The following is a 57,671-nucleotide window of genomic DNA, read 5'->3' on the forward strand; positions in this document are numbered from 1 at the left end:
CCTCCCCTCACGGCTAAGGATTGGCGGGTTTTCTGTGTGCGCGATCTCAAAACGACATCCCGCAGACAGGGGCGGGCGCATATAAACTGTCGTCTGCACCTCCGTGTTCATCTCTAGGTCCCATGTTCTCCTGGATTCTGGCTCTCCTGCTGGCCCTCGTTGTCTGGTCCCTCGCCGCTGCCTACTTCTGGCTGGTGAAACGCCGCCGCAAGGAGACCCGGCTGGGGCTCAACGCCTTGGCCGGCATGCACTGGCGGGACTTCTCCGAAATCGTCCGGCGCGCCCTGCACGAACAGCGCGGCCTGCAGGACGTGACCGGCGAGGCCGACGACAGCCGTGAGCCCAGCAGCGACTTCCTGATGCAGGACGCCCAGCACCAGCGCTACCTGGTGTCGTGCAAGCATGGCCGCGCCTACCGGATCGGCCGGGCGGCGGTGAACGAGCTGGGCGCCGCGGCGCGCCTGGCCGGTGCCCGCGGCGGCATCCTCATCACCGAAGGCATGGTCGAGCGCGATGGACGTTCCACCGCCGACAAGCAGAACGTGGAAGTGCTGGATGGAGCGCTGCTGTGGCCGATGCTGCAGCCTTACCTGCCCGGTGACGTGGAAACCCGCGTCAAGCACGCGGCACGCCGCGAAGCGGTGCGGCGCATCTCTATCGCCGGGCTGGGCTCGCTGACGCTGGGCCTGCTGGTCGGCATGGGATACCTGACATCCCGCCTGGACCAGGCAGCCCAGGCGCCCGCGCCGGCGTCGGCCCCCGTGCAGGCAGCGACCCCGCCGGCACCCACCCCGCCCGCTCCAGTCGCCCCTGCACCTGCACCGCCGGCCAACCCGGCCCAGACGGCCGCCGCGCCAAACCAGATCCTCGGCACCGTGGCCGACCCGGATGCGGCCACGCTGGCGGTGTACCAGCGCGAACTGGCAACACTGCTGGCCCAGCAGGAGGGCGTGCTCAGCGCGTTCTGGCAGACCCGGCAGACGCTGGCAGTCAACCGCTCGGCCGAGATCGACGAGGTCTGGCCACGTATCTGCACCCAGGTGAAGCGCTATCCGGCACTGCGCACGGTGCGCATCCAGCTCAATCCCCGCATCAACACCGACGAGCCGGTGCGCTGGCGCCAGTGCGCCACGTCGTAAGGATCAGCGCGCGCCGGGCGCGAACCGCGCCACCAGGTCCCAGGCGTCGCCCAGGAACATCTGCCGCACGCAGGTGATGGGCTGGTCGCCGCGCCAGGTGAGGCGGTCGATCACCAGGCACGCGGTGCCCAGCGACACTTCAAGCAGGGCCGCGGCCGCGGCATCGGCGCCCCACGCACTGATCCGGTGCTGGGCGCGGGTCCACGACACGTTCTGCAGCAGCCAGCTGCCCGGCGCGGTCGTGTTGAAATCCACGTCCAGCACTTCGGGCACCCCGACCGGGCTGATCAGCCGGTGTTCGAGCGCGAACGGCCTGCCGTCGGCACGGTGCAGGCAGCGGATGGCCAGCAGTTTCTCGCCAGCGGACAACGCCATCTCTTCATCCACCTGCGTGTCCGGCGCCCGGTAGGCGCGGTCCAGCAGCTGGTAGCCGTACACATGGCCGCGCGCACCGACCGCCATGGCGATGTCGGGAATCTCCAGCGCCACCTGTTCCAGGTGCGGCGGCTGGCGCGCCACGAACGAGCCGGCGCGACGCCGGCGCTCGATCATGCCGCTCTCGGCCAGCGCGGTGAGCACCTTGTTGACGGTCATCCGCGAGCAGCCGTACTGCTCCATCAACTCGTGCTCGTACGGAATGCGGAACCCCGGCGCCCACTCCCCGCTCAGGATGCGGCTCTCGAGGTCGGCACGGATGCGCTGGTTGAGGGTTTCGGCTTTCTTGCCGGTCACGCGGGAATCCTGGTGGGGGGTGGCGGCCACGTTCAGTGCGCGGCAAGCACGCCGCGAAGGGCGTGGGCAAAGCGCGCCGCTACGGCGTCGCGCTGCAGGTGGCGGCCTTGCCGTACCAGCTCGCGCCCCCCGCGCCAGACCGATCGGACGGCGCCATTACGGGCGGCGAACACCCAGCTGTCAAGCCAGGCATCGCCATCGCGCGCGATCAGCGCCGGGTGCTGCGGGTCCAGTTCCACCACGTCGGCCGGCGCACCGGGCTGCAGGCCAGTGGTGACGCCCAAGGCCTGCGCTGCGCCCTGCAGCGACTGTTCAAACAGCCAGCGCCCGCTGGAAACGCCTTCCTGCGGTGCGAGCACGTTGCGCCCACGCAGCTGCAGGCGCTGCCCGTATTCGAGCAGGCGCAGCTCTTCGGCCGCATCGATCAGCACGTTGGAATCCGAGCCCACCCCGAACCGGCCGCCGCCCCGCGCGAAGGCCTGCATCGGGAACAGCCCATCGCCCAGGTTGGCCTCGGTGATCGGGCACAGCCCGACCACGGCACGGCTGTCCAGCATGCGCCGCACTTCGTCGGTATCGACGTGGGTGGCATGCACCAGGCACCAGCGTTCATCGACGGCGGCATGTTCGTACAGCCAGCGCACCGGGCGCAGCCCGCTCCAGGCCACGCAGGCATCGACCTCGCGGGTCTGTTCGGCGATATGGATGTGCACCGGGCCGCGGTTGAGCGGCAGCAGCGCCGCCAGCTCCTCGCCGGTGACCGCGCGCAGGCTGTGCGGCGCGATGCCCAGCACCGCATCGTCCTGCCCGCGCAGCGCATGGCGGCAGCCGTCGAGCAGCGCGGCGAACCCGTCCACGTCATGCAGCAGCCGGCGCTGGGCCGGGTTCGGCGCTGCGCCACCGAAATCGGCGTGCGCGTAGAACACCGGCAGCAGGGTCAGGCCGATGCCACTGCCCTGCGCTGCCGAGGCGATGCGCGCGGCCATCTCGGCGCGGTCGGCATACGGCGTGCCGTCCGGGGCATGGTGCAGGTAGTGGAACTCGCCCACGCGGGTGAAGCCGGATTCGAGCATCTCCACGTAGGCCTGTTCGGCAATGGCCTGCACCGCATCGGGCTGCAGGTGGGCCAGGAACCGGTACATCAGTTCGCGCCAGCTCCAGAAGCTGTCGCCGCTGCGCCCGCCGATTTCAGTCAGCCCGGCCATGCCGCGCTGGAAGGCGTGGCTGTGCAGGTTGCCCAGCCCGGGCAGCGCGATCGCCAGCGCCGTGTCGCCAGGCTGCGCGGGCACGCCCGGGGTGACCGACTGCAGGGTGCCGCCGGCGCAGACGATGCGCACATCGCGCGCCCACCCCTGCGGCAGCAGGGCATGGTCGGCGTGGAAAGCGAGGACGGAAGCGGGGTTGGCTGGCATCACTGGACATCCCGGAAGTGGCGCCTATATTGTATAGACATATAAGCCGCCGTGGTTGCTGCCATGTACTGTGACACCCTCTGGACCAACGCCCACCTGATCACCGTCGACGGCCCCGGCCTGGGCGTGATCCGCGACGGGGTGATCGCCGCCCACGACGGCCGCATCGTGCACGTCGGCCCGGCCGGGTCCGAAGCGCACCTGCAGCCGGCCCGCCGCGTGGACTGCGGCGGGCGCTGGATCAGCCCGGGGCTGGTCGACTGCCACACCCACCTGGTGTACGCCGGCAATCGCGCCAATGAGTTCGAACAACGCCTGCAGGGGGTGAGCTATGCCGACATCGCCCGTGCCGGCGGCGGCATCGTCTCCACCGTGCGCGCCACCCGTGCCGCCAGCGAAGCGGAGCTGCTGGCGGCCAGCCTGCCGCGGCTGGATGCGATGCTGGCCGAAGGCCTCACCACGGTGGAAATCAAATCCGGCTACGGCCTCTCGCTTGACGATGAAACCAAGCAGCTGCGCGTGGCCCGCGAACTGTCGCGGCAGCGCGCGGTCGAGGTGGTGCCCACCTTCCTTGGTGCACACGCGGTGCCGCCGGGGCGGCAGGCGCAGGAGTACATCGATGAGGTGTGCAACGTGATGATTCCGGCGGTGGCCGCGCAGGACCTGGCCGAAGCGGTCGATGTGTTCTGCGAGAACATCGCCTTCAGCACCGCGCAGGCCGAGCAGGTGTTCGTGGCCGCGCAGGCGCATGGACTGGCGGTGAAGATCCACGCCGAACAGCTCAGCAACCAGCACGGCGCTGCGTTGGCCGCGCGGCATGGCGCGCTGTCGGCCGACCACATCGAACACCTCGATGAAGACGGCATTGCCGCGATGCGTGCTGCCGGCACCGTGGCGGTGCTGCTGCCGGGCGCGTTCTATTTCACCCGCGACACCACCCTGCCCCCGATCAACGCGCTGCGCGCGGCCGGCGTACCGCTGGCACTGGCCACCGACAGCAACCCCGGCACCTCGCCGCTGACCAGCCCGCTGCTGGCCATGAACATGGCCGCGACACTGTTCCGCATAACCGTGGACGAGTGCATTGCCGGCTTCACCCGTGAAGCGGCGCGTGCGCTGGGCCGGCAGGCGCGGATCGGCCGCCTGGCGGTCGGGCTGGACTGCAACCTGGCCGTGTGGGACATCGAGGCGCCTGCCGACCTTGTCTACCGCATCGGCTTCAACCCCCTGCACGCGCGCGTGATGCGCGGCGTATCCGTCTGAACATAGAGATGTCTGGAGATTCCATGAGTACGACCCTGACCCTGCAGCCCGGCGCGGTGACGCTGGCGCACTGGCGCGCGATCTTCGACGGTGCCCGCGTGCGCCTGGACCCCGCGTCGGCCGAGGCGGTGCGCCGCAGCGCGCAGACCGTGGCCGACATCGTGGCCAAGGGCGAGCCGGTGTACGGCATCAACACCGGCTTCGGCAAGCTGGCCAGCGTACGCATCGAACGCGACGACCTGGAAACCCTGCAGCGCAATATCGTGCTGTCGCACGCCGCCGGCGTCGGTGAGCCGATGCCCGCGCCGGTGGTGCGCCTGATGATGGCGCTGAAGCTGACCAGCCTGGCCCAGGGCGCCTCGGGCATCCGCCCGGAAACGCTCGCCTTGCTGGAAGCCTTCCTGCAGCACGACCTGGTGCCGGTGATTCCGTGCCAGGGCTCGGTGGGCGCCTCGGGCGACCTGGCGCCGTTGTCGCACCTGGCCAGCGTGATGATCGGCGTAGGCGAGGCCTTCGTCGGCAGCGAGCGCCTGCCGGCCGCCGATGCGTTGGCGCGCTTCGGCCTGGCGCCGCTGGTCCTGGGCGCCAAGGAAGGCCTGGCCCTGCTCAACGGCACCCAGTACTCCACCGCCTATGCGCTGGCCGGGCTGTTCGAGATCACCACCGTGTTCCAGGCCGCGCTGGTCACCGGTGCGCTGTCGGTGGAAGCGGCCAAGGGCTCGGACACCCCGTTCGATCCGCGCATCCACCAGATCCGCGGCCAGCGTGGCCAGATCGCCACCGCTGCGGCACTGCGCAGGTTGATGCAGGGCTCGGCGATCCGTGAATCGCATCGCGACAACGACGTGCGCGTGCAGGACCCGTACTGCCTTCGCTGCCAGCCGCAGGTGATGGGCGCGGCGTTTGATGTGATGCGCCAGGCCGCCACCACGCTGTCGATCGAGGCCAATGGCGTGTCCGACAATCCGCTGGTGTTCACCGATACCAACGAAGCGCTGTCCGGCGGCAACTTCCACGCCGAACCGGTGGCGTTCGCCGCCGACATGCTGGCGATGGCGGTGTGCGAGATCGGTTCGATCAGTGAACGCCGCACCGCGATGCTGGTCGACCCGGCGCTGTCGGGCCTGCCCGCGTTCCTCACCCCGAAGCCGGGCCTGAATTCCGGTTTCATGATTCCGCAGGTGACCGCCGCCGCGCTGGTTTCGGAAAACAAGCAGCGCGCCTACCCGGCCAGCGTGGATTCGATTCCCACCTCGGCCAACCAGGAAGACCACGTCTCGATGGCCGCGCATGGCGCACGCCGCCTGCTGCAGATGGCCGAGAACGCGGCCAACGTGGTAGGTATCGAGCTGCTGGCCGCCGCGCAGGGGTGCGACTTCCACGGTGGCCTGCGCTCCAGCGATGCGCTGGAAGCAGTACGCCAGCGCCTGCGTGCGCAGGTGCCGACCCTGCAGGACGACCGTTACTTCCACCCGGACATGCTGGCCGCCACCGCGCTGGTGCGCAGCGGCGCGCTGGCCGAAGGGCTGGCCGACATCCTGCCGCATGTGGAGCCGCTGACATGACCGCGCATCCGGAGTGGTTGCAGGTGCATGAAGGTGATGCGCCGCTGATCGTCAGCTTCCCGCACACCGGCACCGAGCTGCCCGATGCACTGGCCGGCGATTTCGTGTCGCCGTGGCTGGCCCGCCGCGATGCCGACTGGTGGGTGCATGAGCTATATGAGTTCGCGCAGCGCATGGGCGCCACCACGGTGCGTTCGGCGATCTCGCGTTCGGTGATCGACCTCAACCGCGACCCCAGCGGCGTCTCGCTGTATCCCGGGCAGAACACCACCGGGCTGTGCCCGCTGACCACCTTCGACAACCAGCCCCTGTACCACCCGGGCCGGGAGCCGGATGCCGACGCGATTGCCCAGCGCCGCGATACGTATTTTGCGCCCTATCACGCGGCGCTGGCCGCGCAGATCGCGCGCCTGCGCCAGCACCATGGCACCGTGGTGGTATACGACGCGCATTCGATCCGCTCGCACATCCCACACCTGTTTGATGGGGAGCTGCCGCAGTTCAACCTGGGCACTGCCGGCCCCTCCGGCGCGCCGGATACCTCCTGCGACAACGCGCTCAGCGACGTAGTCGAAAACCTGTGCCGGATCAGCGGCCTGCCGCATGTGCGCAACGGCCGCTTCAAGGGTGGCTGGATCACCCGCCATTACAGCGACATCGCAGGGGGCGTGCACAGCCTGCAGATGGAGCTGGCCTGCCGCGGCTACATGCACGAACCCGAACAGGTGGACGTGCACAGCTGGCCCACCCCGCTCGACCCCGACCACGCTGCGCCGCTGCGCCACACGCTGCAGCAGGTGCTCACCGCCTGCCTTGAATTCGCGAACTCCCGGAGTGCTGCATGAGCCGTCACGATTCCACCCGCACCATCATCGCCCCCACCGGCAGCACGCTGACCGCCAAGAGCTGGCTCACCGAAGCGCCGCTGCGCATGCTGATGAACAACCTGCACCCGGACGTGGCCGAGCGCCCGCAGGAACTGGTGGTGTACGGCGGCATCGGCCGCGCCGCGCGCGACTGGGAAAGCTACGACGCCATCATCGAGACCCTCACCCGTCTGGAAGACGACCAGACCCTGCTGGTGCAGTCGGGCAAGCCGGTGGGCGTGTTCCGCACCCATGCCGATGCACCGCGCGTGTTGATCGCCAATTCCAACCTGGTGCCGCGCTGGGCCAACTGGGACCACTTCAACGAGCTGGATAAGAAGGGCCTGGCCATGTACGGCCAGATGACCGCCGGCAGCTGGATCTACATCGGTGCGCAGGGCATCGTGCAGGGCACCTACGAAACCTTCGTGGAAATGGGCCGCCAGCACTACAACGGCAACCTGGCCGGCAAGTGGCTGTTCACCGGCGGCCTGGGCGGCATGGGCGGCGCGCAGCCGCTGGCCGCGGTGATGGCCGGCGCCTCGTGCCTGGCAGTGGAGTGCCGCAAGAGCAGCATCGAGATGCGCCTGCGCACCGGCTACCTGGATACCTGGACCGACAATCTGGACGAAGCGCTGCGCCTGATCGAGGAATCCTGCACGGCCCGGAAGCCGCTGTCGGTGGGCCTGCTCGGCAATGTCGCCGACGTGCTGGACGAACTGCTGGTGCGCGGGGTCAAGCCGGACCTGCTGACCGACCAGACCTCCGCGCATGACCCGGTCAACGGCTACCTGCCGCAGGACTGGACGGTGGAGCAATGGGACGAGCAGCGCGTGAGCGCGCCGAAGGTGGTCGAGAAAGCCGCGCGCGCGTCGATGGCCAACCACATCCAGGCCATGCTCGCCTTCCATGCGCTGGGCGTGCCGACCGTGGATTACGGCAACAACCTGCGCCAGATGGCGTTGGAAGAAGGCGTGGAAAACGCCTTCGATTTCCCCGGCTTCGTGCCCGCCTACATCCGCCCGCTGTTCTGCCGCGGCATCGGCCCGTTCCGCTGGGCCGCCCTGAGCGGCGACCCGGAGGACATCGCCAAAACCGATGCGAAGGTGAAGGAACTGATTCCGGACAACCCGCACCTGCACCGCTGGCTGGACATGGCCGCCGAGAAGATCAAGTTCCAGGGCCTGCCCGCGCGCATCTGCTGGGTCGGCCTGGGGGATCGTGATCGCCTGGGGCTGGCGTTCAACGAAATGGTCGCCAACGGCGAGCTGAAGGCACCGGTGGTGATCGGCCGCGACCACCTGGACAGCGGCAGCGTGGCCTCGCCGAACCGCGAAACCGAAGCCATGGCCGACGGCTCCGATGCGGTCTCGGACTGGCCGCTGCTCAACGCCCTGCTCAACACCGCCAGCGGCGCGACCTGGGTGTCACTGCACCATGGCGGCGGCGTGGGCATGGGCTTCTCGCAGCACGCCGGCATGGTGATCGTCTGCGACGGCACCGATGCCGCCGCCAAGCGCATCGCGCGCGTGCTGTGGAACGACCCAGCCACCGGCGTGATGCGGCATGCCGATGCGGGCTATGAGATCGCGATTGAATGCGCGAGGGAGAAGGGGTTGGATCTGCCTGGGATTCTTTGAACGCATGCCGCCCAGCTTGAGGTCAGCATGGCCGTGCCGGGAGCCCGGGAAACGTGTTTCTCACCCAGGCCGCACGCTCCGCACCTTGGTAGGGTCGCATCCCGATCGACTGCCGATAGCCACACCGTGCCCCGTGGCGGCTTTGCAATGATCGGGATCGCCTCTCCCGAAGCAGGGTGGTTGCAGGCGTCCATGCGTTAAAGGGATCGCCTGCCGTGCGTGCAGTCGTTTGGGAACCGACCCTACCCCCCCCGTTCCTTCGGTGGGTGACGGCGGCGGCGCAACCTGTTAACTTTCGCGACCTCGCGACGGTTTACAGGTGTCGTGCCTGGCCGCCGCCGCCCCATTTCGTACCGATTCCAGACGCATGCCCCCTCTCCTGTCGTTGCACCGCCCCATCCCGTCCACGCTGACCCTGGCCCTTTCGGGCGTACTGATTGCCACCGCCTCCGCCGCCCCGGCCGACAAGCCGACGACGCTTGAATCGGTCAACGTCACCGCCGCCGACACCACCGAACAGGCGCGTGCCGCGCTCAAGCGCGTGCCCGGTGCCGGCAATGTGATCGACCTGGCCCGCACCGATGGCCGCCTGGCCGGCACCGCCGATGTGCTGGCTTACCAGCCCGGCATCAGCGCGCAGTCGCCCGGCAACGAAGGGGCCAAGGTCTCCATTCGGGGCTCGGGCATCAACCGCGGCCCCGGCGCGCATGCCTCCGGCATCTCGGTCTCGCTGGATGGCCTGCCCCTCACCGGCCCGGGTGGCACCCCCTACGAGCTGCTGGAACCGTTGTGGCTCAGCCGCGCCGAGGTGCTGCGCGGGGCCAACGGGTTTGAAACCGGCGCGCTGGCGTTGGGGGGGGCGATCAACTACGTCAGCCGCAGCGGCCGTGATGTCACCGGCGTGGAACTGCAGTATGAAGCGGGCAGCCGTGGCTACCAGAAGCGCAGCGTGGGCTACGGCGGCGTGGCGGGCGACGTGGATTACTACCTGGCCTACACCGATACCGAATACGACGGTTACCAGCAGCACGCCGCCGGCGACGGCAAGGGTGCGATGGCGAACGTGGGCTGGCAGATCACCCCGCAGCTGGAAACGCGCTTCTTCGTGCGCTACCGCGAAACCAACCACCAGACGCCCGGGCGCCTCACCCGCGCGCAGATCCGCAACGATCCCCGCGCGGCCAACCCGGCCAACCTGGCCATTGATGCGCAGCGCCCGCAGCCAGGCAGCACGTGGCTGGGCAACATGACCACGCTGCAGATCGATGACGATTCCTCGCTGCAGGCCGGGCTGGTCTACCACCACTACCCGATGGATCTCAACGAGAGCCTGTACCGGCAGCAGCTGGATTACACCAACCTCAACGCCACGCTGGATTACCGGCGGCAGCACCTGCTGTTCGGGCGCGACAGCGTGACCACGCTCGGCCTGCGCGTCACCCACGACCTGGATGCGGACGTGCGCGAAACCCTGCGCTACCCCAGCAACGGCTACCCCGCCGGCACCCACACCCGCGATTTCTCCCACCACGGCACCAACAGCACGCTGCATGTGGGCAACGACCTGGCGCTGAGCGACACGCTGCGCCTGCAGACCGGCCTTGCGCTGATCAACACCCGCCACGATGTGCAGGTCACCTGGCCGAGCACGCCGGAACGGCTGTCGGGCAGCGACTGGGACTACGCGCCGCGACTGGGCTTCACCTGGCAGCAGACGCCCGCCACGCAGTGGTTTGGCAACCTGAGCCGCTCGGTGGAGCCGGCGCACCCGTGGTCGATGATCTGGGGCTCCAACCTGTATTTCGCCCCCGGCAACGGCGCGTCCAGCGGACGCCAGCGCGCACCGGTGGCGCTGGACAACCAGACCGCCACCACGCTGGAGCTCGGCGCGCGCGGCGACGGCGCACTCGGCCGCTGGGAGCTGGCCGGCTACTACGCGCGCGTGCTGCATGAACTACTGAGCGTGGAAGTCGTTCCGGTGCCGAACCTGTTCGTGGCCGAGAACAACGCCAGCCCGACCGTGCACCGTGGCATCGAGGCCGGGCTGGACAGCACCCTGTGGCAGGGCGCCGACGGTCGCCTCTCGCTGCGCCAGGCGTATACCTTCAGCGACTTCCGCTACCGCCACGATGCCCGCTTCGGCAGCAACCGCCTGCCGGGCCTGCCGCGCCACTACTACCAGGGCGAACTGCGCTTCGATCATCCGACCGGGTTCTACGCCGCGGTCAACACCGAGTACGCCTCGGCGATGTTCGTGGACTACGCCAACAGCTTCCGCGCCGACAGCCACCTGATCTTCGGCACGCGGGTGGGCTTCGATGCCCCGAACGGCCGCTGGCAGGCGTGGGCCGAACTGCGCAACATCGGCGACCGCCATTACGCCGCGACGGTGACTCCCGGCTATGACGACGCCGGCCGCGACGTGGCGCGCTCGACCCCCGGCGATGGTCGCGGTGTTTACGCGGGCGTGCGTTGGCGATTCGAATGAGGGTGCCCGGGTGCCAGTAGAAATACTGGCGCCCGGCGCATCTATTGCCGTAGCCGCACGCGTCGGTGCGGCAGACACTGGAACCTCCCTGGCCGCCCTGCGGAGTTCCCGTGAACCAGTCCATTCCCCTGCTTGCCTGTGCCCTGCTGCTCGGATTGGGCGCAGCCGCCACCTGCCAGGCGCAGACGCCAAGCGACACCGCCGAACAGCGTTTCACCGCTTTGGACAAGAACGGCGACGGCCAGGTCAGCGAGGACGAATACGATGGCGCGGCCCTGTTTCGCCTGCTCGATGTCGACCACAACTACCGGGTGTCGGTCGAGGACATCCAGTCCGTGCTCGGCCCGGACCGCGACGGCCAGCTCAGCGCGGCTGACCGCATCCGCGTGGCCGACCTCAACGACAACGGCGAGCTGACCGAAGACGAAGTCAGCCGCGTGACCGACATGCGTTTCCAGTCGCTGGACGCCAACCACGACAATAACCTGACCCTGACCGAACTGCGGGCTGGGTTCTGGCGGCCCTGAGCGGCCGGATAGTCGCGCGCCCTTCCCCCATGTGGAATGAATTCAGCCACACCTTCCTGGTTATCTTCACCAGCCTGCTGCCGGTCATCAATCCGCCGGGAGCGGCACTGATGGTGCTGGGCCTGCTGCCCGATGCCACGCCCGCCCAGCGCGGCCGGGTCGCTCGCGCGGTGGCGTTCAACAGCCTGGTGATGCTCGCTGTGTCGGTCAGCGTCGGGGCGTGGGTGTTGTCCTTCTTCGGCATCTCCATCCCGGTATTGCGCCTGGCCGGCGGGCTGGTGATTGCCGCCACCGGCTGGCGCCTGCTGCAGGCACCGGCGCAGGCGGAACGCAGCTCGGTGGCCGGCGCCGCCGAAGCGGAGGCGCGCCACGACCTGGATGCCACGGTGGAGTCGCAGACCTTCTATCCGTTCACCCTGCCGCTGACCGTGGGTCCCGGTGCGATCGCGGTTGCGACGGCCGTAGGCACCACCTCGCCCAAAGACGGGCCGGAATCGGTGCATGTCGTCGCGGCAGGCTGCGCGCTGCTGGCGTTGAGCGTGCTGATCTACCTGTGCATGCGCTACGCCGGGCGGCTGCAATCCTTGCTGGGGCCTACGGGCATGCAGGTGATGCTGCGCCTGTTGGCGTTCGTGATCCTGTGCATCGGTGTCGAGATCGGCTGGATGGGACTGTCCGAGCTGCTGGGGCTGCCAGTGGCGCACTGATCGGCTGGGCTTGACCCAGGTCAGGTCGCCCCGCGGTGCCGGAGCGGCTGCACCACCTGGTGCAGGCCCAGTCTCGATGCCGCCGTTGAACTCAGACCAGCGAACCCAGCATGAAGTAAGGCAGGTACATCGCAAACAGTATGCCCACCGAGCCCAGCAGGCCTGCGCCAAGGCCCAGCAGCCCGGCCAGAATGCGGCCGGCGATGGGCGGGCCGAAGTGCCAGCACGCCCCCACCAGCGCCGGCGCCAGCCAGGCCAGCAGATAACCCTGGCTGTAAACGCGGCTGATCCACGGCAGTGCCTGGCCGGCGCTGCCGAACATCTCCACGAACTGCGGCAGAAGCAGTGCCCCGAACAGGGTCACCACGAAGGCCATGACCGTACTGGCGGTCAACCCCACCCACGGCAGGATGCCGGCACTGCGCTGCAGGAGCGGATGGGCGAGGTTCACCTGCGCGGTTCCAGCGCGCGCTCGACCGCCGCCTGCGCCAACGGCGCCATCCGCGCATACCCCTCCGCAGTGGGATGCACGCCGTCGGCCGCGAGGGCCGGATCCAGGCCGCCCTTCGCGTTGGCAAGCGCCGCGTAGTAGTCGAGCCAGACCAGCTTCCGCTCACGTGCGTAGGCGTGCAGCGCCGCATTCAACGCCTTGACCTTGCCCGCAGGTTGCACGCCTGGCTGCCACGGGTATTCGCTGACCGGCAGCACCGAGGACAAGACCACGGCGATGCCGTGCGCGCGGGCCAGGTCAACCATCGCGTGCAGGTTGTCCTCGATCATCCCCTGCGTGCTCGGGCCGGTGTTGCCGGCGATGTCATTGGTTCCGGCCAGAATCACCACCACCGCCGGATGAAGCGCGATCACATCCTGCTGGAAACGCAGCAGCATCTGCGCGGTGGTCTGCCCGGAAATGCCACGGTTGAGGTAGCCCTTGCCCGGGAAGAAGCCCGGGCTGCCGGTGGCGCCCCACCCTTCAGTGATCGAATCGCCATAGAACACCACGCGCGGTGCACCGCCGACCGGCGCCGGCAGCGCGGCGTTTTCCGCGCGATAGCGCTGCAGTTGCGGCCAGTCGGCAAGGCGCTGCTGCATGAAGCGGACCTCATCCGGTGTCACCTGCGCCACCGGCTTGAGCAACAGCGGGTTGGTGGCCGGGGTTTCAGCAGCAGCGACCATGAGAGGGGCCAAGGTGATGGCAGCCAAGAGCACTGCCGTGCCTGTCCGTGCGTGCATGTCAGTTCGGCCCATACGACGGTGGCAGGGTGGCGGTGCCCCACTGCGTGTTCTTCGCCCTGCCCAGTTCAAACTCCAGCGTGCCGCCCTTCTGCACCACGCTGGCCGGCAGCCAGCTGGCCTCGCTGGGCTTGCCGTCCACGCGCAGCGACTGCACGTACGGTGCGTCCATCGCCGCGCCATTGGCCGTGATGGTCAACGTGGCGCCGGGGCGCTGGATGACCGCTTCGCGGAACAGCGGGCTGCCGATCACCAGGTCGGCACGGCCCGGGTACAGCGGGTACAGGCCCAGCGCCGACCACACGTACCACGACGACATCTGGCCCAGATCATCGTTGCCGGGCATGCCTTCGGGCGCATTGGTCCAGATCTGGCGCATGGCTTGGCGCACGGTTTCCTGTGTTTTCCACGGCTGGCCGACGAAGTTGTACAGCCACGGTGCCGCCACCGAGGGTTCGTTGTCCAGCTCGGCATGCAACGGGCCGGACTTGGTCACCGCCCATGCGCCATCTTCCTTGCGGAAGAACGCATCCAGGCGCTGGATGGCCGCGTCGCGGCCGCCAAGCGTGGCGATCAGCCCCGCCGGGTCGAACGGCACCATCCACAGGTACTGCGCGCCGCTGCCTTCGACGAACTCCTCATCCGAGGCCGGATCGAACACCGGCCAGCTGCCATCGGCATTGCGCGGCTGGATGTAGCCGGCCTGCGCCGTCGCCTTGGGGTTGTACAGGTTGCGCCACCAGCCGGAGCGCTGGCGGAACAGCGCCGCGCCCTGTTTGTCGCCTGCGGCGTTGGCAAGTTCGGCAAGGCCGAAATCAGCGGCCGCCATTTCCAGTGTGTCCGAGGCGGTGCCCCAGCCCGGCGCGCCTACCGGCATGTACTTCAGCGCCATCCACTGGTCCAGGCCCGGCCGTTGGCCGACGCACAGCACCGGGCAGCCGCGCCGGCTGAGGTCGCGTTCGGTCGGCACCGTGGCCGCCTGCTTGAGCGAGGCGTAGGCGCGTTTCAGATCGAAGTTGCGGCCACCGAACGCGTGGATCGCAGCGACCGACGGCGGCGACGGATCGCCGTTCATCACACCGGTGGCACCGGTCAGGTGCGTCCAGCGGTCCCACACGCCGCCGTTCTGGTCGGCCTGGTTGAGCAGGGACTGCGCGATGTCCGAACCGACCTGCGGCTGCAGCAGCGTGACCAGCTGCAGCTGCGAGCGGTACACGTCCCAGCCCGAGTAGTTGGCGTACTGCGCACGCTGGCCTTTCGACAGCGCGTGCACCTTGCCGTCCATGCCGCGGTAGCGGCCATCGCCGTCACTGAACAGGTTGGGCGCGAGCAGCGTGTGGTACAGCGCGGTGTAGAACACGGTGCGTTCGTCGGCGGTGCCACCGGCCACGCGCACCTGGCCCAGCGTCTTGTTCCATTCGGCGCGGGTTGCGGCCTGGGTCGCTTCGACCGTGGTGCCAACCGGGCTTTCGCGGCGCAGGTTGGCGCGTGCACCGGCCTCGTCCACGTAGGAAATGCCGATGCGTGCGGTCACCTTCGGGCTGCGCTTGGGGTCGAACTGGATCCAGCCGCCTGCGCCCTTGCCTACCGGCGGGTGACCCTGGGTGCCGTAGGTGGTGCCGCCACCGCCTTCGCGCGCGCCGGCCTGCACGGTCTCGTCGCGCCAGGTGCCGCCGACCTCGAAGGGCTGGTCGAACTCGGCCACGAAATGCAGGGTGTAATAACTTTCGCGGCGATCCTCGGCGAGGTAGCCGCAGAAGTTGCCGGCGGTGACCGTGCCGCGTACGGTGCGCGTGGCCGGATCGATCACGATGCTCGAATCGGTACTCCCCACTTCACTGTCGGAGGTGCGGAACAGCAGGTTGGCCGGCTTGTCGGCCGGGAACTGGAACTGCCCCACCGCCGTGCGCGCAGTGGCGCCCAGGTCCACCACCACGCCGTTGTCGAGCGTGAGCCGGTACGCGCCGGGACTGGCCGACTCGCGCTTGTGGTCCAGCACGCTGGCGTAGCGCAGCCCGGCTTCGGCCGACGACGGCGACAGTTCCACCTTGGTGGTGACCGGCATGATCGGGACATCGCCGCTGGCCCCGGTGCAGCCGGTACCGGATACATGGGTCAGGCTGAAGCCGCGCACGCCGTTGCCGCGCCACTCGTAGCCACCGGGCGCCGCAATGGCGAAGCGCTTGCCCGGCAGCGGGGTCATCTCGGGGCTGAAGGCCACCATGCCGAACGGCACCGACGGACCCGGATACACATTGCCGGCGTTGGTGGTGCCGATGAAGGGATTGACCTCGGCGGCGAGGTCGGCGGCCTGCAGGGCGCAGGGCGCGGCGGTCAGGACAAGCGAAACGGCAACCAGCATCGAACGGTGCAAGACGAACTCCCAGAGCGGAAAGGACGGGCCATCAACGTAGCGCCACGCCCCGCGTGGCTGGATCGATTGTATCGATCTAAATCCGAGGCGCAATCAGACCAATGGCACAGGTGAATCGGCGCAATCAACGCCGGCTACAACCCGCACAAAGCCGGCCGAAGGCTTGAGCTAATTGGTCTAAGATCAATCGAATGATCCCAATTCCGTAACGCCAGAAATCATCCAGCGTGCGCAGCACCGTGCCGAAGATGAGATAGCACCGGCAGTGCCCGGGGGCATGAAGGCAGCCGCCGACCACTTGGCAAAGGAGGGTCAGGGCAGAAACGAAGAGGCTTATGGCATTTGTATTCCGAACACTCAACTAGCCCCAGCCTGGGATGCCTTGCCTGCGATGCCTCGCACGTAAAGCGGCAAGGATCGTCGTAACGACGCGGAGCCAGAGGGTAAGGTCTTCCCATCAGGAATGACGCTCCGAAACTGGCGGGCTGCGAAGCCAAAATCCATGGGAATTTGGGGTTGCCACATCCCGCACCCCAAGATTCTTCGCTCTAAGGAGCCTTCTATTGACAGTATGTGAATACCGAGCTCCAATCGGGTCGCACCGTTCCTACTTCGCTCAGCACTTCACTCCAACCAAGGAAGATTGTATATGGAGTCCGATTTCGCACTATCGAGAAATGCACAGTTCTTTTCCACGGAAAACGAGCTTACCGACGAGAACGTTCTGGGCATTCTGGACGCGGCTACCCAAGGATCGAAGTCTGCCAACTCCATAGTAAACGACCAATTTCGAATCGAAGGTCCAAACGGCAGCTATCGCTATTCGTCCAGAATTTTCTCTAGAACGACGAGGCCGTATTTCCATCAATCACCTGAACTTGAGGACCTGCAGTTTGGCTTCATTGTCCTGATTGAAGCTGGAGGACACTTGGCGGTACTGCGTTTGCGCTGCGAGGACACACACGATCATCTGGAAGGCGTGCACACGCTCCTTGGTTTAGATCAACTGAAACACGTCTTCGATGAGGACTCATCTGAGTTCCAGAAGTTGAACGTAAGAAACATGACCATCGCTGAAAGAGCCTTGCGAGCAAGGTCTTATGAAGCATTAAATCTCAAAGGACTTCTGTCGCTCCACGCCGCAGGCAGATCCATACCGTCGTACGTTCGCATTAGAGACTCCGGAGTAACAAAGTCGATCACTTTGAACTCTGGAAGAGTGACTGAGTCAACCAATCGGGAGTCGATCGAGAACATTGCTTCGTGGGCGCTAACTGTAATCGACCACATTAAGAATGGGAAAGGTGGTGGCGGGTTTTTGGACAATTTTGCCAAGATCGTTGACCTGGACGACACACTTAAGATAACCAAGCCTCGCTCAATCCTTATCGAAACCTCGACGCTCAAGGACAAGCTCGAAGAGAATTCAATAAAGATAAGGATGCAGTTGCGCAACGGGCGCGAACTTCGATTCACCAACCGAAATTTTAGTCGGATCCTTGAGCTTCTCGACACGGTCTACGAGTTCGACGACGACCGCAAGGTGGTCGGACACGAAGGTAGTGCATGGCTAAAATCGCCAGCAGTCGGGAAGCAACAGAAGACCCTAACCTTTCATTCACGGACCTTGCAGAGAATATTTATTGATGACGGCGGCCCAAAGCAAAAGACCCTGCAGTCCTACATCATTCAGAATGGACTGTTCTCCATCTGCTTCGATGATCCGAAGTACATGTACTTTGCCGGGAAGTGCTTCTTCGATTCATCGGGCACTACAGAAATAGACAATCTGCTTAAAATCCTCGCCCCGATTCAAGAGCTGACGGCCGCCACGTGCGAGAAAGGGTCAGAAGTAGAAGGAGCGCTTTCCGGCCATACGTCATTCCCAGGAAATTCGGTCTTTGGGATAGTAGAGATTTTACACGCAGACGATGACTTTATATTTTGCGACGATCTAGGGATAGAATGGGCCGACCACATTACGCTCAACCTGAAAGCTGGAACAATAAATTTCATTCACTCCAAGCACAAGAAACCCACAACTTCCGCCAGCGCCCTGCAAGACGTCATAGGCCAAGCGATGAAGAACCTTGGAAACATGCACTTTGATATTGAATCCTTCAAACAAAAGCACACAAGCAAACTTCGCAACAAGATATACCCAAAGAGCAAAATTGAGCGCGTGCGTAAGAAGACGGGGCAACTACCCTCATTCTTAGAGAAGCTACTTGGCAATTACGGACTGCAGCGAAATGTAATTTTGGCGTGCTCGTTTATATCTCAAAAGGGCACTATCGATGCGCTAAACAAGCTTAAGAAAGGACTCAAGAGCCCCGGTCACGTGGTCCAGCTGTATTGGATTCTCTCATCATTTGTTCATGCGTGCCGAGACGCAGGAGTGGTGCCAAAAATATACTGCCGGCCCTAACCTACGCTCAGCTTCAAGCATGCTTTCCAGCCAGTGGAGCCGCCGAAGCTGGACCCACTCTTTAGTCTTTACACAGCAAAATGACTCGCCCATGCCGTTCTTACGCACATGCAACGTCATCTTTCAGAAGCCATCCAGCGTGCGTAGCAACGAACCGAAGGTGAGATAGAACGAGTCGTGCCCGCCTTGGGCGCGGCCGTAGCCGAGGAACACCGGCCCAAGGAACGTATCGGCCCCGACGAACACGCTGCCGGCACTCTGCATGCCGTCGATGTTCACCTCATCACGCGTGCGCCAGAACCCGCCCCATTCCAGGCTGCCGCCGATGTACAGCGGAATGGTCAGCAACGAGTCGGCATGGGCCACGCGGCGGTAGTACACCATGCGCGCCAGCGCGGTCTGCGGGGCGAAGATCGCCTCTTCCGGGTACCCCGACAGGTTGCCCAGGCCGCCCAGGAAGCCGTAGGTGGCCAGCAGGTCGTCGCCACCGTGGGCGGATGAAATGCGCAGTCCACCGAGCCAGCGACTTTCGCCCCGCGCCCAGGCGCCATCCCACTGCAGACGAGTAACGGCGGCGGGATCATCCGTGCCCAGCGCGTCCAGGTAGTGCTGGCGGGTCAGCGACAGGCGCTGGCCGCGGCTGGGGAAGGCCGAACTGTCGATGGAATCGTGGCGCAGCTGCCAGCCGATGCTGCCCATGTCGGCGCGGTAGTTGCCCAGCTCGCTGGGATTGCCCACATCCAGCCGGGTGCGCTCCTGCCCGCGCTCGAGGAAGCTGGCCAGTTCCCAGTCCGGATGCGGCGACCAGGCCCAGCGCAGGCCACCCAGCCATTGGCTGTAGCGGTACTGCGCCAGCGAACCGCGCTGCAGCAGCGCCAGGTCCAGGTCGGTGGCGCGGTAGCGTGCATAGGTCGAGAGCGCGTGCCGGCCGCTGCTGCCAAACGGGTGGTAGTACTCGGCGAAGGCTTCTTCCACCTCGCCCAGCCCGATGCGCAGTTTCAGTTCGGCGCCCTGGTCGGTCAGGCCGGTGCGGGTGAACTCGCTGATCAGCTGGTAATTGCTGCTGCCATCGAAGTCATCGGACAGGCGCAACGCGAAATGCAGGAAATCCGGGCCCCAGCGTTTGTCCTGCGGGGCGATGACCAGGCCGAACTGGTCGTCGCGCTGGTCCAGCCGCCATTGCACCTGCTCGTAGCGGCCTTCGCCATAGGTCAACGCAACCTGGCGTTCGATCCGTTCCGGTTGCAGCGGCTGGCCCAGCTGCGGCTGCAGGCGCTGTTCGATGAAGCGCGGGGTGCGCGTGTCCTCGCGCAGCACGTCGATGAACGCGACGATCGGCGTTTCATAAGCCGGCGGCCGATGCTGCTGTTGGAAGATCGCGTACTGCGCCGGATCGACCTGGTAGCGCTGGATGCCCGCCACCTCGGCTTGTGCGGCCTGCTCGCCCACGGCCACCGCCGCCGGCGAGTGGTTGAAGTCCTGGCTGCCCATGTCGCCCAGCGGCGGCGTGATCAGCAGGTCCTGCGTACCCAGCGTGGCCAGCTGCGCATCGACCACCCGCTTCATCAGCACGCCGGCCATCTGGTGGCTGATCGCCAACGGCGAATTCAGGCGTTCTTCGCTCATCAACGGCGTGCCCACCCGCACCACGATCAGGCGCTGCGCGCCGAGCCGGCGCGCTTCGTCGATCGGCAGGTTGTCGACCACGCCGCCATCGACCAGCAGGTGGTCCTGGTAACGCACCGGTGCGAACACACCGGGGACCGACATGCTGGCGCGGATCGCCAGCGCCATGTCGCCCTGGCCGAACACCACCTTGTCGCCGGTGACGATATCGGTGGCCACCGCCCGGAACGGGATGGGCAGCTGGTCGAAATCGCGCACCTGCCAGGTCGGCAGCAGCAGCCGCCGCAACAGCATTTCCAGTTTCTGGCCCTGGATCAGGCCGCGCGGGAATGCGATCTTGCCGTTGCTCAGGCCGACTTCGACCCCGCCGAGCAGGCGCAGGTCGTCTTCCTTGCGGCGCATGCTGCGTTCGTTGCGCGGTGGTTTGTCACGCAGTACGTCGGCCCAGTCGATGCGGTCGAGCACGGTTTCGATTTCATCGGCCGAGTATCCGGAGGCATACAGCCCGCCCACCACCGCGCCCATCGAGGTGCCGACGATGCAGTCCACCGGCACCCGCTCGCGCTCCAGCACCTTGAGCACGCCGATATGCGCCGCGCCACGCGCGCCGCCACCGCCGAGCACCAGGCAGGTGCGCGGGCGGTCGGGGTGCGTGCCGGCGTGCGTATCCGTCGCTGCCTGCTGCGCCCCGGCTGCCAGCGGCAGCAGGAGCGCAGCAAGGACTGCCCACCGACGGAGGAGGCGCACCTTCCTGTGCGACGGACGGGGGTCACCCTGCATGTCAGCTCCTGGCGTCGTATTCTGGCCGATGCCCGCACTGTGCCTGTGCCACCCGCGCGCGTCCAGATCGACGGGCAGCACGCAGGGCGTGGCGCTACTTGGCGTTTTTGACGTAGGTGTCGAACCAGTTGAGCATTTCCGACACCAGCTGCTCGTTGGATTCCAGCGCCGTGTACCAGTGCGGTTCGTTGGGCAGCATCACCAGCCGGGTGATGCCGCCGTTGCCGCGGATCGCCTGATACAGCTTGCGCGACTGGAACGGCTCGGTACCCGGATTGGCGTCGTCCTCGCCGTGGACCAGCAGCAGCGGCAGCTTGATCTTGTCGGCATAGAAGAACGGCGAGGCCTTCAGGTACACATCCTGCGCCTGCCACACCGAACGCCGTTCGTTCTGGAAACCGAACGGGGTGAAGGTCTTGTTGTACGAACCGCTGGTGGCCACGCCGGCTTTGAACAGGTCGGTGTGCGCGATCAGGTTGGCGGTCATCAGCCCGCCATGGCTGTGCCCGGTGACGCCGATCCGGTTACGGTCCACCACGCCCAGGTCCACTGCCTTGTCGACCGCGGCCTTGGCATCGGCTTCGAGCTGCTCCAGGTAGGTGTCGTAGGCATTCTTCGGATCACCGACGATCGGGAACGCGGCGTTGTCGATGATCGCGTAGCCGGCCAGCAGCATCAGCCGGTACGGCGCCAGGCGGGTGAAGGTCTGCTGCGAACCGGAGACCTGCCCGGCCTGCGCCGCGTTGGCGAAGTCGGCCGGGTATGCGTAAAGGATGGCCGGCACGCGCTGGCCTTCCTGGTAGCCCGGCGGGGTGTACAGGGTGAACGACAGGTCCACCCCGTCGGCGCGCTTGTAGGTGACCAGGCGCTTCTTGATCTGGCGCACTTCCGGGGTCGGGTCGCTGAGCGTGGTCAGCGCGGTGGCAGTGGAGGTGTACTGCGCCTCGCCGTCTTCAGCGCTGGCAGCGCGTTCGCCCTGCTGGCGCACGAACGCATTCGGCGGGTCCATCACCGACTGGTGCCAGGTCAGGTAGCGGCCCGGGGTGGCGGTCAGCCCCAACACCTGCTCATAGGCGTCGGCGCCACTGCGGAACAGGCGCTCGGTCTTGAGCGTACCCAGGTCCAACCGGTCCAGGAACGGACGGTCGCCCTGCGGCGAACTGCCCTGCCCGCGCAGGAACACGAAGCTGCCGTCCTGGCGCACCACCGGCGCGCCGTTGGGCAGGCGCTTGAACACCAGGTTGCCCGGGTCGGCGTAGAGCTCGTCGCTGGACAGGTCCCAGAGCAGCCGGCCTTCCTGCCTGGGCTGGTCGACATCGACGATGCGGGTCTGCCGCCAATGACGGTTCTCATCATTTTCGAACAGGAACGACACCGCCGGGTCCGCGCTCCAGGCAATGCCTTCGAAGCGCTGCGCGGTCCGCGCGATTTCCTGCGGTTTGGCGGAGAACGGTGCCTTCAGCGCCAGCACGCGGTCGCGGTGCGGCACGGTCACTTTCCAGTCGCCCTTGTCCAGCGCTTCGGCATAGACCAGCGTGGCCGGATCGGTGGAGCGCCAGTCGAAATCGCGCGGGCCTTCGGGCACGCCGTGCACCGGCACCCGGTCGGCCAGCGGCAGGCTGGCGATGGGCGTGCTGCGGCCCGAGCCCAGGTCGAGCACCGCAACGTCATTGGCGAAACGCTGGTAGGTCACCGCGTGCGAGAACGGCGCCTTGAGCGTTTCGGTGAGCACATGCACGCCATCGGGGGCGGCATTGACCTCGTTGTACAGCGCCGGGGCGCCGATGGCGCGCACGCTGCCGGCGCTGGCGTCCACCACGGCCAGCTGCGAGGCACCGTAGTAGGCGAACAACGCTTCGTCATGCGCGCTGGTCAGGGTGTCGCGGGCTTCGTAGGTGCTGCTCTCGCCACTGCTGCCCAGCGATTCCTGCACGTCCGGGCCACCGGGGCCGTTGCCGCTGCTCGGGGCCGGGCCCTGGTTGGCCGGCACGGTCTTGACCAGCAGCTGCTGGCCACCGCCCAGCCACTGCACGGTGTAACCGAAAATGGGATTGAGCTGCACGCCCGGGATCTGCTTGACCTGGCCGGTCTGTGCATCACCTACCCACAGCTGCACCGAGGTGTCTACTGCGTTCTGGAACGCGAAGTGGCTGCCATCGGCCGACCACTGCGCCACGCCGGCACAGCCCTGCGGCAACGCGACCTTGGTGGTGCGGGCGGTGCCGACATCCACCAGCGAGAAATCGGCGACACACGCCGGAATGCCGTAGCCGCCCTGGGTATCGTGGCGGCTGCGGTTCTTCGGTTCCAGCCGTACGCCGGCCAGCTTGAGATACGGCTGGGCAACCCGCTCGATCGACGGATAGGTCTGCAGCGTGGTCAGCAGCAGCCGCTGCCCGCTCGGGTCCAGGCTGGGCTGCGGCGGTGGCGGCGCCTTGAGCACCTTGAGCAGCTGCTCCGGCGGTTTGGCGTAATCGGCGAAGGCCGGTGCGGCAAGGCTGAGCGCGGCCACGGCAATGGCCGTGGCAAGGCAGGTACGACGGATGAGCATCCAGATCCCCTTGAAGGTGTGGGTCCCGGCGGCGCACATGTCGCCGGCATGCCCACGAATCTAGCACCGGGTCATCGCGCCGGAATGGGCCGAAAGCACTGGGTGCATTGCCGGCCTTCCACTTCGGATGCCGTCAATCAGGCGCCCTGGTAGACGTCGTGTACAAGCGAAATGCCCAACGCTGCCATTCGGCCGAGCAACCGGGGCGGCAGCTCGATGGCGAAGTTCCGGTTGCTGTGCGAACTGAACCAGATGCGGATGGTGCCCTGTTCCGCAATCTCCAACAGGAACTCAGCGTGTGGCTCAAGCCAGCCCAGCTGTTGCTCCAGTGCGTCCTCGAAGCCCTCTTCGGTGGACTCCCGCCAACCCTCGTAGAAGGGGTTGCAGGTCCAGTACGATTCCGGCCGCGTGCCCTGCAGCAACGTCCCCTTCGGCGTGCGGCGCAGCTCCCCCGCCTTCCAGGACCTGTGTGCAGGTTTGCCAAGTATCCGGCTGATCTGCTCAGGATCAATGGAGGGGTGAGTGATCCGGAGGCTCAGAACGTAGGTATACCTCTGCATGACTGTCTCTGTCACTGCGGCCCGAATTCCAGCGAGCGCGCGTTCGTGGAGGCGTTCTTCAGCAGGTTGCCCTGGAACGAGAACACCACCTCCTGGGTCATGGGGTGGGTGGCGGTACCGCCCCTGGCCTTCGGGTCGTCGGCGTGGCATTCGCTGGTCACCGGCTGGCGTGCGGTTTCCTGACAGCTCAGGATCAGCCCGTTGCGCGCAGCGAATGCGTCCACTTCGCTACGCACGGTGCCGGACGGGAGCTCCTGCTCCAGCCGTTCCTGCCAGAACGCCTCGCGTTGATTCAGGTTGCTGCCGCCGGATACTTCACCCATCTGCCCGGTGCCCCACAGCATCAGGGCGCCGACGACGGCCAGCGCCAGATATGCCCATCCCTTGCCCATATGCTGTTCCTTCGAGTGTGTTGCCGGTCCGTCTCATCCGGGCCGACGCCGCGCCACGGTAAGATGGCGCTGCTCACTCCGTCAATGGATGCCCCTTGCGTACCGTCCACGCGCTCCGCTACATCACCCCGCTCCGCGAGGGCGGCTCGCTGCCCGCCGTGGTCGAGACCGACGACGACGGCATGGTCGTGCTGAAGTTCCGGGGCGCCGGCCAGGGGCCGAAGGCGCTGATTGCCGAGCTGGTAGCCGGCGAGCTGGCACGCACGCTGGGCCTGCCGATTCCGGAGATCGTATTCGTCGAGCTTGACCGCGAGTTCGCGCGCACCGAGCCCGATCCGGAAATCCAGGACCTGATCCGCGCCAGCGAAGGCCTCAACCTGGGCAGCGATTACCTGCCCGGCGCGATCAACTACGACGTGGCGGCGATGCCGGTGGATGCCGACCTCGCCTCGCGGATCGTGTGGTTCGACGCCTTCACCAGCAATGTCGACCGCACCGCACGCAACCCGAACCTGATGGTGTGGCACCGCAAGCTGTACCTGATCGACCACGGTGCAGCGATGTACTTCCACCACGATTGGGCCACGGCGGGCGATGCCTGCGTGAAGCCGTTCCTGCTGATCCGCGACCATGTGCTGCTGTCGTTCGCCACGAACATCGCCGAGGTGGATGGTGAGCTGGCGGCGCGGCTGCCGGATGCGGAGATTGAACGCATCGTCGCGCTGGTGCCGGACAGCTGGCTGGTGGACGAACCCGCGTTCGACAGCCCGGCGGCCTACCGCCAGGCGTACGTCGATTATCTGAAGTGTCGGCTGCAGACACGTGCCGCTTTTGTACAGGAGGCCGTCCGTGCCCACGCTGCACACGTATGACTATGCGGTGATCCGCGTGGTACCGCGGGTGGAACGCGAAGAGTTCATCAACGTCGGGGTGATCGTGTCCTGCCCGGGGGCGAAGCATCTGCAGGCGGCGATTGAGATTGACTCGGTGCGGATGCAGGCGTTCGCACCGTCGCTGGACCTGGAGGCGCTGCAGCCCTGGCTGGATGCGATCGTGGCGATCTGTCGGGGTGATGCTGCTGCGGGCCCGATCGCGCAGCTTCCAGCGCGCGCGCGGTTCCATTTCCTCACCGCCAAACGCAGTTCGGTGGTGCAGATGTCGAGCACGCACGTGGGGCGGACAGCGGATCCGCAGGGCGTGGTGGAGCATCTGATGCGCAGGATGGTGCGGGTGGTGTGATGGTCGCGTGCGCCGCCGGATCCATCATGGGTTGGGGGCGACTGTTGGTCGGCTGCTTCTGCTTTTGCGGTAGAGCCGACTGTTAGTCGGCTGCTTTTGCCCCTGCGGTAGAGCCGACTGTTAGTCGGCTGCTTTTGCTTTTGGAGGTTGATTTGCTGGTCGGCTGTTTTTTTGTTTCGCGAAGAGCAGCCGACTAACAGTCGGCTCTACCGTCGGCTCTACCGTCGGCTCTACCGTCGGCTTTGCTCCTTCCCTCTACAGCTCCCATCTGCACCATGCATGTGGATAGTCGCCTATCCGTTCCGCAAGCTTTGCACGTACCGGATTGGCAAGAATGTACATTGCCTGTTCGCGAAGTGACTCGTCGCTCCGGATCGCATGGTCGTAGTAGCCCGGCTGCCAGACGGCGCCGCTACGCTTCCGACATCGATTCATCTGGTAGCTGCTGCGCGCCTTGAAGCGCTGCACGCAATAGCCCAGCGTGTGGGTCCGCAACTGCGCCAGCCAGTGGATGTGGTCAGGCATGATGACCCACGCCAGTGAGGCGGTGAAGCCTTCTTCGTCCATCGCGCGAAGGGTTCGGCTCACGATCTGAACACAGCGCTCGTCGTCGAAGCTGCGTTGCCGATGCTGGCAGACCAGGGTGAGCGCGTAGACGTTGCCGATGTGGGACCAGCGGCCATAGTGGAGTTTTGGGCTGCTCATGCGCTCAGAATGCCTTGCGCTTGTTGGCAGTGGCATCGGGGTTGTTCTCGTTCTTTCGCGGTGGAGCAGCCGACTGACAGTCGGCTCTACCCTAGCCCCGGTGGAGCAGCCGACTGACAGTCGGCTCTACCGCTGGCTCTGGCCGTTTTTGCTTCCCTTTGGCAACGCGTATGCCATCACGTAATCGCCGGCCGGGGTTTCCATGAAATGGTGGCCGCCGGCCATGATCACCACGTACTGGCGGCCGTCGTATTCGTAGACCATGGGGTTGGCCTGGCCACCGGCGGGGAGCTTGGCGTGCCACAGTTCCTTGCCGGTCTTCAGGTCGATGGCGCGCAGCAGGTCGTCGGTGGCGGCGGCGATGAAGATCAGGCCGCTGGCGGTGACCGCCGAGCCGCCGTTGTTCGGGGTGCCGATCTCGATCGGCAGGCCGGAGCGGATGCCGAACGGGCCGTTGCCGCGCGCGCTGCCGAACGGACGGTCCCAGAGCAGCTGGCCCGTGCGCAGGTCGATGGCACGGATGCCCCCATACGGCGGCTGCTTGCACAGCAGTCTGGTGAACGGCAGGCGCCAGCCGGCGTTGACGTCGATGGCATACGGGGTGCCGGTCTGCGGGTCCCCTGCCCCTTCGGCGCCGCCGCGGTCGGCACGCACCTGCTCGCGTGGCACCCAGCCCTTGCGGTCCGCTTCGGCGCGCGGCACCAGCCGGTTGTAGTTGGGCATGTCGTTGTAGTTGGCCACGATCACGCCGTGGCGCGGATCCACCGCGACGCTGCCCCAGTCCGAACCGCCGTTGTAACCCGGGTATTCGATGGAATGACGGTCTGCAGTGGGCGGCGTGTAGAAGCCCTGGTAACTGGCCTTGCGGAACTGGATGCGGCAGACCAGCTGGTCAATCGGCGTGATGCCCCACATGTCCCGCTCGGTCAGGTCGGGCTTGCGCAGCGTGTGGTACAGCGAAAACCGCTGGGTCGGCGCGCGTTGTTCGGGCTCAACTCCGCCGCCGGGCACCGCGCGCTCTTCCGCCGGCGTCAGCAGTTCACCGGTGCGCCGGTCCAGCACGTACAGGTCGCCCTGTTTGGTCGGCAGCAGGATCGCCGGCACCTTGCCGGCGGCGGTCGGGTAATCGATCAGCGTGGCCTGTGAGCCGAGGTCGTAATCCCAGACATCCTTGCGCACGGCCTGGAAGTTCCACACCGGTTTGCCGGTGGCCACGTCCAGCGCCACCAGCGAGGTCGCGTAGCGGTTCTGGTTTTCAGTGCGCGAACCGCTCCAGTAGTCGCCCGCCGAATTGCCCATCGGCAGGTACACCAGCCCCAGCTGCTCATCGCCGGTCGCGGTGGTCCACATGTTGGGGGTGCCGCGCGTATACGTCTGGCCCTGCGGTGGCAGCCCGCTGCGGTCGGGTGTATCCATGTCCCATGCCCAGCGCAGCTTGCCGGTCTGTGCGTCGTAGGCCTGGATGACCCCGGAAGGGGCATCGCGGCGCTGTCCGTCCAGCACCTGGTGGCCGGTGACGATCACCCCGCGCACGATCGCCGGCGGCGAGGTAATGGACACATAGCCCGGAGGCACCTCGCCCATGCCCAGGGTGATGTCGACCTGGCCGTTGTTGCCGAAGCCCGGACACGGCCGGCCGGTGGCGGCGTCGACGGCGATCAGGCGCCCATCCAGCGTGCCTTCGATGATGCGCGCCGCGCACAGCGCGCGGTTGCCCGCGGCGAGCGGCCGGTTGCCCATGCTGGGCGGGGGTTCGGGCAGCGCCAGGTCGGCGGCGACGTCGGCCAGCACCGGATCCACCTGCGGCACGCCCGGCACTTCGTAGTAGGCCACCCCGCGACATGCGGCCGTGTAGGGAATGGATGCGTCTTTCACCTTGGGATTGAAGCGCCAGCGCTCCTTGCCGGTGGCCGCGTCCAGCGCGATGAGCTGGTTGCGCGCGGTGCACAGGTACAGGCTGTCGCCCACCTTGAGCGGGGTGGTCTCGGCGCCCCAGCGCTTCTTCGGCAGGTCGCCGGTGCGGAACTGCCAGGCCAGCTCAAGGTCGCCGACGTTGGCCGGCGTGATCTGCTGCAGCGGTGAATAGCGCGTGCCCGCGTTGCTGCGGCCCCAGGCGGTCCAGTCGCCCGGGGCGGGCTGGTCGGCCGGTTGCGGGCTGGCCTCGCGGGTCGGGGCGAGTCCGGTACCGGCGGCATCGACCGGGAATGCCTGCGCACCGGCCACCGCGCCGTGCGGGACGAAGGCCAGGGTGAATGCCACCGCGAACACCAGGCCCAGCGCCCCGGCCAGGGTGCGGGAGATGCGACGCGGCACCGGCGTGCGCAGGGTCGGCAGCAGCAGCGCGAGCAGGAAGCCCAGCGCGGTGATCACCCCCAGGCGCGGCACCCATCGCCAGTAGTCACTGCCCGATTCCCACCATGTCCACAGCAGCGTACCGACGAACACCAGGAGGTAGGCCCATGCGCCGGCGCGGCGATTACCCCACAGCAGCACGCCTGCGGCAAGCAGTCCTGCCCCGGCCAGGACGTAGTACCAGGACCCGCCCAGTTGCGCGAGCCAAGCGCCCAGGCCGCCCAGTACAAGTCCGAGCAGCAGCAGGACCAGCGCGAGCACGGTGATCAGGGGGTGGCGCGGCGGCAGCACCACGGGCGGCTCTGAGGACGGCACAGCGGACATCGGCGTTCTCCCCGGTACGGCGGAACCCTGGATGCTGCCGGCCTCCCCTGCTGGCCGGTTTTTTTGAAGCTTATGCCTGTTCGGGTGTGAATGGGGTGGGATTTTCTTCGGGCTTAGGGCTCCAGGTGCCGGAAACGAAGAACGCCGGCGTTGGCCGGCGTTCTCCGTAATGCGTTGCGGGTGGATCAACCCTGCGGGTTTTCGTCGCCTGCGACCGGTGCCGGGGCGGTGTCGACCGGCGTTGCCGCAGTCTCCACCTCGTCCTCGACATCGTCGATGGACGCATCCATCCGCTCCACCGCCTGCAGCTTCTCGTCCTTGGACAGGCGGATCAGGGTCACGCCCTGGGTGTTGCGGCCCACGCGCGAGATTTCCGAGCCACGGGTGCGCACCAGGGTGCCACCGTCGGAGATCAGCAGGACCTCGTCGCGCGAGCCCATCAACACCGCGCTGACCAGCTTGCCGTTGCGCTCGGTGGTCTGGATGCCGATCACGCCCTGGGTGCCGCGGCCTTTGCGCGGGTAATCCGGCAGCGGGGTGCGCTTGCCGTAGCCGTTCTCGGTGGCGGTCAGGATGTACAGCATGCTGTCGTCGTCGCCACCTTCGATCACGGCATCGCCGTTCTCGACCGTGGTCTCTTCCACCTGCACGTCGTCTTCGCTCTCGTCCTCGCTGCCGCCGGCACGCTCGGCCACGATCAGGCTGACCACTTCCTCGCCCTTGGCCATCTTGATGCCGCGCACGCCGGTGGCGGTACGGCCCATCGAGCGGACCCGGTCCTCGCCGAAGCGCACGGTCTTGCCGTTGGAGGCGAACAGCAGGATGTCGCGGTCGCCGTCGGTCAGGCCGACGCCGACCAGCGCGTCACCTTCATCGAGGTTGATCGCGATCTTGCCGCGCGCCAGGCGGAACGCGAACTCGCTGAGCGGGGTCTTCTTGACGGTGCCGTTGCGGGTGGCGAAGAACACGAACTGGCCTTCGGCGTACTCGCGTACCGGCAGCACGGCCTGCACCCGCTCACCGGATTCCAGCGGAATCCAGTTGATGATCGGGCGCCCGCGCGCATTCGAACCGGCTTCGGGCAGCTGGTGTACCGGCAGCCAGAACACCTTGCCCGAGCTGGTGAAGGTCAGCAGGGTGTCATGGGTGTTGACCAGCCACAGCTGCTCGATGAAATCCTCTTCCTTGGTCGACGCCGCGCTGCGACCACGGCCGCCGCGACGCTGGGCACGGTAGGCACTGACCGGCTGGCGCTTGACGTAGCCGGCGTGCGACACGGTGACCACCACGTCTTCCGGCGCGATCAGGTCCAGGATGTCCAGGTCTTCTTCGCTGTGGCGGATCTCGGTGCGGCGTTCGTCGCCGAACTCGGTGCGCACGTTGACCAGCTCTTCGCGGATGACCTGCAGCAGGCGGTCCGGATCTTCCAGGATGTGGATCAACCCGGCGATGGTTTCCAGCAGCTGCTTGTATTCTTCGGTCAGGCGGTCCTGCTCCAGCCCGGTCAGGCGGTGCAGGCGCATTTCCAGGATCTGGGTGGCCTGGATCTCGGTCAGCTGGTAGCCACCCTCGATCAGGCCCACGCCCTTGGGCAGGTCTTCCGGACGCGAGGTTTCCGCACCGGCCGCCCCCAGCATCGAACCGACCAGGCCCGGTTCCCACAGGCGCGCGAGCATGCGCTCGCGGGCTTCATTGGGATTGGGCGAGGTCTTGATCAGTTCGATCATCTCGTCGATGTTGGCCAGCGCAACGGTCAGGCCTTCCAGCACGTGGGCACGGGCGCGCGCCTTGCGCAGCTCGAACACGGTGCGGCGGGTGACCACTTCGCGGCGGTGGCGCACGAAGGCCTCGAGCATCTGCTTGAGGTTCATCAACTGCGGGCGGCCATCGACCAGCGCCACCATGTTGATGCCGAACACCGATTCCATCTGGGTCTGCTGGTAGAGGTTGTTCAACACAACTTCCGCCGACTCGCCGCGCTTGATTTCGATGTAGATGCGCATGCCGTCCTTGTCGGACTCATCGCGCAGCTCGCTGATGCCTTCGAGCTTCTTTTCCTTGACCAGCTCGGCGATCTTTTCGATCAACCGGGCCTTGTTCACCTGGTACGGGATCTCGGTGACGATGATCGATTCGCGGCCGTTGTCGGCCACTTCGATATCGGCCTTGGCGCGGATGCGCACCCGGCCACGACCGGTGCGGTAGCCGGCAACGATGCCGGCGGTACCGTTGATGATGCCGGCGGTGGGGAAATCCGGGCCCGGGATGTACTCCATCAGGCCGTCAACGTCGATCTCGGGGTTCTCGATCAGCGCGATGCAGGCGTTGATCGCCTCGGTCAGGTTGTGCGGCGGGATGTTGGTCGCCATGCCCACGGCGATACCGGCCGAACCGTTGACCAGCAGGTTCGGGAACCGGGTCGGCATGACCGTCGGCTCCAGTTCCTTTTCGTCGTAGTTGGGCTGGAAATCGACGGTTTCCTTGTCGATGTCCGCCATCAGCTCATGGGTGAGCCGCGACATGCGCGCTTCGGTGTAACGCATCGCCGCGGCGGAGTCGCCGTCGACCGAACCGAAGTTACCCTGGCCATCGACCAGCATGTAGCGCAGCGAGAACGGCTGCGCCATGCGCACCAGGGTGTCGTACACCGACTGGTCGCCATGCGGGTGGTACTTGCCGATGACGTCACCGACGATACGCGCCGACTTGTAGTAAGGCTTGTTGCTGTGCGCGTTCAGCTCGTTCATCGCGTACAGCACGCGGCGATGCACCGGCTTGAGGCCATCGCGCGCATCCGGGAGGGCGCGCCCCACGATCACGCTCATGGCGTAATCGAGGTAGCTCTTGCGCATCTCGTCTTCCAGGTTGACCTGGATGATTTCCTTGGCGTTTTCTGCCATTCGGGTTCCGTTGTCTGGTAGCGGTCCAGTCCGTCGCGCCGGCCCTTGCGGGGCGGCGGCGTCGGAATCTCGATTAACTGACGGAGTCTACCACAACGGGGCCCTTTCCGCCGCCGTTTACGGTGTTTTTACCTGCAGGAATCAGGGACTTAGGTGCGGCTTCGGGACAATTGCGCAAGACCGCCGATGTGAGGGCCGATCGGCACCGCCAAGGCCGACCAACGGTCGGCGCTACCAACCCCACGGCCACGTCATCCCGGTAGCGCCGGCCGTTTGGCCGGCCTACGGTCAACCGAACGCAGCCTGCATGTTGGCCACGGTGGGATTCAGGATCACGCCCTTCTCGGTCACGATCGCGTCGATCAGCTCGCCCGGGGTCACGTCGAATACCGGGTTCCAGGCGGCGATGCCCTCGGCCACGGTGCGGGTACCCCCCACGCCATACAGCTCGCCCGGGTCGCGCTGCTCGATCTCGATCTGCGCACCGTCGGCGGTGTCCATGTCCACCGTGGACGACGGCGCCACCACCATGAACTTCACCCCGTGGTGGCGGGCGGCGATGGCCAGCTGGTAGGTGCCGATCTTGTTGGCGGTGTCGCCGTTGGCACAGATGCGGTCGGCGCCAACGATCACCCACTGCACTGCCCCGGTCTTCATCAGGTGCGAAGCGGCCGAATCGGCGATCAGGGTGGCGTCGATGCCGTCCTGCTGCAGCTCCCACACGGTCAGGCGCGCGCCCTGCAGCCACGGCCGGGTCTCGCCGGCAAACACCCGGCCGATGCGGTGCTGGGCCATGCCCGCGCGGATCACGCCCAGTGCGGTACCGAAGCCGGCCGTGGCCAGCGAACCGGTATTGCAGTGGGTCAGCACGCCGCTGCCGACATCGATCAGGCCGGCGCCCAGCGCGCCCATGTGGCGGTTGGCAGCCAGGTCTTCGTCGGCGATGGCCTGCGCTTCGCGGGCCAGCACCTGCGCCCAGTCGGCACCGGCGGGCGCCACGGCGCGGCGCATGCGTGCCAGCGCCCAGGCCAGGTTGACGGCGGTCGGGCGTGACGCGTTCAGGCGCTGCAGCGCCGGTTCCAGCTTGGCCAGCGCCTGCGCACCATCATCGGCCTGCACCTGCTGCGCGGCCAGCACCACGCCCCACGCGGCAGCGATGCCGATTGCCGGGGCGCCGCGCACGGTCAGCGCATGGATGGCCTCGGCCACCGCGTCGCTGTCACGGCATTCCACGTGTTCGACCACGAACGGCAGCTTGCGCTGGTCGAGCAGCTGCAGGGAATCACCGGTCCACAGGATCGGACGGATGTGGTCGTAGCGGGCGTAATCGATGTCGGGGGATGCGTTCATCCCGTCATTGTAACGGGCGCTCAATTCACATGGAATTCGGCGCGGCAGCCGTTGTCCACCCATACCCCGCGGGCATCCCAGCCCCAGTCGCGGCCTTCCTCGCAGGGGCTGCCGGACAGCTGCTTGACCAGCGTGGCGCTCTTGCTGATGCCCGCCCCGCAGAACCGGCGCTGCCGCGACTTGGATTCGCAGACCAGCGGGCGCGGCACATCGAGGAAACCACTGCCATCGGCCGCGCCCACCTCGAAGTCGCCCTGGCAGCCCCGGGTAACCCACACCTCGTTGCGCTTGACGCCCCAGCTGTGCCCTTCCCGACACGGCATCGCCGACAACTGACGCAGCAGCCGCACCGGCGCGCCCTGCAGGATCACCGGGCAGCTCTGCGGGCGGCCATTGGATTCGCAGCGCAACACCCGGCGCACCTTGCGTTCGCCACCGCTGCTGGCACCGGGAGCGCCACGGCTGCGGAATTCGGCCCGGCAGCCGAGCGTGACCCACACCCCGGTGCGATCAGTGCCCCATTCCGAGCCGCGCACGCAGCTGTTGTCGGACAGTTGGCGGACCAGGTCGACGCCGTTGGCGACCGGCATGTCGCAATGCACCCATTCCATGTCGCGCGACTGGCAGCGCACCACCTGCCCGGCATAGCCGGTCTCGGCCCACGCCGACAGCGGCAGGCAGGAGGCGAACAGCACCAGCCCCAACGCCGGCAGGCGCCACATCGGGGCGGACGGCGTTGGTGCAGCAGCTTCCACCCGTTTCATCAACTCCATACACGCCGCCACTGAACGATTACGTCGCCACCATCCGACATCGGGTGTGATCAGAGCATCATCACGCAACCCGCGCAAGACACTTTCATGGAGACTTCACTACGTTCAGGCGTGGGCAAAATCGAATGCCAGCACATCGGCAATCCGGCCGGTACGGTTCATCGCCATCAACAGGCGGTCCACGCCTACCGCCACGCCTGCGCAATCCGGCAGCGCGGGCAACGCATCAAGCAGGCGCTCGTCCAGCGGCGGCAGCACGCTGCCGCGCGCCTGCCGCACGGCGTGGTCGCGCACGAAGCGGGCACGTTGTTCGTCGGCATCGTTGAGCTCGTGGTAGCCGTTGGCCAGCTCGACCGCGCCCAGGTACAGCTCGAAACGTTCGGCCAGCGGCGGCGTGCCCGGCCGCACCCGCGCCAATGCGGCCTGGCTGGCCGGCCAGTCATGCACCACCGTCATCTGGTCATCACCGAAATGCGGCTGGATGCAGTGGGTCATCAGCAGGTCCAGCCAGTCGTCGCGGGTCAGCCCGTCGGCATCGATGCGAACCTCGGCCAGCGGTGCCTGCAGCTGCTCAAGGCTGGCCTCGAACGGATCCAGCCCCACGTGCGCCTGGTACAGACTGCGATAGTCGAGCACCTGCAGTGTCGCGTCGCGTCCGACCAGCGCCAGTGCCGCGCGCACCAGCGCCACGGTTTCATCGATCAGGCGGTGATGATCCCAGCCCACCCGGTACCACTCGAGCATGGTGAACTCGGGATTGTGACGCCCCCCGGCTTCGCCATTGCGGAATACCCGGCCCAGCTCGTAGCAGTCCCCCACGCCTGCGGCGAGCAGCCGCTTGAGCGGGTACTCCGGCGAGGTGCGCAGCCAGCGCTGGGCGCTGCCTGCGTCGACGTGGCCACTGAAACGCGTGTGGAAACTGTCGATGTTGGGTTCGGTGTTGCCGGCCGCCGAGAGGATCGGCGTTTCCACTTCCAGCACGTCGCGTTCGGCAAAGAAGGCGCGGATCAGCGCGTTCAACGCCGCACGCTGGCGCAGCGCGGCAATCACGCGCGCGCGTCCCGCAGGCGGCTGGCCAGCTGCAGGGTGAGCAGGCTGCGGGTGTCATCGACATAGCCGGTGGCCAGGTAGAGCCGGCGTGCCAGCTCGTTGTGATGGTTCACCTCCAGCCGCATGCGCTCCACCCCGCGCGCGTTGGCGCGCTGTTCCAGGATGGCCAGCGCCTGCTTGCCGCGGCCACGGCCGCGTGCGGCATGGCTCAGGTACAGCTCGTCGAGCAGCGCGAAATGACCGCCCTGCTCCAGGCTGAAGCCCATGGCCAGCGCGGCGTGGCCAACGACCTCACCGGTTTCGGACAGCCACAGCAGCACTTCGCCGTTGCGCGGATCTTCCAGCAGTGCGGCCAGGGCGCGCCGCACGCGCGCTTCGTCGAAGTCCAGCTGGTCTTCGGCGTAAAACTCGCGCATCAAGCCGACCACCAGTTCGGTGTCGGCGACGGTGGCGAGGCGGAAGTCGAGGGGGGACGTCTGCATGAAGGATTCAATCCGTTTTCAGTGGGCCGCCAGGAACGCGACCAGGCGGTCTTCATCCCAGACATCGATGCCCAGTTCGGTGGCCTTGGTGAGTTTGGAGCCTGCCTCGGTGCCGGCGACGACGAACGAGGTCTTTTTCGAGACGCTGCCGGCGACTTTGGCGCCCAGCGCTTCCAGGCGCTCCTTGGCTTCGTCGCGGGTCATCTGGGCGAGCGTGCCGGTCAACACCACGGTCTGGCCCTCAAGCGGTCCTTCGCTTTGGCTGGTGGCCTCAGGGGCGCGCTCCAGCAGGGTGCGCCGGTATTCATCGGCCTTGAGCAGCATCGGCCCATGCCCATCGCGGTCGAGCCAGTCGGCCACGCCCAGCGCCACTTCATTGGGCAGGCCGGCGGCGACCAGCTGCACCGGTTCGGCATCCAGCACGCTGGCGGCATCGGGCAGCATGGCGGCCAGTTTCTCCGCGCGAAGGCGGGTGATCCCGGGGATTTCGGCCTCGACCAGCAGCTGCGCGAAGTCCAGCCCGTCGCGAAGCTTGGCGCTGGGCGGATGGGCGTCGCTGATGCGCACCTGCCCGACCTGCAGCAACGCGTCGATGGCCTCCTGGTTGCCCGGCTGCTCGAAGAAGTGGCCGAGCGAGCGCGCCACTTCACCGCCGATGTCCGGCACGCGCTTGAACAGCGGCCACGGCAGGTGGCGGATGAGTTCCAGGTCACCGAACCAGGTGGCCAGCGCCTTGGCCGTGCTTTCGCCCACGTGCTCGATGCCCAGCGCGAACAGCAGCCGTTCCAGCGTGGTGGTGCGGCTGGCGTCGATCGCGGCGATCAGGTTGTCGGCCCACTTGGTGGCGATCTTCTTCGTGTTCCAGCTGAAGGTCGCTTCCAGGGCAAGGGCACGGGCGCGCCAGCTGTCGTCGGTGGCATCCAGCGCCAGTACCTCGCGCAGGTACTGGCCACTGCCTTCGGGCGGCAGGTGCAGGCCAATCTGGTTGGCCAGTGCCTGCGGCGATTCGGCGTCCAGCACCAGCTTCAACTGCAGCAGCTGGTCGCGGGTGATCCGGTAGAGGTCGGCCACGCCCCGCACGATGCCGGCATCGACCAGGGTTTCAATGTACTTGCCACCCAGCCCGTCGATATCCATCGCGCGGCGCGAGGCGAAGTGCGCGATGGCTTCCTTGCGCTGCGCCGGGCAGCTCAGCTCGCCCGAGCAGCGCCATGCAGCAGCGCCCTCCTCGCGCACGATCTCCGAGCCACATACCGGGCACTCGGTCGGCATGCGCCACGGCGAGGTGCCCGCCGGGCGGCGGTCGGCGATGACGCTGACCACTTCGGGAATGACATCGCCGGCGCGGCGTACGATCACCGTATCGCCCACGCGCACGTCCAGCCGCTCGATCTGGTCGGCATTGTGCAGGGTGGCGTTGGACACGATCACCCCGGCCACGGCAACCGGGTGCAGGCGCGCCACGGGGGTGGCCGCGCCGGTACGGCCGATCTGGATTTCGATCGCCTCCACCGTGGTGGTCTGCTCCTGCGCCGGGAACTTGTGCGCGATGGCCCAGCGCGGAGCGCGCGACACAAAGCCCATCTGTTCCTGCCCGGCACGATCGTCTAGCTTGTAGACCACGCCGTCGATATCGAAGGCCAGGCCGTCGCGGCGTTCGCCGATGTCACGGTAATAGGCGAGCAGGCCCTCGCCGCCCTCCACTACCTGGCACAGCTCGCTGACCGGGAAACCCCACTCCTTGAGCTGGGCCAGCGTGGCCGAATGGGTCGGCGGCAGTTCACCACCCCGCACTTCGCCGATGCCGTAGGCATAGAAGCTCAGCTTGCGCCGCGCGCTCATCTTCGGATCGAGCTGGCGCAGCGAACCGGCGGCGGCGTTGCGCGGGTTGGCCAGCACCTTGCCTTCGTGCAGGCGCGCATCGGCGTTGTAGGCCTCGAAATCGGCGCGGGCCATGTACACCTCGCCGCGCACTTCCAGCACCTGCGGCCAGCCACTGCCCTGCAGCGTGTGCGGGATCACCTTGATCTGGCGCAGGTTGGCGCTGACGTCCTCGCCCGTGGTGCCGTCGCCGCGGGTGGCGCCCTGCACGAAGCGGCCGTTTTCGTAGCGCAGGCTGATGGCCAGGCCATCGAGCTTGGGTTCGGCCGAGAAGCGCACGGTATCGCGGCGCAGGCGCTCACTGATGCGGCGCACGAAATCCTGCACCTCCTCATCGCTGAAGGCGTTGCCCAGCGACAGCATCGGCACTGCATGGCGCACCTCGGCAAAGCGCGAGGCCGCCTTGCCACCGACCCGCTGCGTGGGCGAATCGGCATTCACCAGCTCCGGGTGGGCCTGTTCCAGCGCTTCGAGTTCGCGCACCAGGCGGTCGTACTCGGCGTCGGGAATCAGCTGCTCATCGCGGTCGTAGTAAGCCTTGCCGGCCTCGTCGATCTGGCGGCGCAGGATCTCGGCACGTTGGGCGGGACTGGGACTCATGCGACAGGCATCCTGGTAGGGCTGTGAATTCTAGGCGCTGCCGTAAACAACGACCACCCGCGCGGTCCGCGTCGGAATCCGACGCACTACCGCCGAAGTGGCTTGCCGGCCCCGCCGCGTGGCGCTAGCGTGCCGGAATTGTCCCGCCTTGGGTGTTCCTGCCATGTCATCGACCGTCACGTCCCGCCGTTCCTTCCTGCAGCTGGCCGGTACCGGCCTGGCCCTGTCCGGTATCGGCCTGGGTCCTGCGGTTTCCAGCGCCGCCCTCCCCGCCCGCGCTGCAGGTACCGGCCCGGTGCTGCTCAACTTCAATGAAAGCCCGTACGGTCCGTCGCCTGCCGCGCAGGCCGCCGCGCGCGCGATCGTGGCAGACAGCGGGCGCTACCTGTTCGCCCTGGCGGGCGAGCTGCGCGATGCGTTCGCGCAGCAGGAAGGCCTGGCTGCCGAGCGCGTGCGGCTGTTTCCCGGTTCCAGCGAACCGTTGAACCGCGCCGCCGTGGTCTGGACCTCGCCCAGCGCCGGGCTGGTAGTGGCCGACCCGACCTTCGAAAGCCTGGGGGACCTGGCTGCCGCGCGCGGTGCCACGGTGGTGAAGGTGCCGCTGCGGGCCGATGGTGCCCACGATGTGCGGGCGATGGTGGATGCGGCCAGGCAGGTCAACGCCGGGTTGCTGTACCTGTGCAATCCCAACAATCCCACCGGCTCGATCACGCCCGCCGACGACATTGCCTGGTTGCTGGCGAACAAGCCGGTGCAGACGCGCCTGCTGGTGGACGAGGCCTACCTGCAGTTCAGCGCACAGCGCTCGGTGATCGCGCAGGTGATGCAGCGCGATGACGTGATCGTGCTGCGCACCTTCTCCAAGCTGTACGGCATGGCCGGATTGCGCCTGGGAGTGGCCGCGGCCCATCCGGACCGGTTGCGCGAACTGGCCAGCCTGGGCGACAACCCGCTGCCGGTGACGGCGTTGGCGGCGGGGCTGGCGAGCCTGCGTGAGCCTGGGCTGGTGGAACAGCGTCGCGAGCAGAACACGCGGGCGCGGCAGGCCACCGTGGAATGGCTGCAGAAGCGCGGTTTCCGCTGCCTGCCGACAGAGGCCAACTGCTTCATGGTCGATGTGCAGCGCGATGGCGCGGCATTCACCAGGGCGATGGCCGAACGTGGCGTGGTGATCGGCCGCAGCTGGCCGATCTGGCCGCAGGTCGTCCGCGTGAGCGTGGGCACCGAAGCGGAGATGGCCGCGTTCCGCGACGCATTCTCAGCGGTAGTTGGATTGAAAGGTTGACGGTTACCAGCGCGGGGCTTTGGTCAGTGGCGGCGCCTGGTGCTGCCGGTCGTAGGCGCGCAGCTCGTCACGGATGTGCGCGATGCGCTGGCGGCCAAGGCTGGCCTTGCTGTCGTCAAGCACGACCGCATCGAGCAGCTCGGCCATGCGCTCCACCGTCGGCAGCATCTTTTCCCAGGCATCCAGTGCGGTCATCGGCGCCGGCAGGGTCAGGAAGAAGGCGATGGCCGGGGTCTCCATCTCGCGGATGGTGGCCATGTCGAAACTGCCCGGCTTCATGATGCTGGCCATGGAGAAGATCGGGCCGCGCTCGGGGTGGCCTTCCACCAGCCGGTGGAACACGTTCATGTGGCCAAACACCAGGCCGGTCTTTTCGGCGGCCACCACGATGTCTTCGCCGCGCAGCATCTCGCCGGCGCGGGCGGCCACGAACAAGGACACGATCTTGTCGAAATCCTGGCTGGCGCGCTTGCCCAGGTCGCTGGCGGGGCTGGCATCCACTTCGGGCAGGCCCAGTTCGGCCTGGGTTACGCCGTTCTCATCAGTGAAGCCGGCGCCGGCGGCACCCCCTTCCTGTTCGCCCAGCAGCGGTTCACGGCGCTGGCCTGCAGCACCGTCGGCACCTTCCACGCGGCGGCCCTGCGATTTTTTACGCGGCCGGCCAAACAGGAAGATCGCAGCAATCAGCAGCAGGCCGGCGGCCAGGATGCCGATGCGGAGCATTGCCATGTCGGACATTCGAGGGGTCTCCGGCTAAATACGTTCAGGTAAGCATGGCACGTCAGGCCGCGCCCGCCAATCGTGCCGCCTCTTCCAGGTCCACGCTGACCAGGCGGCTGACGCCCGGCTCGCGCATGGTCACGCCCGAGAGCTGGTGCGCTGCCTCCATCGTGGCCTTGTTGTGGCTCACAAAGAGGAACTGCACCTTCTCGCTCATTTCCTTGACCATGTTGGCCAGGCGGCCCACGTTGGCTTCATCCAATGGCGCGTCCACTTCGTCCAGCAGGCAGAACGGCGCGGGGTTGAGCTGGAAGATCGCAAATACCAGCGCCACCGCGGTCATCGCCTTCTCGCCGCCGGACAGCAGCGAGATGCTGGACACCCGCTTGCCAGGCGGGCGCGCCATGATGGTCACACCCGTGTCGAGAAGGTCTTCACCGGTCAGTTCAAGGTACGCGTGGCCGCCACCAAACAGGCGCGGATACAGCTGCTGGACCCCGGCGTTGACGCGGTCGAAGGTGTCCTTGAAGCGGCCGCGGGTCTCGCGGTCGATCTTGCGGATGGCGTCTTCCAGGGTTTCCAGTGCGGTGGTCAGGTCGGTGTTCTGCGCATCCAGGTACTCCGAGCGCTGCGAGGCCTCGCCGTACTCCTGGATGGCGGCCAGGTTCACCGGCTCGAGCCGGCGCATGCGGCCATCGATCTGGTGCACGGTCTGTTCCCAGTCGCTGATGCGGGCATCTTCGGGCAGGGTGTTGATCACATCCTGCAGCACGAACCCGGCCTTCTCGACCGAAGCGGTGAGCTGTTCCGCGCTGAGCACCAGCGCCTGCTGGTCGAGCTTGCGCTGGGAAATGCGCTCGCGCTGGGCCAGGGCCTGTTCGTCGCGCTGGTGGCGGGTCTGTTCGAAGGTGCGCAGTTCGGCATCGATGCCTTCCAGCAGCGTGCGCGCTTCGCCCAGCACGCGGTCGGCACGCACGCGCTCGCCGAGGGCGTTCTGGTGTTCGGCTTCCAGGGTCAGCACCGGCGAGTCGCCGTCGTCGAGCTGGGAATGCAGTTCGCCCAGGCGCGAGTCAAGCTGGCCACGCTGGGTGCTCATGCGCTCCAGGGCCTGGCTCAGCGAGGCCACCTGGGTGCGTTGCGATTCAAGGGTCAGGGCCAGCGAATGCGCACTCTCGCGCACGCTGCGCGCGGCTTCGCGGGCGCGGTCGCGGGCTTCGCCAAGCTGGCGGCGCTCGCTTTCCAGCGCATGGCGGACCGATTCCAGGTCGCCCATGCTGTTGACCGCTTCATCCAGGCGCGCACGGGCTTCGCGCACCTGTTCGCGGCTGGCGTCCAACGTCTCCAGCAGCTGCGAGAGCTCGGCTTCGATGCGATCGATGCGGTTACGCGCGGATTCGACCTTGCCCTGCTGGCTCTGCAGCTGGCCACCCAGTTCGGACACGCTGCGGTGGGCAACGTAGAGCTGGCGCTGGGCGTCTTCGCGCTGCTGTTCGCCGGCCAGAAGCTGATCACGGAATTCGGCTAAGCGGTTCTCCAGCTCGGCTTCGCGTTCCTGCAGGGTATCGATCTGTTCGCGCAGGCTGACGATCTCGCGTTCGCGCAGCAGCGCGCCCTGCTTGGCCGCGCCCGAGCGCGACACGCGCACCCAGCCTTCGCCCAGGCGCTCACCGCCCCGGGTGATCACCGAATCGCCCTCGCCCAGCGAGGCCTGCAGCGCACGCGCCTGTTCCAGGTCCTCGGCGGCATGCAGGCGGGCCAGCAGGCGGCGGATGGCGGTGGGGCCCTCCACCTTGGCCGCCAGCGAGGTCGGGGCGACCTGCAGCGGGCTCTGGTCGGCAGAGACCAGCGCGATGCGCCCGTCACCCAGCTCGGCCAGTGCGCCCACCAGCTGTTCCGGTGCATCGACCAGCACGCCTTCGATCAGCTGCCCCAGCGCGCTTTCCACGGCGTTTTCCCAGCCGCTCTCCACCGTGAGGCGTTCGCCGACGCGCGCGCCCGAATCCAGCCCGTGTTGCTTGAGCCACGCCACCGCCGCGCCCTGCTCCTGGCCGAGCGCGGCCTGCTGCAGGGTTTCCAGCGAGGACAGCCGGCCACGCGCGGCCTGGGCCTGCTTGCGGATCTCGGCGAGCTCGGTCTGCCCGGTGCGCTGGCGCTCCTGCAGGCCGGCCACGGCTTCCTTGCGGGCTTCCACCTGCTCGGTGAGGCCGTCCAGCGAGGCTTTCTGGGTTTCGTGCTGCAGCTGCAGCTCTTCGAACACTTCGGCCAGCGCGTCCAGGTCCAGCCCGGTGCGCTCGCCAGTGAGGGCTTCGCGGCGGCGATCGGCTTCGAGCACCTGGCGGTCAAGGTAGTCGACGCGGGTGCGCTCGACTTCACCGGCGCGCGAGGCTTCGGAGGTCGTGCGGGTATGCGCTTCCCAGCGCGCCTGCCAGTCGGCCAGTCTGGCCTCGGCGTCGCGCAGGGCTTCCTGCTTGATCTCGTTTTCTTCCTGCAGCTGTTCGAGCTGCGGCTCGGCCAGCTCCACCGCTTCGCGCAGAACCATCAGCCGGGCTTCGTCGCCGCTGATGTGCTGGCCCAGTTCGGCCAGCGCCTGCTGGGTTTCGTCGCGGGCCTTGTGCAGGCGCTGGGACATTTCGCGCTGGTGCTGGATCTGCTGTTCCAGCCGGGCCAGCGTGCTGCCCACCTGGTAGACCTCGGCCTGGGCGGTGCTCAGGGCATCGGCGGCTTCTTCGCGGCGCACGCGGCTGGTTTCGATGCGGGCTTCGGCGTCGCGCTGTTCGGCGATGAACTGCTGCAGCCGGGTTTCTTCCTGGGACAGCGCTTCGCGCAGGCCGCTGAGGCGGGTATCGAGGTTGCGGAACTCGAGCGCCTTCCACTCGGCATCTTTGACCCGGCGCTCTTCCTGCAGGCCCTGGTACTGCTCGGCCTGGCGCGCCTGGCGCTTGAGGTGTTCGAGCTGCTTGCCGATTTCCTCGCGCAGGTCGCCCAGGCGGTCAAGGTTCTCGCGGGTGTGGCGGATACGCGTTTCAGTTTCCTTGCGGCGCTCCTTGTACTTGGAGATGCCGGCGGCTTCTTCCAGGTAAACGCGCAGGTCTTCGGGGCGGGCTTCGATGATCTGGCTGATCATGCCCTGTTCGATGATGGAGTAACTGCGCGGGCCCAGGCCGGTGCCGAGGAACAGATCGGTGATGTCGCGGCGGCGGCACTTGGTGCCGTTGAGGTAATAGTTGCTGCTGCCATCGCGGCTGACGGTGCGCTTGACCGAGATTTCGTTGAACGAGGCGTACTCGCCGCTGATGGTGTGGTCGGTATTGTCGAAAATCAGTTCGACGGTCGCCTGTGATACGGGCTTGCGCGCGGACGAGCCGGAGAAGATCACGTCGGTAAGCGAATCGCCACGCAGGCGGCTGGCCGAGCTCTCGCCCATGACCCAGCGCACCGCATCGATGATGTTGGACTTGCCACAACCATTGGGCCCGACCACGCCGGTCATGTTGGTGGGCAGATGCAGGGTGGTCGGGTCTACGAAGGACTTGAAGCCGGACAACTTGATCGTGGACAGACGCATGGCGTGGTTGGCTTTAGGACAGTCGCGATGGGCCGAGTATAACGGCGCGGGTGTTTCGCGGGCGGTTAGGGGCGAGCGGGCAGTTTCCGAGGCCGACCAACGGTCGGCGCTACCGGGTTTAGCCGCCCGGAAACAAAAACGGGCACCCTCGCGGGCGCCCGTTTCAGCGATTCCAGCCTTGCGGCAGGGATCAGGCTTCGGCTTCCACCACCACCTTGACGGTGGTTTCGACGTCGGCGTGCAGGTGGATGACCACCTCGTACTCGCCCACGTTGCGGAAGGCGCCTTCGCCCAGGATGACTTCGCTCTTTTCCAGCGGCAGGCCGGCCTTGGTGAAGGCTTCGGCGATGTCACGCGGGCCAACCGAACCGAACAGCTTGCCTTCGGTCGATGCATTGGCGGCAACGGTGACGCTCTTGCCTTCCAGCGCAGCCTTGCGGGCTTCGGCCTCGGCCAGGATCGAGTCGGCCTTGGCCTGGTACTCGGCGCGCTTGGCCTCGAACTCGGCCACGTTGGCGGCGGTGGCCGGAACGGCCTTGCCGGTCGGGACGAGGAAGTTGCGGCCGTAGCCCGGCTTCACTTCAACCTGGTCGCCCAGGCCGCCGAGGTTGGTGACCTTCTGGATGAGAATCAGCTTCATGGTGCAGCTCCAATATATGTATTCGTTAGCGAGGCAGGCCCCGCAGCGTTTGGCTGTCCGAATATCCGAACGGTAGACCCGGCACCGCCCGCTGCCAAACGGCGCGGGCGGTGGGGACTACGAAAGCGGCGACCGGGGTCGCCCGCTTTCATCAGACGTCGTGGTTGTCGGTGTACGGAATCAGGGCCAGGAAACGGGCGCGCTTGACGGCCGTTGCCAGCTGGCGCTGGTACTTCGACTTGGTACCGGTCACGCGGCTCGGCACGATCTTGCCGTTCTCGGTGAGGTACTGGCGCAGGGTGTTGAGATCCTTGTAATCGATCTCCTTGACACCTTCGGCCGTGAACTTGCAGAACTTGCGGCGACGGAAGAACTTGGACATGTCAGTGCTCCTTAAGCGGCCGAAGCGGCGTCGTCGCCGGCATCGTTGTCAGCGGCGGGGGTGGTTTCGCCTTCTTCGTCATCACGACGACGACGCTCACCACGCTCGGGCTTGTCGCCCTTCTCGTCCTTGCTCTTCATGATCAGCGACTGCTCGGTGTCGGCGCCCGGGCGCACGATGACCAGGTTGCGCAGCACGGCGTCGTTGAAGCGGAAGCTTTCGGTCAGTTCGCTCAGCACGGCCTGGTCAACTTCGATATTGAGCATGACGTAGTGGGCCTTCACCAGGTTCTGGATCGGGTAGGCCAGCTGACGACGGCCCCAGTCTTCCAGACGGTGGATGGTGCCGTTGCCGTTCTCGACCAGCGCCTTGTAGCGCTCGATCATGGCCGGAACCTGCTCGCTCTGGTCCGGGTGGACCATGAACACGACTTCGTAATGACGACTCATGTGTATTTACCTTTCGGATGTGGCCCTTTCGGGCCGGACAGCCCCCCGCAGGTGAACGCGGTGGAGCAAGGGTCCTGCCAGGAATCAGGCAGGAAGCCGCGCATTATCGCAGCAGAGGCGGTTCCGGGCAAGCCAGGCGGTGCCGTGGGGGCACCGGGGCCGGATTCAGGCCTTGTCGGCCTCGGTGGTGAAGCTCTCGCCGCAGCCACATTCGGCGGTGGCGTTCGGGTTCCTGAACGTGAAGGTTTCGCTCAGCCCCTGCTTGCCGAAGTCGATTTCGGTGCCATCGACCAGGGCCAGGCTGTCGGCATCCACGTAGATCCGCACCCCCTCCTGCTCGAACACGGTGTCGCCGGGGCGCTCGTCGCGGGCCAGATCGGTGACGTGGCCCCAGCCCGAACAGCCGGTGCGGGTCACGCCGAAGCGCAGGCCCAGGGCACCCGGGGTCTGGGCCACGAACTTCTCGACACGGGTGAAGGCAACAGGGGTAAGGGTGACAGCCATGACGGACGACTCCAGCAGATGGGACACATTATAGGTCCACGGCCCAGTCAGAAATGCCTCGCAAGCAGAACGCTGCAACCGTTAAACTCCTCGTTCAGAGATCGAGTCGATCAACAGAGGATTCAAGTCATGACGGTGGTCAGCGTTGAACATGCGCTTGCCGGGAAGATCCCGGAAGGCGGCGAGGCAACAGTACGGGGCTGGGTGCGTACGGTGCGCGGGTCTGCGGCGCTTGCCTTCGTCAATGTCACCGATGGCTCCTGCTTCGCCCCCATCCAGGTGGTGGCCAATGACACCCTGGGCAACTTCGACGCGGTGAAGGCGCTGACCCCGGGCTGCTCGGTCATCGCCCGCGGCACCCTGGTCAAATCCCAGGGCAAGGGCCAGTCGTTCGAGATCCAGGCAAGCGACATCGAGATCGTCGGCCTGGTCGAAGATCCGCTGACCTACCCGATCCAGCCCAAGCCGATGAGCGCCGAGTTCCTGCGCGAAGTGGCCCACCTGCGCCCGCGCACCAACCTGTTCGGCGCGGTCACCCGCATCCGCAACTGCCTGGCCCAGGCCGTGCACCGATTCTTCCACCAGAACGGGTTCAACTGGATCAGCACCCCGATCATCACCACCTCCGACGCCGAAGGCGCCGGGCAGATGTTCCGCGTCTCCACGCTGGACATGGTGAACCTGCCGCGCACCGCGCAGGGCGAGGTCGATTTCAGCCGCGACTTCTTCGGCAAGGAAACCTTCCTGACCGTGTCCGGCCAGCTCAATGTCGAGGCCTACTGCCTGGCGCTGAGCAAGGTGTACACCTTCGGGCCGACCTTCCGCGCCGAGAACTCCAACACTACCCGCCACCTGGCGGAGTTCTGGATGATCGAGCCGGAAATCGCCTTCGCCGACCTGGCCGAAGACGCGCGCCTGGCCGAGCAGTTCCTGAAGTACCTGTTCCGCGCGGTGCTCGATGAGCGCGGCGACGACCTGGCCTTCCTGGCCGAGCGCGTGGACAAGAACGCGATCAAGAAGCTGGAAGACTTCATCAACGCGCCGTTCGAACAGATCGACTACAGCGAAGCGGTGAAGCTGCTGCAGAACTCCGGCAGGAAGTTTGACTTCCCGGTCGAATGGGGCCTGGACCTGCAGACCGAGCACGAGCGCTGGCTGACCGAGGAACACATCGGCCGCCCGGTGGTGGTGACCAACTACCCCGAGCACATCAAGGCCTTCTACATGCGCCTGAACGACGACGGCAAGACCGTGGCCGCGATGGACGTGCTGGCCCCGGGCATCGGCGAGATCATCGGCGGCAGCCAGCGCGAAGAGCGCCTGGACGTGCTCGACGCGCGCATGGCCCAGTTCGGCCTGGACCCGGCCCACTACGGCTGGTACCGCGATTTCCGCCGCTACGGCTCGGTGCCGCACGCCGGTTTCGGCCTGGGCTTCGAGCGTCTGGTGGTATACGTGTGCGGGCTGGGCAACATCCGCGATGCGATCCCCTACCCGCGCGCACCGGGCAGCGCCGAGTTCTGATTCTTCCCACGGAGGCACGCCCATGACCCTGTTCTTCGCGCTGTGCTTCGTCGGCGTGGCGATCGCCGGGTTCAGTGCCTTCGTGATCTTCTGGCCGCTGACGCTGGTGCATATCCGCGACCGCCACCCTGCCCTGGCCGACCGCTTCGGCAGTGGTGCCTTCCTGCGCCCGGACGCGCTGCGCTGGCTGCTCGGCCGCGATTACCGCGACACCCCCGACCGCTCGCTCTCGGGGCTGGCCACGCCGGCCTGGCTGTCGCTGCTCACCCTGCTGGCCGGACTGGGCATGGCCGCCCTGCTCTGGCTGCTTTCGATGGTACTGACATGACTGACATCACCGCCCACCACGACCAGTGGTTCCTCGCCAGCCTGGGCAACACCCTGATCTGGGCACGCCTGCGGGTCCGCCCGGGCGGCACCGCCGAAGTGCTCGACAGCGACGGCAATACCCTCAGCTACGACAGCGAGGACACTGCACGTTCGCAGCTGTTCGACGCCGAGTTCGTGGCGTTTGATGGCCTGGACGAGGAAGACGCGCTGATCCGCGGCTTCAGCCTGCACGAAGTCAGCCCGCCCCAGGCCGACAGCGACGACGCGCTGCGCGGCCACATGGTGGTCAGCCTCGGCGCGCGCGCCTGAGCCGAGCATGTTCATCCCGGCCGACTTCGTTGAGACCGACCTGGCCTGGCTGGACCGCCTGCTGGAACGCGATGCGTTCGTTACCGTGGTCACCACCGGCAGCGACGGCCTGCCGCAGGTGACCCTGCTGCCGGTGGTGTACCGGCGCGACGGCGATGACATCCTGATCGAAGGCCACTGGGCCCGGCCCAACCCCCAGGCCGGCCACGCAGGTCCGGCGCTGGTGCTGGTGCACGGCCCGCATGGCTACGTGTCGCCGGGCTGGTATCCGGACAAGGACGCAATGGCCCGCGTACCGACGTGGAACTACGCGGCCGCCGAGCTGCGCGGCACGCTGGAACCAGTGACCGATCCGGACGCCCTGATCGACATGCTGGACCGGCTCAGCGCCAGGTACGAAGCGCAGGTCGGCGGCGACTGGGACCTGCTGCCGATCGAGCCGCGCCAGCGGCGCATGCTGGCCGGCATCATCGGCTTCCGCTTCCGCGCCCGGCAGGTGCAGATCAAGCTCAAACTGAGCCAGAACCATCCCCAGGCCAACCAGCACGGCGTGATCGACGCGCTGTCGGCCCTCGATTCCCCTCCTTCGCATGAGCTGGCGCAGTGGATGCGCTGGAAACTTGAGGTACCGCACTGATGAAAGACATCCACAAGCTGCTGCAGAACAACCGTGACTGGGCCGACCGGATCGAGAAGGAAGACCCCGAGTTCTTCCACCAGCTGGCCAAGCAGCAGCACCCGGAATACCTGTGGATCGGCTGTTCCGATTCGCGCGTGCCGGCCAACCAGATCATCGGCATGGCACCGGGTGAGGTGTTCGTCCACCGCAACGTGGCCAACGTGGTGGTGCACACCGACCTGAACTGCCTGAGCGTGATCCAGTACGCGGTGGACCAGCTGAAGGTGAAGCACATCCTGATCGTGGGCCATTACGGCTGCGGCGGCGTGCATGCCAGCCTCAACAACACCCGCGTGGGCCTGGCCGACAACTGGCTGCGCCATGTGGGCGACGTGGCGCAGAAGCACGCTGCCATCATGGATGCGATCGAAGAGCCGGAACTGAAGCACGCGCGGCTGTGCGAACTGAACGTGATCGAGCAGGTGGTCAATGCCTGCCGCTCGACCATCGTGCAGGACGCCTGGGCGCGCGGCCAGAAGCTGATGGTGCACGGCTGGGTCTACAGCCTGAAGGACGGCCGGGTGCGCGAGATGGGCATCGACGTGGGCAGTCCCGAGGAACTGCAGCCGGCCTACGAAAAGGCCCTCTCCTACGTTCCGCGCCACGGCCGACGCGACTGACCCTTCCTGCAGGAACCCACCGCCATGCTTGCGCCCCCGATCAACCTGCTGGGCTGGATCGAAGAGAACCGCCACCTGCTCAAGCCGCCGGTGGGCAACAAGATGATCGAGAACGGCGACTTCATCATCATGGTGGTGGGCGGGCCGAACAGCCGCACCGACTTCCATTACGACGAAGGCCCGGAGTGGTTCTACCAGCTGGAAGGCGAGATGCTGCTGAAGGTGCAGGAAGACGGCGCGGTGCGGGATATTCCGATCCGCGCTGGCGAGATCTTCCTGCTGCCGGGCAAGGTGCCGCATTCGCCACGCCGCCCGCCCGGCGGCGTCGGCCTGGTGGTGGAGCGCAAGCGGCTGGCGCACGAACGCGACGGCGTGATGTGGTTCTGCGAGCGCTGCAACCACAAGCTGTACGAGGTGTTTTTCACCCTCGAGAACATCGAGACCGACCTGCCGAAGGTGTTTGCCGAATACCAGGCATCCCTGGACCTGCGCACGTGCGACGCGTGCGGGCATGTGGATCCGTTGCCGGCGACCTGATTTGGACCGAAACCGGCTATCTGGCGCCATGCCACGCCGTTTTCGGCCCCTATGTCGGATTCATCCCATAGGTCAAACAGATAGATAAACTGTGCTTTCACAGACAACATCTATCGTCCAATGTCCGAGCTCCTCAGCCGCACCCATGCCACCGCCCTGGACGCCGCCGACCCGCTGCGTGCGCTGCGCGCTGAATTCGTCTTCCCCCAGCACAACCACCGCGACCAGACCTATTTCGTCGGTAATTCGCTGGGCCTGCAGCCGCGCGGGGCCAAGGCGGCGGTGCAGGAGGTCATGGACAAATGGGGTGCGCTCGCCGTGGAAGGCCATTTCACCGGCGAGACCCAGTGGCTGGGCTACCACCGCCTGGTCAATCGGCAGCTGGCCCAGGTAGTGGGCGCCCTGCCCAGCGAAGTGGTCGCCATGAACACGCTGAGCGTGAACCTGCACCTGATGATGGTCAGCTTCTACCGGCCCAGCGCCGAGCGCCCGGTGATCCTGATGGAAGCCGGCGCCTTCCCGACCGACCGCCACGCGGTGGAATCGCAGCTGCGCTTCCACGGCTTCGACCCGGCTACCGATCTGGTCGAAGTCCAGCCGGATGAGCCCAACGGCACCATCTCGCTGCAGGCCATCGAACGCGCCATCACCGAACACGGGCCGCGCCTGGCGCTGGTGCTGTGGCCCGGGGTCCAGTACCGCAGCGGCCAGGTATTCGACCTGGATGCGATCACCCGCATGGCGCGCCTGCAGGGCGCCCGGGTCGGCTTCGACCTGGCCCACTCGGTCGGCAACGTGCCGCTGCAGCTGCACGACATCGCGCCGGACTTCGCCGTGTGGTGCCATTACAAGTACCTCAACAGCGGCCCCGGTGCCGTGGCTGGCTGCTTCGTGCACGAACGCCACCACCGCGACACCAGCCTGCCGCGCTTCGCCGGCTGGTGGGGGCATGAGGAAGCCACCCGCTTCAAGATGGCCCCGCAGTTCGTGCCGGCGGTGGGCGCAGAAGGCTGGCAGCTGAGCAACCCGCCGGTGCTGGGCCTGGCCCCGCTGCGGGCCGCGCTTGACGTGATCGACAAGGCCGGCGGCATCCAGGCCCTTCGCGACAAGTCGCTGCAGCTCACCGGCCTGCTCGATGCACTGGTCCGCGCCCGCCTGCCCGGCGTGCTCGAAGTGCTCACCCCCAGCGAGCCGGAACGCCGTGGCTGCCAGCTGTCGCTGCGCGTGGTGGCCGGCCGTGAACGCGGCCGCAACCTGTTCGAATACCTGCAGACCGTGGGCGTGCTGGGCGACTGGCGCGAACCCGATGTGATCCGCATCTCGCCCACCCCGTTGTACAACCGCTACCTTGACCTGCACCACTTCGTCGAGGAAGTGGAATCTTGGGCCGGCCTGTAAGCCGCCCTCCCCCACCCCTGCGCGGAACCGCCTTGATCGCTACCCCCCATCGCTCCCTGAGCATCATCGGCGCAGGCCTGGCCGGCTCCCTGCTGGCCATCCTGCTGTCCCGCCAGGGCTGGCGGATCACCCTGTACGAACGCCGCGGCGATCCGCGCATCGCCGATTACGAGTCCGGCCGCTCGATCAACCTGGCCCTGGCCGAACGCGGCCGCAACGCGCTGCGCCAGGCCGGGGTCGAAGACGCGGTGATGGCCAAGGCAGTGATGATGCGCGGCCGTATGGTGCACCCGCGCCAGGGCGAGCCGCAGCTGCAGCGCTATGGCCGCGACGACAGCGAAGTGATCTGGTCCATCCACCGCAAGGACCTCAACACCACCCTGCTGCAGCTGGCCGAAGATGCGGGTGCGCAGGTGCACTTCCACCGCCGCCTGCACACCGTGGATTTCGATGCCGGCTATGCGCGCTTCATCGATGACCGCACCGACCATCCGCATGACATCCGCTTCGATACGCTGATCGGCGCCGACGGCGCCGGCTCTGCGCTGCGCGCGGCCATGAACCGCAAGCACCCGCTGGACGAGCGCATCGAGTTCCTCGACCACTCCTACAAGGAGCTGGAAATCCCGCCCACCGACGACGGCGGCTTCCGGATCGAGGCCAATGCCCTGCACATCTGGCCGCGCGGCAACTACATGTGCATCGCGCTGCCCAATGACGAAGGCACCTTCACCGTCACCCTGTTCCTGCCCAACGAAGGCAACCCCAGCTTCGCCACCACCAACAGCGGCGCCGAAGCCGAGGCGTTGTTCGCGCGCGATTTCCCCGATGCGCTGGCGCTGATTCCAAACCTGCGCCGCGATTGGGAAGAACACCCGCCCGGCCTGCTCGGCACCCTGCACCTGCGCCAGTGGCACCTGCAGGGCCGCGCGGTGCTGCTTGGCGATGCCGCCCACGCCATGGTGCCGTTCCACGGCCAGGGCATGAACTGCGCGTTCGAGGACTGCGTGGCGCTGGCCCGCCACCTGCTGGAGCAGGATTCGCTCGCCCAGGCCTTCGCCGCCTTCGAAGCCGAGCGCAAGCCCAACGCCGAAGCGATCCAGCAGATGGCGCTGGAAAACTACCTGGAAATGCGCGACCGCGTGGCCGACCCGGCCTTCCTGCTGCAGCGCGAGCTGGAGCAGCAGCTGCAGGCGCGCTGGCCCACCCGCTTCGTGCCGCACTACACCATGGTGACCTTCCTGCACACGCCGTACGCGGTGGCGCTGGAACGCACCGAGCTGCAGCGGCGCATCCTGGAAACGGCCACCGCCGGCCACGACAGCCTGGAGCACATCGACTGGGCCGCGCTGGAACGCGTGGTGCACCAACAGCTGACCGTGCTGGAGGGCGCGCACTGATGGCCGACAGCTTCCTGTTCTACGACCTGGAAACCTTCGGCCAGGACCCGCGCCGCACCCGCGTGGCGCAGTTCGCCGCGATCCGCACCGACGCCGACCTGAACATGATCGACGCACCAGTGAGCTTCTACGTGAAGCCGGCCGACGACCTGCTGCCCTCGCCGATTGCCACGCTGATCACCGGCATCACCCCGCAGCATGCGCTGGCCGAAGGGGTCAGCGAAGCCGAGGCGTTTTCGCGGATCAACGACCTGATGGCGCGCCCGGGCACGTGCACGCTGGGCTACAACACGCTGCGCTTCGACGACGAGTTCGTGCGCCACGGGCTGTTCCGCAATTTCTTCGATCCCTACGAACGCGAGTGGCGCAACGGCAACTCGCGCTGGGACCTGCTGGACATGCTGCGGCTGGTGCACGCGCTGCGCCCGGACGGCATCGCCTGGCCGCAGCGCGAGGATGGCGCGACCTCGTTCAAGCTTGAGCACCTGGCGCTGGCCAACGACGTGCGCCAGGGCGACGCGCACGAGGCACTGTCCGACGTGCACGCCACCATCGGCATGGCGCGTCTTTTCAAGCAGGCCCAACCCCGGCTGTGGGATTACGCCCTGAAGCTGCGCGACAAGCGCTTCGTCGGCAGCCTGCTTGACGTGGACGCGATGCAGCCGGTGCTGCACATCTCCATGCGCTACCCGGCCCAGCGCATGTGCGCCGCGCCGGTGATGCCGATCGCGCGCCACCCGTACATCAACAACCGGGTCATCGCGCTGGACCTGGAAGGCGACATCGATGGGTTGCTGGCCCTGCCGGCCGAAACGCTGGCCGCGCGCCTGTACACGCGCGCCGCCGACCTGGCCGAGGGCGAACAGCGCGTACCGCTCAAGGAAGTGCACTTGAACAAGGTGCCCGCGCTGGTGGCTTGGAACCACCTGCGCCCGGCCGACCATGCTCGGCTGGGCATCGACGTGGCCACGGTGGACGCCAATGCCGCGCGCGTGCGCGAGGCCGGCCCGGCGCTGGTCGAGAAGATACGGCAGGTGTACGGCGGCGAGCGCGGGGCCACGGTCAGCGATGTGGATGCTTCGCTGTACGACGGCTTCCTGGCCGACGGCGACAAGGCCTTGATGACCCGCCTGCGCACCAGCCCGCCGGCCGAGCTGGCCGGTTTCGCCGAGCGGCTGAAAGACCCGCGCATGCCGGAGCTGCTGTTCCGCTACCGCGCGCGCAACCACCCGCAGACGCTGGATGCCGGCGAACGCGGGCGCTGGAACGACTACCGGCGGCAGCGCCTGCTCGGCGATGCCGGGCTGGGCGAGCAGAACCTGCCCGACTTCCGCGCGCAGCTGGACACGCTGGCGCTGGAGCATGCCGCCGACCCGGCCAAACTTGCCCTGTTGCAGCACCTGCGCGACTGGGGCACCGATCTGGAGCAGAGCCTGTGAGCACCTATTTCACTCCCGCCAGCTTCACCTTCCTGCGCGGGCTGGCGCGCAACAACGACAAGACCTGGTTCAACGCGCACAAGCCGAAGTACGAAGAGCACGTGCGCCAGCCGTTCCTGCAGCTGATCAGCGACCTGCAGCCGGACCTGGCGGTGGTGAGCGGACACTTCCGCGCCGACCCGCGCGGCGTGGGCGGCTCGCTGTTCCGCATCTACCGTGATGCGCGCTTCTCCAACGACAAGTCGCCGTACAAGACCTGGCAGGGCGCGCGGCTGTTCCATGAGCGGCGCAAGCAGGTACCGGCGCCGTCGTTCTACATCCACCTGCAACCGGGCGGGTGCTTCGTTGGCGCTGGCCTGTGGCATCCCGAGCCGGCCACCCAGCGCAAGGTGCGCCATTTCATCGTGGACAACCCCGGCGCGTGGAAGGCCGCCGCGCATGCGCCGGCGCTGCGGAAGAAGTTCGATTTCGAGGAAAGTGAGAAGCTGGTGCGGGCACCGCGCGGGTTCGAGCCGGATTTCGAATTCATTGACGACCTGAAGCATCGCAACTGGGTGTTCTGGCGCTCGCTGGATGATGCGACCATGACCGGGCCAAAGCTTCGGCAGACGCTGGCGAAGGATCTGGTGGCGTTGGGGCCGTTTGTCGATTATCTGTGCGCGGCGCTGGATCTGGAGTTTTGAGCACTCTACCCCGCCTTGACGTGGGCTTCGGCAAGCTGGCGGCATGAAAAAGCTGCTTCTGCTGCTGGGGCTTGGCGTGGTGCTGCTGGCAGGCTGGCTGGTCAGCGGGCCGTATCTGACCCTGCGCGGGCTGGCCGGGGCGATCGAGCAGCGCGATACCTCCCAGCTGGACCGCTACGTGGACTTCCCGATGCTGCGCGCCAACCTGCGCGCGCAGCTGGATGATTACGTGGTGCGACGGGCCGGGCCGGACGTGCAGTCCAACCTGGTCGGCGCGCTGCTGCTGACTGCCGGGCAGAAGCTCAGCGGCACGGCGGTGGATGCGATGGTCACGCCGACCGGGATCGGCGCGTTGATGGAAGGCCATACGCTGTGGAAGCGGGCCAGCAATGACCTGGAGAGCAATGACGCGTACGCGGCGCCGCGTGCGGCGCGGCCGCTGGAGGGCGCCACGCACCGGTTCGAGTCCACGTCACGATTCACCGCCACCACCCATACGGCGCAGGGCGCGCCGGTGGTGTTCGTGCTGCAGCGGCAGGGGTTGCGCTGGAAATTGGTCAATATCGAGCTGCCGCTCGATTAGTCGGTGTCACGACCAACGGTCGTGACCTACCCATGTATCCGCCCGACCGGTAGGTCACGACCGTTGGTCGTGACCGCCGTCAATCGTTGGCCACGCCGTGGGGTACATGGCCGGCGGCGACGCTGAGGTGCTGGCGCGCGCTGTCGATGTTGTGCTGCGAATCGTCGAAGAAGATATCCGCCCCGAACGCTTCCAGGAACGGGCCTTTGTGGCGGCCGCCCAGGAACAGCGCTTCGTCCAGGCGCACGCCCCATTCGCGCAACGTGCGGATCACCCGCTCATGGGCCGGGGCCGAGCGCGCGGTGACCAGCGCGGTCCGGATCGGCGCATCTTCGCCCGACGGGAACACTGCCTGCAGGGTGTGCAGCGCCGACAGGAAGTTGCGGAACGGACCGCCACTGAGCGGCTCGCGGGCGTTTTCGCGCTCGTGCCGGCCAAACGCTTCCACGCCCTGCTCGCGCGAGATGCGCTCGCTTTCATCGCCGAAGATCACCGCGTCACCATCGAAGGCGATGCGCAGCTGGCCCAGCGGCTGGCTCATGTCGACCGGTTCGGCCGCCGCCAGGGTCTCCCCGTGCGGCTTGGGCAGGATCGTGGCCGCGGCGATGCCATGCCGCAGCGCACGCCGCACCGATTCCGGGTTGGCCGACAGGAACAGATCGGTCCCGAACGGCTTCACGTACGGCCAGGTCGGCTCGCCGGCGGTGAAGGTGGCGCGGATGATGCCCAGGTCGTAATGCTGGATGGAATTGAAGATGCGAAGACCGGTATCGGCTGAATTGCGCGACAGCAGGATGACCTCCACCCGCGGCGATTCCGGCGACTGGCCCTGGTTGAGCGCCAGCAGCTTGCGCACCACCGGGAACGCCACGCCAGGACGCAGCACATCGTCCTCATGCTTGCGCTGGTACTCGGCATAGGCGTCCACGCCTTCGGCCTCGAACAGCGCGTGGCCCTCTTCCAGGTCGAAAAGCGCGCGCGAGGTCACGGCAACGGTCAGCAAACGGGGGGTGTTGTCGCCCATGGCGGTTAAAAATCCTTCAAAACATGAACTGTTCGCTGAGGATCCGGTCTTCCAGGTTGTGTTCCGGATCGAACAGCAGGGTCACCCGGCGCTCGCGCGACTCGCGGATGGTCACTTCGACCACGTCGCGGGTCTCGTGCGAATCGGCGGTCACGCTGACCGGGCGCTTGTAGGGGTCGAGTACGCGGAAGCGCACTTCGGTATCGGCCTTCAGGATCGCGCCACGCCAGCGCCGCGGCCGGTACGGCGCCAGCGGGGTCAGTGCGATGGTGTGCGAGCCCAGCGGCAGGATCGGGCCGTGTGCGGAGTAATTGTAGGCGGTGCTGCCGGCCGGGGTCGCCACCAGCACCCCATCGCCGATCAGCTCGGCCACCCGCTCCTGGCCGTTGAGGTCGACCCCGATGTGCGCGGCCTGCCGGGTCTGGCGCAGCAGCGACACGTCGTTATAGGCCAGCGAGCCGGTGGTGGTGCCCGATTCGGTCAGCGCCAGCATTTCCAGCGGGCGCAGGTTGGCCGGCTCGGCACGGGCGATGCGCGACTGGATGTCGTCCTCGGCCCTGTACTGGTTCATCAGGAAGCCCACGGTGCCCAGCTTCATGCCGAACACCGGCAGGCCAAGATGCCCATGCCGGTGCAGGGTCTGCAGCATGAAACCGTCGCCGCCCAGGGGACACAGCACCTCGGCAGCGTCCGGCGCGTGGTCGCCATAGCGTGCCACCGCGGCCGCGCGGGCCGACTGGGCCGCCTCGGTGTTGCTGGCAAGGAACGCGATGCGGGGGGTGTCGCTCATGAAGATTCCCGGTGGGGCATGGCCGAGAGCATACCCGGGCGAGCGCCGTTCGTGCGTACGCGAGCGTGAACCGCACGAACGCGGCCAGCGACCGCATCGACCAACGGTCGATACCTACCGGTAGATCACGACCGTTGGTCGTGATTCAACAAAAAGGCCCCGCCAATGGCGGGGCCTTCTGCTTTCACGCATCAGCGCAGGTTACGCGCCGTGCGCTGCCAGCTGGCCCAGGCGCTGTACCGCCACCGAGACCGTCGGGTAGTCGAGCGTCTTCTGCTCGGCCAGCTCCTGCAGCATCGACAGGGTGAAGCGCAGGCTGCTGTCGTCACGGCCGATCCAGGCCGCAACCTTGGCTTCGGCACTGCCCCCCTTCATCGACAGCACCTGGGCGGCCAGGTTGCGATGATGGGCGGCCAGCTCGTCGCGCAGCACGCCACGGGCCACGGCGTGCCAGCGGCCGTTGACCTCCAGCGCGTCGATCTGCTCGAACAGCCACGGCAGCTGCAGCGCGTCGCCCAGGCGGAAGTGGACCTTGGACACGTCCACCGGCTTGAGCTTGCGGGTACGCGCCAGTTCGATGATGTCGAATGCCGGTTCCAGGAACTGCAGCTCGGACAGCTGCTGTGCCAGTGCCGGCGGCAGGCCCTTCTCCTTCCATTCCTGCACACTGGCTTCGTACGCCGGGCGCTGTGCGTCCGGCAGCACGCCCGAGGCGACACGGATGTCGTTGAACGGGGCCTGGTAGCGGTTCACCGCCTCGGTGATGCCCGGCATCGCGCCGGGGCGGAACAGCAGCCAGCGCACGAACGAACGCTGCAGCTTCCAGATCACTTCCAGCGCATCGATCTGCACCGACTCCGGCAGGGTGCCG

Annotated in this window: 49 protein-coding genes (1 of these 49 only partly in view); 23 read left to right on the forward strand and 26 right to left on the reverse strand. The window is 66.9% G+C overall.

Annotated elements, in window-relative coordinates:
• The first annotated feature begins 122 nt into the window (after positions 1 to 122).
• Positions 123 to 1,139: a restriction endonuclease gene (locus AC06E7_RS17320; RefSeq protein ID WP_478065441.1), complete on the forward strand. Its 1,017-nt coding sequence runs from the start codon at positions 123 to 125 to the stop codon at positions 1,137 to 1,139.
• A gap of 3 nt (positions 1,140 to 1,142) precedes the next feature.
• Here AC06E7_RS17320 and hutC read toward each other — a convergent pair whose 3' ends face one another.
• Together hutC and AC06E7_RS17330 are read right to left on the reverse strand one after the other, a co-directional pair.
• Positions 1,143 to 1,871, reverse strand: coding sequence for a histidine utilization repressor (gene hutC / locus AC06E7_RS17325; protein WP_478065442.1), 729 nt, complete (start codon positions 1,869 to 1,871; stop codon positions 1,143 to 1,145).
• Between the two features lie 32 nt (positions 1,872 to 1,903).
• Positions 1,904 to 3,283 carry a formimidoylglutamate deiminase gene (locus AC06E7_RS17330; protein ID WP_478065443.1) on the reverse strand — a complete coding sequence of 460 codons (1,380 nt, stop codon included), beginning with the start codon at positions 3,281 to 3,283 and terminating at the stop codon, positions 1,904 to 1,906.
• A gap of 63 nt (positions 3,284 to 3,346) precedes the next feature.
• On the opposite strand from AC06E7_RS17330, the gene hutI reads away from it, so the two are divergent.
• The 7 genes from hutI (at position 3,347) to AC06E7_RS17365 (ending at position 12,339) form a co-directional block, all read left to right on the forward strand.
• Entirely contained in the window at positions 3,347 to 4,546 is a 1,200-nt protein-coding gene (hutI, locus tag AC06E7_RS17335) for an imidazolonepropionase (RefSeq protein WP_478065444.1), read from the forward strand.
• 23 nt (positions 4,547 to 4,569) lie between these two features.
• On the forward strand, positions 4,570 to 6,111 hold the full coding sequence (gene hutH, locus AC06E7_RS17340) for a histidine ammonia-lyase (protein ID WP_478065445.1): 1,542 nt from the start codon (positions 4,570 to 4,572) through the stop codon (positions 6,109 to 6,111).
• The gene (hutG, locus tag AC06E7_RS17345) at positions 6,108 to 6,956 is read left to right on the forward strand and encodes an N-formylglutamate deformylase (protein WP_478065446.1); all 849 of its coding nucleotides are present in this window, start codon (positions 6,108 to 6,110) and stop codon (positions 6,954 to 6,956) included. Before hutH ends, hutG begins: the two co-directional genes overlap by 4 nt.
• On the forward strand, positions 6,953 to 8,617 hold the full coding sequence (gene hutU, locus AC06E7_RS17350) for a urocanate hydratase (protein WP_478065447.1): 1,665 nt from the start codon (positions 6,953 to 6,955) through the stop codon (positions 8,615 to 8,617). Before hutG ends, hutU begins: the two co-directional genes overlap by 4 nt.
• 367 nt (positions 8,618 to 8,984) lie before the next feature.
• The gene (locus AC06E7_RS17355; RefSeq protein ID WP_478065448.1) at positions 8,985 to 11,105 is read left to right on the forward strand and encodes a TonB-dependent receptor family protein; all 2,121 of its coding nucleotides are present in this window, start codon (positions 8,985 to 8,987) and stop codon (positions 11,103 to 11,105) included.
• 110 nt (positions 11,106 to 11,215) lie between these two features.
• Positions 11,216 to 11,632 carry an EF-hand domain-containing protein gene (locus AC06E7_RS17360; RefSeq protein WP_217537542.1) on the forward strand — a complete coding sequence of 139 codons (417 nt, stop codon included), beginning with the start codon at positions 11,216 to 11,218 and terminating at the stop codon, positions 11,630 to 11,632.
• A gap of 29 nt (positions 11,633 to 11,661) precedes the next feature.
• Positions 11,662 to 12,339 carry a MarC family protein gene (locus AC06E7_RS17365; RefSeq protein ID WP_478065449.1) on the forward strand — a complete coding sequence of 226 codons (678 nt, stop codon included), beginning with the start codon at positions 11,662 to 11,664 and terminating at the stop codon, positions 12,337 to 12,339.
• 91 nt (positions 12,340 to 12,430) lie between these two features.
• Here AC06E7_RS17365 and AC06E7_RS17370 read toward each other — a convergent pair whose 3' ends face one another.
• The 3 genes from AC06E7_RS17370 to AC06E7_RS17380 are packed head-to-tail and all read right to left on the reverse strand — an operon-like array spanning position 12,431 to position 15,934.
• Positions 12,431 to 12,790, reverse strand: a complete 360-nt coding sequence (locus AC06E7_RS17370) for a hypothetical protein (RefSeq protein ID WP_478065450.1) — start codon at positions 12,788 to 12,790, stop codon at positions 12,431 to 12,433.
• Positions 12,787 to 13,515 carry an SGNH/GDSL hydrolase family protein gene (locus tag AC06E7_RS17375; RefSeq protein ID WP_478065451.1) on the reverse strand — a complete coding sequence of 243 codons (729 nt, stop codon included), beginning with the start codon at positions 13,513 to 13,515 and terminating at the stop codon, positions 12,787 to 12,789. The genes AC06E7_RS17370 and AC06E7_RS17375 overlap by 4 nt, the downstream gene beginning before the upstream one ends.
• A 58-nt stretch (positions 13,516 to 13,573) precedes the next feature.
• Entirely contained in the window at positions 13,574 to 15,934 is a 2,361-nt protein-coding gene (locus AC06E7_RS17380; protein ID WP_478065452.1) for a GH92 family glycosyl hydrolase, read from the reverse strand.
• Positions 15,935 to 16,595: 661 nt separating this feature from the next.
• Between AC06E7_RS17380 and AC06E7_RS17385 the strand changes: the two genes are divergently transcribed.
• A complete protein-coding gene (locus tag AC06E7_RS17385; protein WP_478065453.1) occupies positions 16,596 to 18,374 on the forward strand; it encodes a hypothetical protein in 1,779 nt (592 codons plus the stop codon).
• A gap of 123 nt (positions 18,375 to 18,497) precedes the next feature.
• Here AC06E7_RS17385 and AC06E7_RS17390 read toward each other — a convergent pair whose 3' ends face one another.
• The 4 genes from AC06E7_RS17390 to AC06E7_RS17405 all read right to left on the reverse strand — a co-directional run bounded on the left by AC06E7_RS17390 (position 18,498) and on the right by AC06E7_RS17405 (position 24,283).
• A complete protein-coding gene (locus AC06E7_RS17390; RefSeq protein WP_478065454.1) occupies positions 18,498 to 20,747 on the reverse strand; it encodes a patatin-like phospholipase family protein in 2,250 nt (749 codons plus the stop codon).
• 127 nt (positions 20,748 to 20,874) lie between these two features.
• A complete protein-coding gene (locus AC06E7_RS17395) occupies positions 20,875 to 23,331 on the reverse strand; it encodes a S9 family peptidase (protein WP_478065455.1) in 2,457 nt (818 codons plus the stop codon).
• A 137-nt stretch (positions 23,332 to 23,468) separates the two neighbouring features.
• The gene (locus AC06E7_RS17400) at positions 23,469 to 23,891 is read right to left on the reverse strand and encodes a DUF4279 domain-containing protein (protein ID WP_143584188.1); all 423 of its coding nucleotides are present in this window, start codon (positions 23,889 to 23,891) and stop codon (positions 23,469 to 23,471) included.
• 11 nt (positions 23,892 to 23,902) lie between these two features.
• Positions 23,903 to 24,283, reverse strand: coding sequence for a hypothetical protein (locus AC06E7_RS17405; protein WP_478065456.1), 381 nt, complete (start codon positions 24,281 to 24,283; stop codon positions 23,903 to 23,905).
• A 95-nt stretch (positions 24,284 to 24,378) separates the two neighbouring features.
• On the opposite strand from AC06E7_RS17405, the gene AC06E7_RS17410 reads away from it, so the two are divergent.
• Positions 24,379 to 25,155, forward strand: a complete 777-nt coding sequence (locus AC06E7_RS17410; RefSeq protein WP_478065457.1) for a HipA family kinase — start codon at positions 24,379 to 24,381, stop codon at positions 25,153 to 25,155.
• Positions 25,133 to 25,522: a DUF3037 domain-containing protein gene (locus AC06E7_RS17415; protein WP_478065458.1), complete on the forward strand. Its 390-nt coding sequence runs from the start codon at positions 25,133 to 25,135 to the stop codon at positions 25,520 to 25,522. Before AC06E7_RS17410 ends, AC06E7_RS17415 begins: the two co-directional genes overlap by 23 nt.
• A 255-nt stretch (positions 25,523 to 25,777) precedes the next feature.
• Here the strand turns inward: AC06E7_RS17415 and AC06E7_RS17420 are convergent, their stop codons facing one another.
• The 8 genes from AC06E7_RS17420 to ligA form a co-directional block, all read right to left on the reverse strand.
• On the reverse strand, positions 25,778 to 26,227 hold the full coding sequence (locus AC06E7_RS17420) for an REP-associated tyrosine transposase (RefSeq protein WP_478065459.1): 450 nt from the start codon (positions 26,225 to 26,227) through the stop codon (positions 25,778 to 25,780).
• Between the two features lie 126 nt (positions 26,228 to 26,353).
• The gene (locus tag AC06E7_RS17425) at positions 26,354 to 28,903 is read right to left on the reverse strand and encodes a membrane-bound PQQ-dependent dehydrogenase, glucose/quinate/shikimate family (protein ID WP_478065460.1); all 2,550 of its coding nucleotides are present in this window, start codon (positions 28,901 to 28,903) and stop codon (positions 26,354 to 26,356) included.
• A gap of 185 nt (positions 28,904 to 29,088) precedes the next feature.
• Positions 29,089 to 31,803, reverse strand: coding sequence for a DNA gyrase subunit A (gyrA, locus tag AC06E7_RS17430; RefSeq protein ID WP_478065461.1), 2,715 nt, complete (start codon positions 31,801 to 31,803; stop codon positions 29,089 to 29,091).
• Between the two features lie 288 nt (positions 31,804 to 32,091).
• Entirely contained in the window at positions 32,092 to 33,153 is a 1,062-nt protein-coding gene (gene mtnA, locus AC06E7_RS17435; protein ID WP_210130573.1) for an S-methyl-5-thioribose-1-phosphate isomerase, read from the reverse strand.
• Positions 33,154 to 33,173: 20 nt separating this feature from the next.
• Positions 33,174 to 33,875, reverse strand: a complete 702-nt coding sequence (locus AC06E7_RS17440) for a DUF3011 domain-containing protein (protein WP_184127086.1) — start codon at positions 33,873 to 33,875, stop codon at positions 33,174 to 33,176.
• A gap of 156 nt (positions 33,876 to 34,031) precedes the next feature.
• Positions 34,032 to 34,976 carry an EF-P lysine aminoacylase EpmA gene (gene epmA / locus AC06E7_RS17445; RefSeq protein WP_217537554.1) on the reverse strand — a complete coding sequence of 315 codons (945 nt, stop codon included), beginning with the start codon at positions 34,974 to 34,976 and terminating at the stop codon, positions 34,032 to 34,034.
• Entirely contained in the window at positions 34,973 to 35,458 is a 486-nt protein-coding gene (locus AC06E7_RS17450; protein WP_068852860.1) for a GNAT family N-acetyltransferase, read from the reverse strand. The genes epmA and AC06E7_RS17450 overlap by 4 nt, the downstream gene beginning before the upstream one ends.
• Positions 35,459 to 35,476: 18 nt before the next feature.
• Positions 35,477 to 37,939, reverse strand: coding sequence for an NAD-dependent DNA ligase LigA (ligA, locus tag AC06E7_RS17455; RefSeq protein ID WP_478065462.1), 2,463 nt, complete (start codon positions 37,937 to 37,939; stop codon positions 35,477 to 35,479).
• Between the two features lie 163 nt (positions 37,940 to 38,102).
• On the opposite strand from ligA, the gene AC06E7_RS17460 reads away from it, so the two are divergent.
• Positions 38,103 to 39,224, forward strand: coding sequence for a pyridoxal phosphate-dependent aminotransferase (locus AC06E7_RS17460; protein WP_478065463.1), 1,122 nt, complete (start codon positions 38,103 to 38,105; stop codon positions 39,222 to 39,224).
• Between the two features lie 3 nt (positions 39,225 to 39,227).
• Here AC06E7_RS17460 and zipA read toward each other — a convergent pair whose 3' ends face one another.
• From zipA to AC06E7_RS17490, 6 genes are all read right to left on the reverse strand, one after another.
• Positions 39,228 to 39,962, reverse strand: a complete 735-nt coding sequence (gene zipA / locus AC06E7_RS17465) for a cell division protein ZipA (protein ID WP_478065465.1) — start codon at positions 39,960 to 39,962, stop codon at positions 39,228 to 39,230.
• Between the two features lie 43 nt (positions 39,963 to 40,005).
• Positions 40,006 to 43,509, reverse strand: coding sequence for a chromosome segregation protein SMC (smc, locus tag AC06E7_RS17470; RefSeq protein WP_478065466.1), 3,504 nt, complete (start codon positions 43,507 to 43,509; stop codon positions 40,006 to 40,008).
• 190 nt (positions 43,510 to 43,699) lie between these two features.
• Positions 43,700 to 44,149 (reverse strand): 50S ribosomal protein L9, encoded by a 450-nt coding sequence (gene rplI, locus AC06E7_RS17475; protein ID WP_184127032.1) that lies wholly within the window; start codon positions 44,147 to 44,149, stop codon positions 43,700 to 43,702.
• Between the two features lie 151 nt (positions 44,150 to 44,300).
• Positions 44,301 to 44,531, reverse strand: coding sequence for a 30S ribosomal protein S18 (rpsR, locus tag AC06E7_RS17480; RefSeq protein WP_002804494.1), 231 nt, complete (start codon positions 44,529 to 44,531; stop codon positions 44,301 to 44,303).
• Between the two features lie 11 nt (positions 44,532 to 44,542).
• Entirely contained in the window at positions 44,543 to 44,980 is a 438-nt protein-coding gene (gene rpsF, locus AC06E7_RS17485) for a 30S ribosomal protein S6 (RefSeq protein WP_068852876.1), read from the reverse strand.
• Between the two features lie 165 nt (positions 44,981 to 45,145).
• The gene (locus AC06E7_RS17490; protein WP_068852879.1) at positions 45,146 to 45,484 is read right to left on the reverse strand and encodes a HesB/IscA family protein; all 339 of its coding nucleotides are present in this window, start codon (positions 45,482 to 45,484) and stop codon (positions 45,146 to 45,148) included.
• A gap of 129 nt (positions 45,485 to 45,613) precedes the next feature.
• On the opposite strand from AC06E7_RS17490, the gene asnS reads away from it, so the two are divergent.
• The 11 genes from asnS to AC06E7_RS17545 all read left to right on the forward strand — a co-directional run bounded on the left by asnS (position 45,614) and on the right by AC06E7_RS17545 (position 54,986).
• On the forward strand, positions 45,614 to 47,008 hold the full coding sequence (asnS, locus tag AC06E7_RS17495) for an asparagine--tRNA ligase (protein WP_184127034.1): 1,395 nt from the start codon (positions 45,614 to 45,616) through the stop codon (positions 47,006 to 47,008).
• 22 nt (positions 47,009 to 47,030) lie between these two features.
• Positions 47,031 to 47,336: a hypothetical protein gene (locus AC06E7_RS17500; RefSeq protein ID WP_093532547.1), complete on the forward strand. Its 306-nt coding sequence runs from the start codon at positions 47,031 to 47,033 to the stop codon at positions 47,334 to 47,336.
• On the forward strand, positions 47,333 to 47,647 hold the full coding sequence (locus AC06E7_RS17505) for a hypothetical protein (RefSeq protein WP_068852887.1): 315 nt from the start codon (positions 47,333 to 47,335) through the stop codon (positions 47,645 to 47,647). The genes AC06E7_RS17500 and AC06E7_RS17505 overlap by 4 nt, the downstream gene beginning before the upstream one ends.
• Before the next feature lie 7 nt (positions 47,648 to 47,654).
• Positions 47,655 to 48,284, forward strand: a complete 630-nt coding sequence (locus AC06E7_RS17510; protein WP_426805060.1) for an FMN-binding negative transcriptional regulator — start codon at positions 47,655 to 47,657, stop codon at positions 48,282 to 48,284.
• Positions 48,284 to 48,946, forward strand: coding sequence for a carbonate dehydratase (gene can, locus AC06E7_RS17515; RefSeq protein WP_068852892.1), 663 nt, complete (start codon positions 48,284 to 48,286; stop codon positions 48,944 to 48,946). The genes AC06E7_RS17510 and can overlap by 1 nt, the downstream gene beginning before the upstream one ends.
• 24 nt (positions 48,947 to 48,970) lie before the next feature.
• Positions 48,971 to 49,483: a 3-hydroxyanthranilate 3,4-dioxygenase gene (locus AC06E7_RS17520; protein WP_093532544.1), complete on the forward strand. Its 513-nt coding sequence runs from the start codon at positions 48,971 to 48,973 to the stop codon at positions 49,481 to 49,483.
• Positions 49,484 to 49,603: 120 nt separating this feature from the next.
• Complete coding sequence (gene kynU / locus AC06E7_RS17525) at positions 49,604 to 50,881, forward strand: kynureninase (protein WP_184127038.1); 1,278 nt, start codon at positions 49,604 to 49,606, stop codon at positions 50,879 to 50,881.
• Positions 50,882 to 50,913: 32 nt separating this feature from the next.
• Positions 50,914 to 52,281, forward strand: coding sequence for an FAD-dependent oxidoreductase (locus AC06E7_RS17530; RefSeq protein WP_478065467.1), 1,368 nt, complete (start codon positions 50,914 to 50,916; stop codon positions 52,279 to 52,281).
• A complete protein-coding gene (sbcB, locus tag AC06E7_RS17535; RefSeq protein WP_184127042.1) occupies positions 52,281 to 53,720 on the forward strand; it encodes an exodeoxyribonuclease I in 1,440 nt (479 codons plus the stop codon). The genes AC06E7_RS17530 and sbcB overlap by 1 nt, the downstream gene beginning before the upstream one ends.
• The gene (locus AC06E7_RS17540; protein ID WP_184127044.1) at positions 53,717 to 54,403 is read left to right on the forward strand and encodes a DUF2461 domain-containing protein; all 687 of its coding nucleotides are present in this window, start codon (positions 53,717 to 53,719) and stop codon (positions 54,401 to 54,403) included. The genes sbcB and AC06E7_RS17540 overlap by 4 nt, the downstream gene beginning before the upstream one ends.
• A 43-nt stretch (positions 54,404 to 54,446) precedes the next feature.
• Complete coding sequence (locus AC06E7_RS17545; protein ID WP_478065468.1) at positions 54,447 to 54,986, forward strand: DUF2939 domain-containing protein; 540 nt, start codon at positions 54,447 to 54,449, stop codon at positions 54,984 to 54,986.
• 79 nt (positions 54,987 to 55,065) lie between these two features.
• Here AC06E7_RS17545 and AC06E7_RS17550 read toward each other — a convergent pair whose 3' ends face one another.
• The 3 genes from AC06E7_RS17550 to AC06E7_RS17560 all read right to left on the reverse strand — a co-directional run.
• Positions 55,066 to 56,010: a 5'-nucleotidase gene (locus tag AC06E7_RS17550; protein WP_068852910.1), complete on the reverse strand. Its 945-nt coding sequence runs from the start codon at positions 56,008 to 56,010 to the stop codon at positions 55,066 to 55,068.
• 16 nt (positions 56,011 to 56,026) lie between these two features.
• Complete coding sequence (locus AC06E7_RS17555) at positions 56,027 to 56,800, reverse strand: NAD kinase (protein WP_478065469.1); 774 nt, start codon at positions 56,798 to 56,800, stop codon at positions 56,027 to 56,029.
• 201 nt (positions 56,801 to 57,001) lie between these two features.
• Positions 57,002 to 57,671 carry the final stretch of an NAD-glutamate dehydrogenase gene (locus AC06E7_RS17560; RefSeq protein ID WP_478065470.1) on the reverse strand. It continues 4,307 nt past the right edge of the window, so 670 of the gene's 4,977 nt are visible here — the last part of the coding sequence; its start codon lies off the right edge, out of view; the stop codon is at positions 57,002 to 57,004.

This window comes from Stenotrophomonas sp. Steno-Z4 (genome assembly GCF_056393145.1).

Bases quoted from the DNA above. Each gene is read 5' to 3' on its own strand.
- AC06E7_RS17400 (WP_143584188.1), bottom strand. From the start codon at position 23,891: ATGCAGAGGTATACCTACGTTCTGAGCCTCCGGATCACTCACCCCTCC.
- AC06E7_RS17500 (WP_093532547.1), top strand. From the start codon at position 47,031: ATGACCCTGTTCTTCGCGCTGTGCTTCGTCGGCGTGGCGATCGCCGGG.
- AC06E7_RS17375 (WP_478065451.1), bottom strand. From the start codon at position 13,515: ATGGTCGCTGCTGCTGAAACCCCGGCCACCAACCCGCTGTTGCTCAAG.
- smc (WP_478065466.1), bottom strand. From the start codon at position 43,509: ATGCGTCTGTCCACGATCAAGTTGTCCGGCTTCAAGTCCTTCGTAGAC.
- AC06E7_RS17385 (WP_478065453.1), top strand. From the start codon at position 16,596: ATGGAGTCCGATTTCGCACTATCGAGAAATGCACAGTTCTTTTCCACG.
- sbcB (WP_184127042.1), top strand. From the start codon at position 52,281: ATGGCCGACAGCTTCCTGTTCTACGACCTGGAAACCTTCGGCCAGGAC.
- hutH (WP_478065445.1), top strand. From the start codon at position 4,570: ATGAGTACGACCCTGACCCTGCAGCCCGGCGCGGTGACGCTGGCGCAC.
- AC06E7_RS17405 (WP_478065456.1), bottom strand. From the start codon at position 24,283: ATGGGCAAGGGATGGGCATATCTGGCGCTGGCCGTCGTCGGCGCCCTG.
- AC06E7_RS17365 (WP_478065449.1), top strand. From the start codon at position 11,662: ATGTGGAATGAATTCAGCCACACCTTCCTGGTTATCTTCACCAGCCTG.
- AC06E7_RS17510 (WP_426805060.1), top strand. From the start codon at position 47,655: ATGTTCATCCCGGCCGACTTCGTTGAGACCGACCTGGCCTGGCTGGAC.
- mtnA (WP_210130573.1), bottom strand. From the start codon at position 33,153: ATGAACGCATCCCCCGACATCGATTACGCCCGCTACGACCACATCCGT.
- AC06E7_RS17520 (WP_093532544.1), top strand. From the start codon at position 48,971: ATGCTTGCGCCCCCGATCAACCTGCTGGGCTGGATCGAAGAGAACCGC.
- AC06E7_RS17355 (WP_478065448.1), top strand. From the start codon at position 8,985: ATGCCCCCTCTCCTGTCGTTGCACCGCCCCATCCCGTCCACGCTGACC.
- AC06E7_RS17440 (WP_184127086.1), bottom strand. From the start codon at position 33,875: ATGTGGCGCCTGCCGGCGTTGGGGCTGGTGCTGTTCGCCTCCTGCCTG.
- kynU (WP_184127038.1), top strand. From the start codon at position 49,604: ATGTCCGAGCTCCTCAGCCGCACCCATGCCACCGCCCTGGACGCCGCC.
- AC06E7_RS17450 (WP_068852860.1), bottom strand. From the start codon at position 35,458: ATGCAGACGTCCCCCCTCGACTTCCGCCTCGCCACCGTCGCCGACACC.
- hutU (WP_478065447.1), top strand. From the start codon at position 6,953: ATGAGCCGTCACGATTCCACCCGCACCATCATCGCCCCCACCGGCAGC.
- hutG (WP_478065446.1), top strand. From the start codon at position 6,108: ATGACCGCGCATCCGGAGTGGTTGCAGGTGCATGAAGGTGATGCGCCG.
- AC06E7_RS17395 (WP_478065455.1), bottom strand. From the start codon at position 23,331: ATGCTCATCCGTCGTACCTGCCTTGCCACGGCCATTGCCGTGGCCGCG.
- AC06E7_RS17330 (WP_478065443.1), bottom strand. From the start codon at position 3,283: ATGCCAGCCAACCCCGCTTCCGTCCTCGCTTTCCACGCCGACCATGCC.
- AC06E7_RS17550 (WP_068852910.1), bottom strand. From the start codon at position 56,010: ATGGGCGACAACACCCCCCGTTTGCTGACCGTTGCCGTGACCTCGCGC.
- AC06E7_RS17490 (WP_068852879.1), bottom strand. From the start codon at position 45,484: ATGGCTGTCACCCTTACCCCTGTTGCCTTCACCCGTGTCGAGAAGTTC.
- rplI (WP_184127032.1), bottom strand. From the start codon at position 44,149: ATGAAGCTGATTCTCATCCAGAAGGTCACCAACCTCGGCGGCCTGGGC.
- hutI (WP_478065444.1), top strand. From the start codon at position 3,347: ATGTACTGTGACACCCTCTGGACCAACGCCCACCTGATCACCGTCGAC.
- AC06E7_RS17460 (WP_478065463.1), top strand. From the start codon at position 38,103: ATGTCATCGACCGTCACGTCCCGCCGTTCCTTCCTGCAGCTGGCCGGT.
- AC06E7_RS17505 (WP_068852887.1), top strand. From the start codon at position 47,333: ATGACTGACATCACCGCCCACCACGACCAGTGGTTCCTCGCCAGCCTG.
- asnS (WP_184127034.1), top strand. From the start codon at position 45,614: ATGACGGTGGTCAGCGTTGAACATGCGCTTGCCGGGAAGATCCCGGAA.
- AC06E7_RS17545 (WP_478065468.1), top strand. From the start codon at position 54,447: ATGAAAAAGCTGCTTCTGCTGCTGGGGCTTGGCGTGGTGCTGCTGGCA.
- AC06E7_RS17420 (WP_478065459.1), bottom strand. From the start codon at position 26,227: ATGAGCAGCCCAAAACTCCACTATGGCCGCTGGTCCCACATCGGCAAC.
- AC06E7_RS17320 (WP_478065441.1), top strand. From the start codon at position 123: ATGTTCTCCTGGATTCTGGCTCTCCTGCTGGCCCTCGTTGTCTGGTCC.
- can (WP_068852892.1), top strand. From the start codon at position 48,284: ATGAAAGACATCCACAAGCTGCTGCAGAACAACCGTGACTGGGCCGAC.
- gyrA (WP_478065461.1), bottom strand. From the start codon at position 31,803: ATGGCAGAAAACGCCAAGGAAATCATCCAGGTCAACCTGGAAGACGAG.
- rpsR (WP_002804494.1), bottom strand. From the start codon at position 44,531: ATGTCCAAGTTCTTCCGTCGCCGCAAGTTCTGCAAGTTCACGGCCGAA.
- AC06E7_RS17425 (WP_478065460.1), bottom strand. From the start codon at position 28,903: ATGTCCGCTGTGCCGTCCTCAGAGCCGCCCGTGGTGCTGCCGCCGCGC.
- zipA (WP_478065465.1), bottom strand. From the start codon at position 39,962: ATGTCCGACATGGCAATGCTCCGCATCGGCATCCTGGCCGCCGGCCTG.
- rpsF (WP_068852876.1), bottom strand. From the start codon at position 44,980: ATGAGTCGTCATTACGAAGTCGTGTTCATGGTCCACCCGGACCAGAGC.
- AC06E7_RS17380 (WP_478065452.1), bottom strand. From the start codon at position 15,934: ATGCTGGTTGCCGTTTCGCTTGTCCTGACCGCCGCGCCCTGCGCCCTG.
- ligA (WP_478065462.1), bottom strand. From the start codon at position 37,939: ATGAGTCCCAGTCCCGCCCAACGTGCCGAGATCCTGCGCCGCCAGATC.
- AC06E7_RS17555 (WP_478065469.1), bottom strand. From the start codon at position 56,800: ATGAGCGACACCCCCCGCATCGCGTTCCTTGCCAGCAACACCGAGGCG.